Below are 48994 nucleotides of genomic sequence, written 5' to 3' on the forward strand. Positions count from 1 at the left end.
GCAGCCGGGTCAAACGGCGAGCAGCCCGTGGCGCTGCCGGCAATCTCACCCGGCGCAATGGCGTTGATGGTTGCTACAGCTGGGACCCGTGCTCCTTCGCAAGTGGTATTGAATGAGGCCACATAGTAGGTCGTATTAGTACTCAACGAGGGTGTATCATAAGTAAGACCGGTGGTGAGCACGGTAGTGCTAGTACTGGTGGCATACCAATGATTACCCGTACCATTATTGGCGCCCAGCGTTGAGCTGAGCGTGACAGAGCCCGAGCCACAGCGAGTTGCGCCCGTCGCCGTTGGGTCACCGGGAGTGTTTATTGTTACCGACTTACTGCAATTAGCATCCGACATCACACCTGATTTAGTTGTAAGCAGGCTGATAGTGTAAGAAGAAGTTGCCGTTACAGTAATTGACTGGTTGGTACCACTGGTGGGTGTGGCACCGCCGGTTGTTACCGGGGTTACCGTCCAGCTGTAAGCATCCATGTTAGCCGGCCCGGTAAAGGTGAGGGAAGAGCCGCTACAGGAGGCATCGGCACCTCCTGTGAAAGCACAAGTAGGCGGCTGAATAACAGCCGCCGCAGACAACGACCGGTCTTGGTTACCGCCGCTGCCATCTATGGAAATCAGGCGGGTGTGGTAAGGCGAGCCGTTGATGTTGACGGCCGAAGTGCCCGGCCCCCAGTCTTTCTGGCTGGCGATGTGCCCCCCCCAGGCAAATACGACCGTTGGTTTAGTGGTTGTAAAAACGATGCTAAGGCTCGTTGAGGACGAGGCAGCAGTTCTGTCCCCTTGCGTTAAATAGGTCATGGAAGTGATGTCGGTACCATTGAACATGGTCATCACCTCTTTGCCAAGGTCTTTCAATGCGTAGTAGCTAAAGCGGGTAGGGCTAGCGACCCCTGCATCAGCAGGTATCCCGGCTGGAGCATCAATAGTTTTAAATGCAACCGATGGGCTTATTAAGCCCAGTCCAGCCAATGGGTCAATCACCTCCCCATCCGGCTGCAGGTGCCCAACAAATTGGGCGTGGGGCCGCAGCGATTGGTATTGAGTGATAAAGTCAAGGGCATTCTTACCACCTTGCCGGATGTCCCATTCAATAACAATGGTATGAATTCCAGGCGTCAAGCCGGTAACGACTATCCGGTAAGGGATGGAGTGGCCTTCCAGATAGTGCGCATTCGATGCTCCCGCATTACCATTGACCCAGGGTGCGGGGCTTACCGGGGCACTAGCGGGGCCATTTCTTACTTGGTCGATGTTTGCTGCAGCGCCGGATTGCGCCATAGCAAAATTTGGCGCGGCGAGTATTACCACGAAAAGGCTTGATAGCAGCCATTTGTGCAGCTGCGCTATGCAAGTTGGCACCACTAAAAATGGTGTTCCATCGCTTGCAGAAAATTCCGCGAGCGGAAAAACAGGTGTGTGAAACGTGCGTTTCATAGTTTTACAGTTAAAAGTAAGTACTTGACATACCAGCGTATCGGAGGCGCTGCGGAGCAGCATGCCAAGGCCTGCCACCGACCATTTGGCGGTGCTGACCCGAAATCCTGTGGTAGAGTACAGATGGCCGTGAATGGCCCTGAGCAGGAACACTGCGCTATTTCAATGAGACTTTGCTCGTAGCGTTTCACCAACCAAGCCAACGTGTGGAAATGCGTATAGCAAGATTGAAGAAACCTCGAGTCAAAAGACTCCTGCCACAGTCTTGAGCTGTGGAGAGTTCCGTGCATCAAAACGGCTGGCCCATGGATTAAGCGCAGCATTTAGGGATGCAGGATTCCGGTAGGAAGACACCGAATGGTCGAAGCAACAAACAGCCGCCACTAGCTATTGGCAGCATGCGAGGTCACTTACCGCAGACCCTGTGCAGGACAGGAAAAATGCGGATTTAATTGATTTATAAATATACATACTTATATACTATATATCAACACAAAATATAATTCCTGATGATTATTTATAAATGTTTTCTGATGTCATCCTATGAGTATCCTGTTTAAATCATAGCTCAGCCAACCTCTCAACTGTGTGGAGTGCCTCCTAATGATTCAATTGCTGGCCTTTGCCGCCGTCCCTTTTTATCAAGGAAGCTGTCCGGAAATTGGTTAGAACGTCCGAATGCTGAGCTTGCCGCCGCACCTCTACTGCTCCGTGGGATGGACGTCATGAAGCGTTGGAGGTGCGGCGGCAAGCTCAGGATGACCGACTGAGGCGAATTTTACGACTCAAAAAAAGCAACCCGCATATCCTGGCATATTCCCCCTCCATGATAATAATGGCCGTGCCGTAGAAGTCCCATTCTGTACATCATTATTTACGCAGGCAGGAACTCTGTAACGCAACAAAGGGCAGCCAAGCGGCTGCCCTTTGTTGCAAAGCTAATTCTCACTAAATGCGGTGTTACCGCAGGGCAATCGTTTTGGTTCGGCCGTTCACGGTCACGGTCGCGGTGTTGTCACAGGTACCGTTACCGTAGTCCAGCACTAGCGTTTTGCCTTTGGAGTTGGAGATGTTGATGGCACCAGACACAAAGTATTTAAAGCAGTCAGCGCGGCGCACCAGCGGCCTGGCGTTGTCGATGACGGTGGTGTAGGCCATCCCGCGGCGATTAGTGCCGTTGGCCCCGCCAGTCACGGTATACACGTCATCTGAATGCACGAGGGGCGTGTTATAGCCGGCGGTGCGGGTGAAGGTCCAGTTGGCCGTCCAGAAGTGGGTGCCACCGTTGTTGGCTCGGATGAGACTGGCGCTATCAACCACGACGTTGAACGAGCCCGAGCCGAGGTCGGTGAAGGTGCGCGTGGCCTTGTGCTGGTTGTAATTCACAAAGTAGTTTTTGCGGCGAACAACCGACCCGGCGATGCGACTATTTGCATCCGTGGTGAAGCGTACGATAATCTGGCCGCTGCGGAAGCGGCCGTCAGGGCAGGCACAGCCCGCACCGAAATCGATAACCAGGATGCGGGGGCTGGCCGTGTAGGTCCGGGTAGCGCAAACGCCGAATTTGCCGCGAAACTCGGCATCAGTAGAGTTGAACCCAGCCGCGGCATTGTTCACGTTTACCGGGGCGGAGGCCTCCATGGCGTCCAAACTGATGGCCGTTTCGATGTTGGCTTCGCTGCGGTCTTCGGCCGAGGTGATATCCTCATCGGGCATGGCGTCAGAGTCGCGCTTGCCGCAGCCGGTGGCGAGCAACAGGCCGCTGGCGAGGCAGGCAAAAGCCAGGGGACGGAGGGACGTGGTACGCATGACGAAAAGTAAAAAAGCCAGATAATGAAGGGTGAGAACGGTATTGGTGGACTGCGTTTGTGGCGGTTGGAATGCGCGGCCGCGTGCAGGTTTAACTACCGAGTTAAAAAAACAGCCGCCACCGAAATAACCTGCCCGCAAAGCAGGCGTATGAAACGGAATCCAAGCCAACCCGCTTTTATCTTCGCCTTCGCCCCATGCGTTTACTCCCGTCATTATCCCGGCCTACGTGGCGCTTGTTGGTATTCCTGGCCGCTGGGCTGCCGGGGCTGGCGGCATGCTCATCTGGGAGTAGCCCCGACGCCGGGGATTCGGCCATGGCCGAAAACGAGAAGAAAATCGACGCGGCCGACATTACGGCCAAGCAGGAAGCCGATGCCCGCTTCATGGTGAAAACCACCAGCAACGTGCTGCTGGAAGTGGAACTGGGCAAGCTGGCCCAGGCCCGGGCCACTGCGCCCGTGGTACGCACTTACGGCGCTGGCCTCGTGCAAAACCGGCTGGAGCTACTGGCTACCTTGCGTAAGCTGGCCGCCGCCAAAAACTTAACGGTGCCCGCCGCACTCGGCGAAGATGAGCAGGCGGCTTACCATGAAATCAGCACCCGAGCCGGAACCCAACTCGACAAGCAATTGATGGCCTTGCTTATAAAGACCCAGAAGCAGGACGAAGACGGTTTCGACGATATGTCAGACGATGCCTACGACGGCGACATTCGCGGCTTTGCGGCCAAGTACCTCACTCCCGTGCAGGAGCAGTTGGCGGGAGCTAAAAAAGTGGTCGATACCATAGAGGATTTGCCTTAGCCCAGCCCTGATATCATGGCAATCGAATACACAGTTTACTGATATTTAAATCTTCAGCTTAAATAAGAAATTGAGAAGATACGACGCCAACGAGTTCATGATGTCGGCCGCGCACAGCGACCAAAACGAAATCCAGCAAAGCAAGATGGCCCTGCCCAAAGGGGTAGCTGGCATGACCAAGGAACTGGCCAACATAAAGATATAAGCATTGGCTTGGTCAACAAAAAACCCGCTGCACGTATGTGCAGCGGGTTTTTTGTGAAAAATATTGACCGGGCTAGCTGGCGTATTTGCTGATTTTCAACTCCTCGGCCAGGAAGCGCGCCGTATGGCCCTTGTCGGACTTCGCCACTTGCTCGGGCGTGCCTTGCGCCACAATGAAGCCGCCACCCGCGCCGCCCTCGGGGCCAATGTCGATGACGTGGTCGGCCACTTTTATCAGGTCGAGGTTGTGCTCGATGATGAGGACGGTATTGCCCTTGTCGGCCAGCTTTTGCAGCACGTTGGCGAGGTGATTAATGTCCTCGAAGTGCAGGCCGGTGGTGGGCTCGTCGAGAATGTAGAAGGTCTTGCCGGTGTCCTTTTTGCTGAGCTCGGTGGCGAGCTTCACGCGCTGGGCTTCGCCGCCGGAAAGCGTGGTAGCCTGCTGGCCCAGCGTAAGGTAGCCGAGGCCCACATCGTTCAGGGTCTTGATTTTGCGCAGAATTCGGGGCTGGTACTCAAAGAATTCCACGGCCTTCTCCACCGTCATGTCCAAAATGTCGGTGATGGACTTGCCTTTGAAACGTACTTCCAGCGTTTCGCGGTTGTAGCGGCGGCCCTTGCAGGTTTCGCAGGGCACGTGCACGTCGGGCAGGAAGTTCATTTCGATGGTTCGAATGCCCGCGCCCTCGCAGGTTTCGCAGCGCCCGCCCTTCACGTTGAAGGAGAAGCGGCCGGGGCCGTAGCCGCGGATTTTGGCCTCCGCCATCTCGCCAAACAGCTGCCGGATTTCAGTAAACACGCCCGTGTAAGTAGCCGGGTTTGAGCGCGGCGTGCGCCCAATCGGCGACTGGTCCACCTCAATCACCTTATCTACCAAGTCCAGCCCTTCAATGGCGCTGTAGGCCAGTGGCTCGCGCTTGGCATTGAAAAAATGCTGGTTCAGAATCGGGTACAGCGTGTCGTGGATGAGCGTGCTCTTGCCCGAGCCCGATACGCCCGTCACGGCCACCAGCTTACCCAGCGGCACGCGCAGGGTCACGTTTTTAAGGTTGTTGCCCTTGGCACCTTTCAGCACCAAATCCACGCCTTCGCCCTTGCGCTTTTTGCGCTGCATCTCGATGTGCTTCTGCCCGCTGAGGTACTGGGAGGTGAGCGAGCCGGAATTCAGAATCTCCTTGGGCGTACCCGAGGCCACGATATGGCCGCCGTGGATGCCAGCGCCCGGACCGATGTCCAGCACGTGGTCGGCGTGCAGAATCATGTCCTTGTCGTGCTCCACCACAATTACCGAGTTACCGATGTCGCGCAGGTGCTGCAGGGCCTTGATGAGCCGCTCATTGTCGCGCTGGTGCAGACCGATACTGGGCTCGTCCATGATGTAGAGCACGCCCACCAGCTGAGTTCCAATCTGGGTGGCGAGGCGAATGCGCTGGCTTTCGCCGCCGCTCAGCGTGCGCACCGGGCGGTGCAGGTTCAGGTAGTCGAGGCCCACTTCGAGCAGGAAACCAATGCGCTTGCGGATTTCTTTCAGCAGTTCGCGGGCAATCACGTTCTGGCGGTCGGTGAGGCGGCTTTCCAGGCCCTCAAACCATTCCGCCAAATCATTCAAATCCATCACCGACAGCTCGCCGATGTGCTTGCCATCCATTTTGAAGTGCAGGCTTTCCTTTTTGAGGCGGTAGCCCTGGCACTCGGGGCAGGGCTGGGCCTGCGCGTACTGCGCAATCCACTCGCGGATATTATCCGATTCGGAATCCATTTGCCGACGCAGGAAGGGAATAATGCCTTCAAACGGCTCCGTATAGGCAGTTTTGCTGTCGTCGGCCTCATCCTCCGTGATGCCGTGGAGCAGACGCTTGAGCACGTCCTCCGGCAGCTTTTCCAGCGGCGTGTTCAGCGTGGCTTTCTGCTTTTTGAGGATGACTTGCAGCTGCTGAAAAATCCAGATGTCGCGGTACTCCCCCAACGGCGCGATGCCGCCGCGCGAGATGCTCAGCTTGCGGTCGGGCAGCACGGCTTCTTCCGTGATTTCCTGCACCTCGCCCAAGCCGTTGCAGGTCGGGCACGCGCCGTAGGGCGAGTTGAAGCTGAACGTATTGGGGGCCGGGTCGTCGTAGGCGATGCCGGTGGTGGGGTCCATCAGAAAGCGCGAGAAGAACTGCGGCTTCGCCTTCTCGCCCTTCCCATCGGGGTCGAGCACCAGCATGGTGCCTTTGCCGTGGGTCAGCGCATTTTGCACCGAGCCGGAAAGGCGGAACCGGTCCTCCTCGTTCACCACCAGCCGGTCAATCACGATTTCAATGTCATGGATTTTGTAGCGGTCCACCTGCATTTTGGGCGTGATGTCGAGCAGCTCGCCATCCACCCGCACTTTGGTGAAGCCCAGCTTGGCAATCTTCTGAAAATCTTCGCGGTAGTGGCCTTTGCGGCCCTTTACCACGGGAGCCAGCACCACCAGCTTCTTGCCATCGAAGTGCTTGAGGATGTAATTGATAATCTGGTCATCGCTCTGCCGAATCATCTTCTTGCCCGTGGCGTAGCTGAAGGCTTCAGCCGTGCGGGCGTAAAGCAGGCGCAGAAAATCGTAAATCTCGGTGATGGTGCCCACCGTGGAGCGCGGGTTGCGCGAAGTCGTCTTCTGCTCGATGCTGATAACCGGCGACAGGCCCTCAATCTTGTCCACGTCGGGCCGTTCCAGCCCGCCCATGAACGAGCGCGCGTAGGCCGAAAACGTTTCCATGTAGCGCCGCTGCCCTTCCGCATAGATGGTGTCGAAGGCCAGGCTCGACTTGCCCGAGCCCGAAATGCCCGTAAACACCACCAGCCGGTTGCGCGGAATTTTAACCGACACGTTTTTCAGGTTGTGCTCGCGCGCGCCATACACTTCAATGTAATGGGCTTCGAGGTGCTGCGAAGCGGGGCTATGGCCATTGAGCTGGCCATTGACATGCCCGGTAATAGGGCCAGCGGCCGGTAACTCGGTAAGTGTGCGCACGGCAGCAGCCGTTTCAGCCGCAACGGCAGTGCCGTTGGATGCCATTTTTTTCTTTGCAGCCGCCGGGGCTTTGGCTTGCGCCGACTGTTGGTTGGGAGCTTCGGCAACCGGGGTAGCAGTGGATTTTTTGGCCATTCAGAAACGCAGCGAATAAGTGCGTAAAGATAAGAAGAAGGGAGCCCGAAGGCTAATAAAAAGGGCTATTTGCCAGCCGTTTTAGTCAGCCGAACGGGAGGGGCGCTGGTGCACAACACCGATGCCCATCGGTTTGTGCCCGCATTTGAAAATGACGAATTCGAACCACCTCGACGGGCCTTGCGTACCCGTTGCACGCCAGTTGGCACCGTCCTTGCCTGAGTGTCCATCACATCATGTTTCGCCTAATCTAATTCTCATGAAATTTCTCCTCCAACCGCTGCGCATGGCGCTGTTTGCGCTGTTCGCCCTGTGCGCCGCTCCGGCTGCCTACGCCCAGGTCAATATCAATCTTACGCCGCCCAGCTGGGGCCCAACGGTGTCAGCGGGCCAGCAGTACTACTACATCCCCGAAACCAATGGTTTTTACGACGTGCCAGCCCGCCAGTATGTGGTGCGGCGCGATGGCCGCTGGGTTCGCACCGGCAGCCTTTCGGGCTACAACACCGCCAATTTCCACCCCGTAATTGTCGATTACGTGGGAGCCGAGCCTTGGTCGCGTTACGACGAATACCGCACCCGCTACCCTCGCCGCAGCAACCCCAGCAACGGGGGCCTGCCTCCCGGCCAAGCTAAAAAGCTCTACCGCCGCGGCAACGGTAACGGCAACGGCCAGTACGATGACCGCCGCTACGAGCGGCGCGACGATGACCGCGACGGGCGCAACGATGACCGCCGCCGCTACGAGCGCCGGGACGATGACGGCAACGGCAACGGCAAATACAAGGACAAAGGCAAAGGCAAGGGCAAGGGCAAGAATTAGTCCGGCTCGCGCCCAACACCAACAAAAAAGGGCCTCCGCTGGGAGGCCCTTTTTTGTTGGCTTAAAACGCCGCGTTCTTGGGGTAGCGCGGGAAGGGAATCACGTCGCGGATGTTGCTCATGCCCGTCACGAACAGCACCAGGCGCTCGAAGCCCAGGCCGAAACCGGCGTGCGGCGCGGTGCCGAAGCGGCGGGTGTCGAGGTACCAGTCCAGCTCGTCGGCGGACACGTGCATTTCGGCCATGCGGGTGGTGAGCTTGGTGTAATCCTCCTCACGCTGCGAGCCGCCGATGATTTCACCGATGCCGGGAAATAGCACGTCCATGGCGCGCACGGTGCGGCCGTCCTCGTCCAGCTTCATGTAGAAGGCCTTGATTTCCTTCGGGTAATTGGTGAGAATAACGGGCTTCTTGAAATGCTTTTCTACCAAGTAACGCTCGTGCTCACTCTGCAAATCGGTGCCCCAATCCACGGGGAATTCGAACTTCTGCTTGGCGGTTTTCAGGATTTCCACGGCCTCGGTGTAGGTGAGGCGCTGGAAGGCATTGGTGGTCACGGATTCCAGGCGGCCAAGCAGCTCCTTGTCGTATTGGTCGTTGAGGAATTGCAGGTCGTCGGCGCAGTGGGCCAGAGCGTATTTTACCAGGCTTTGGAGGAAATCCTCGGCCAGGTCCATGTTGTCTTCGAGCTCGTTGAAGGCCACTTCGGGCTCAATCATCCAGAACTCGGCCAGGTGGCGGGCGGTGTTGGAGTTTTCGGCCCGGAACGTGGGGCCGAAGGTGTAGATGCTGCCCAAAGCCATGGCCGCCAACTCGCCTTCGAGCTGGCCCGATACGGTGAGGTTGGTTTGCTTGCCAAAAAAGTCCTGCGTGTAATCTACCGAGCCGTCCTCGGCCAGCGGCGGCTTGTCGGCGGGCAGCGTGGTCACGCGAAACATCTGGCCCGCGCCCTCGGCATCGGAGCCGGTGATGATGGGCGTGTGGACGTAGAAAAAGCCGTGGTCGTTGAAGTAGCTGTGCACGGCGAAGGCCAGGGCGTGGCGCACGCGCAGCACCGCGCCAAACGTGTTGGTACGGGGACGCAGGTGGGCGATTTCGCGCAGGTGCTCCAGCGAAGTGGCTTTCTTTTGCAGCGGGTATTCCTCGGCATCGGCCTTGCCGAGCACGATTACCTCGGTGGCTTGAATCTCCACGGCCTGGCCCTTGCCCTGCGAAGCCACCAGCTTGCCGCGAATGGCTACGCAGGCCCCGTTGCTCACGTCCTTGAGGCTTTCCTCGGGGAACTTCTCCGCGTCGGCCACGGCTTGGATGGTGTGAATCGTGGAGCCGTCATTCACGATGATGAACTGCACGTACTTGTTGCCGCGGCGGGAGCGAACCCAGCCTTTGACGAGGACTTCGCGGTCGAGGTCCTGGCTGGCCAGAAGTTCTTTGACGGTGGACCGTTTGAGGGACATAACTTGCGGGGAAGCGGGTGAATCGGCAAAGGTAGAACTGTAGCGTGGACTCTGCGAGTCCGCGCGTGGCACATTCAACGCGCGGATTCGCAGAGTCCCTCCGGGCACGACCACGCTACACCAACTTTTACTGCCGAATTTTAGTAAAACTGACCTTCGCCTCCTCCTTTCCGTACTTTCGTCCTTATGCAACGCCTCGACCTCAAACAGCTCCTCTCGCAAAAGCTTAGCCCGCAGCAGATTCAGTTTATCAAGCTGCTGCAAATTCCTACGGCGGAGCTGGAGACGCGCATTAAGGAGGAGATGGAGGTGAATCCGGCCCTGGAGGAAGACGAGCCCGACGACGGCGAGGAGCTGGACCGCGACGAGGACGAGAGCGACGATTCGGACGACCCCGACGCCAGCCTCGACAACGACGAAAACACGCTGGATGAGGACTTTGACGACCGCAGCACCAGCAACGACCCGGAAACGGCCGACGATGCGCCGGAGCCCGAAATTCAGCCCAAAGACGACAGCCCTACCGACACCGAAGCTAACGCCGACAACACCGACCTCGACCTGAGCGACTACCTCAACGACGACGAAATAGCGGGCTATAAGATGCAGGGCGACGGCCCCGGCGAGGAAGAGGAGCGCGACACGCCCCTGGCCGATACCAGCGGCTCACTGCTGGATTCGCTGCTCGACCAGCTGCACTTTGCCAACCTCGACGAGCGCCAGGAGGCCATTGGTCAGCAGCTCATCGGCTCGATTGACGGCGACGGCTACATTCGGCGCGACCTGTCGGCCATTGCCAACGACCTGGCTTTTTCGCAAAACCTGGAAGTGGCCGTGGCCGAGATTGAGGCCGTGCTGCGCGTGGTGCAGGGCTTCGACCCGCCTGGCATTGCCGCCCGCGACCTGCCCGAATGCCTGCTATTGCAGCTGGAGCGCCGGCCCCAGGACGAGAATACGGTGAACGCCGAGCGCATCCTCACCGACACGTTCGAGGAGTTCAGCAAGAAGCACTACCCGCGCATTCAGCAGAAGCTGGACCTGGAGGACGACGAGTTGAAGGAGGCCATCAACGTGATTCTGAAGCTGAACCCCAAGCCGGGCGGCAGCGGCCCCAGCGGACTGGGCAAGACGCAGTATTTGATGCCCGACTTTATTCTGACCAACGACAACGGCACGTTTAACCTGACCCTAAACGCCCGCAACGCCCCCGAGCTGCGCGTGAGCCCGGCCTACACCGAGATGTTCCGGACCTACGACAAGGCTGCCAAGAAGGACCAGAAAATGAAGGAGGCCGTCACCTTCGTGAAGCAGAAGCTGGACTCGGCCAAGTGGTTTATTGATGCCATCCGGCAGCGGCAGAACACCCTGCTGCGCACCATGAACGCCATTGTGGAGCTGCAGCGCGATTTCTTCGTCGAGGGCGACGAGGGCAAGCTCCGGCCCATGATTCTCAAGGACATTGCCCTGCGCATCAGCATGGATATTTCGACGGTGAGCCGCGTGGCCAACTCGAAGTCCATTCAGACGGAATTCGGAATTTATCCGCTCAAGTACTTTTTCTCCGAAGGCATTGCCACCGACTCGGGCGAGGATGCCAGCAGCCGCGAGGTGAAGAGCATCCTGAAAGAACTCATCGGCAAAGAGAGCAAGGAGCGGCCCCTGAGCGACGACAAGCTGGAGAAGATGCTCAATGCCCGCGGCTACAACATTGCCCGCCGCACGGTGGCCAAGTACCGTGAGCAGCTGAATATTCCGGTGGCCCGCCTGCGCAAAGAGCTGTAAAGGCGGGTAGCGGTGAGCAATTATCGTTTAGCGGTTTAGAACCGGTGGTTTTTACCTTTGGGTGGAACTGTCGAGGCAGTTGCCCGTGGTGAACGGCCAACTGTTCACTGCACACTGTTTACTGCACACTGCCAACCGATGCAAGCCCCACTGCCTACCGACCCCGCCGAACTACGGGAGTTATTGCTAACCGAGCGGGCCTTGCGCGTGCAGGCCGAAGCCGTGGCAGCCCGCCTGCAGTCCGCCAGCCGCATTCCCGAGCTCAACCCCAACCCGGTGATGCGCCTGGGGAGCGCGGGCGAGGTATTGCTGGCCAACCAGGCCGCCGCTCACCTGGCTCAGGAATTACTGAGCACCGGTCCTTCACGGGTGCGGCCACAGCTGGTAGAGGCCGCCGCCCAGGCCCTGCGCACCGGGGAGGTGTCGCAACGGGAGCTGGAGGCTGATGGCCGGTGCTTCCTGCTCTTCACAGTGCCGGTGATGGAGGAAAACTACGCCATGCTTTACCTCACCGACGTCACGACCCAACGGGAGGTTGAGCGCGAGATAAGCGAACAGCGCGAGTTCTACGAAACTATTCTGGCTCACTTGCCGGCCGTGGTCACGGTGCTCGGCCCCGACCAGCGCTACCGTTTCATTAACACCTACGCCAACGACAGCCCGGCCGAGCGGCAGGCCCGTCTGGGCACCACTTTTGTGGAGCGCTGCTCCGCCAAGGGGCTACCACCGGAGTTGGCCGTGCGCCGCAGCCGCTTGTTTGAGCGCGCCGAACGCACCCGCGAGCGCGTGATGTGGGAAGAGCAATGGCCCGGCACCGACGACCAGCTGGCCTGCTACTGGCTGTGCTCCTACCAGCCCGTGTACAATGCCGAAGGCGAGCTGAGCCAGATGCTGAACTACGGCTTCGATATTACCTCCCGGCGGCAGGCAGAGGACCGCACCCGCCGCAGCGAAGCCGACATGCAGGCCCAACAGTCGTTCACCGAGCAGGTGCTCGACCTCAACCCGAACTGCGTTTACGTGCGTGAGCAATACGCCGAGGGCCTCGACACCAAGGTGATGTTCGAGAACCGCGCCATGGCCGAACTGCGCCACCGGATTCTGTCGCTGGCCGGCACCAACTTGCTGCACGAAGCCGTGCGGCGCGACGAGTTCAACGCCTTCGCGGCCACCGATGCCGAGGTGCTGCGCACCGGGCAGCCCGTGACGTCGGAAGAATACCTGACCCTGGCCAACGGTGAGGTGCGCTGGTACCAGAGCGTGCGCTGCCCGCTGGCCATGACCGATGGCAAGGTGGGCATTTTGGGCGTGAGCACCGACATTACGGCCCTAAAAGCCGCCCAGCACGCGGCCGAGGCCGCTGCCACGGCCCGCGAAAACTTTCTGGCCAACATGAGCCACGAAATCCGCACGCCCCTCAACGGGGTGCTGGGCATGACCAACCTGCTGGCCAAAACCGGCCTCAACGAGCAGCAGCGCAACTACACGGCCATTATCCAACACTCGGGGCGGCACTTGCTAAGCGTGGTGAACGACGTGCTGGACATGGCCAAAATCACCTCCGGCAAGCTGGAGCTGGACCGCGCCGCCTTCAACATTTGCGAGTCGATGGCCAAGGCCGCCGAGCCGCTCGTGCTGCAGGCCGAGGAAAAAGGCATAAAGGTGGTGGGCACCCGCCTCCGCGAAAGCTGCCCGCACCCCTGGGTAATGGGCGACTCCTACCGCCTGAACCAAATTCTGCTCAACCTGCTGTCCAACGCCATCAAGTTCACGCCCAAGGGCGGCACGGTGAGCGTAGGCGGGTACTTCGTGAGTGAAACCGAGGACACGCTCACCACCGAGTTTCGGGTGACGGACAGCGGCATCGGCATTGTGGCCGAAAAGCTGGAAACCATTTTCCAGGAATTTACCCAGGCTTATGCCGACACTACCCGGCAGTTTGGCGGCACCGGCCTGGGCCTGAGCATCAGCCGGGCCCTGGTGGTCCAGATGGGTGGGCAGCTCACCGTGCAGAGTACGGCGGGCGAGGGCAGCTCCTTTGCTTTTATCGTTACGCTGCCCAAGGCCAGCGCCGCCGCGCGACTGGCCGCCCTGGCCCCGGTGCCCCCGGTGGAGGAGGCGGCCGTGCGCGGCAGCCGCGTGCTGGTGGTGGAAGACAATACCGTGAACCGTGAGGTGGTGCAGCTGCTGCTGGAAAGCCACGGCGTGGTGGTGGACGAAGCCAGCAGTGGCTTCGAAGCTTTGGTGCTGTTTGAGCAGCACCGCTACGATGTTATTTTGATGGACATTCAGATGCCCGGCATGAACGGACTGGAGGCCACCGCCCGCATTCGGGCCCACGCCGACCCCGTGCGGGCCGCCACACCTATCCTGGCCCTCACGGCCAACGCCTTCCGGACCGATGCCGAGAAGTACCACGCCGCCGGCATGAACGATACCCTGTCCAAGCCCTTCGAAGAAGCCGAGATGCTAAGCAAGCTGGCCTCGCTGATTGTGGGAGTGGAAAGCCCACTGGGGGAGGTGGTGCCGTTAGCACCCTTCAAACCGCAACCAGCCCCCCCTGCCCCCGCCGCGCCACCCTTCGACCTGACGCTACTACGCCAAACGGCGCGGGGCAGCACCGCTTTCATGAACCGGATTCTGGCTTCTTTCCGCACCACCACGCCCGCCAGCATAACCGAGCTGCGCGCCGCCAGCGCCGCCGCCAACTGGCCCGCCGCCGCCGCCCTGGCCCACAAGCTGCGCCCGTCGCTGCACCTGCTGGGCGCGGCCCTGCTCATGCCCAGCCTCGAAGCCCTGGAATCTAACGCAGCGACGGCAGCCACCGAGCGCCAAGCCGCCGCTGGCCAGTTGGCTATCGGCCTGGAGGCGCTGCTGGCCGTGCTGCCGCAGGAGGTTATGGCCTGATGTAGCGCGAAGCAGTGCTTCGCGCTACACTCATCTTGCGCTAGCACCGCCGCATGCGGCAGACCACCCTGGCACACCTCATGCATGCGTTACCGCACCCGGCAGGCCACCCCGGCACACCAGTCACGCCTACCACTGCATGCGGCAAGATATCTCAGCACAATGCCCACTTAGCCCACCGCATGCGGTTGGCCAAGTGGGCACACCGGACATGCCTATCGCCGCATGCGGCGGTGGTTTTCGGGGGTCAGGGCTTGGCAATGTTACCGGCGAGCTTGGCTTTGCCGCCGGTGCGCCGGGGCAGCAGCCCGTAGTTGAAACAGATTTCGGCCTGCTGGGGCACCTCCCAGAGCGCGCCCAGCGCCGTGCAATGCACCTGCCACAGCAGTTGGCAGGCCTGCGCCCACTGCCCGCCCAGGCTGCCGATGATTTCCTTGGCCACTTTCAGGCCCGCGTCTTTGGCGGTAGTGGCGGCGGTGAGCTCCTCCAGCAGCTTGGCGGCAGCCTTGCCGGGGGCCGGAGTGAGGGCGGCCGCGTGGGCCGTGAGGGCCTCGGCAAAGGCCTCGAAGCGCACCGGAAAATCGGTGGTGTTGGCATCAGTGAGGTGCATCAGGCCCTGGGGCAGCACTTCCTTCAGTTTGTCGGGATGCTGGCGGTAGGCGGGCACCAGGGTCACGGCGTTGGTATCCTGCACGAATACGCGCATGGCCCGCAGCACGTCCTTTTTGGAGCGCGTGAGGGTTTGACTGGTGCCGTCCTGGCCTTCGCGGGCTACCACGGTGCCGCCCAGGGCGGTGGTGGCGGCCAGCAGGCCGGGGTGCAGGGCCTTGAGGGCGGCGGGGCTATCGGCCAGGGCTGTCACGGTGTAATTGAGAAAGCCCAGAAAGGTGGACCGGCTGCACCGGATATTGGCAAAATGGTTGGTGTAAAGGTCGTGGTAGGGCGCGGCCACGGGGCTGAAGTGAGGGTTGGTGGATGAAAGAAAAATTGTGAGACAGGAAGGTAAGCAGCGGATGTGATAATGGGTGCGCATTGTGCCGCTGGCGGGCACTTATTCTCACCTTCCGGATTCGATGGCACCGCTTCGCAGACGCGTGCCATCGAGTATCTTTGCCCGTACCCTCCTTTCACCGGCCACTGCCAGCCTGCCCCGCCACGCCTTTCCGCCATGAAGATTCCGTTTCTTGCCCGGTTCTTTACCCCCGACACCGACTCCATGCCGCCCAAAATCGTTTATGCCGACAGCCTCAATGCCAAGCACAAAGCACAGTTTGGAACTTTGTTGCTAAACATTGTGAGCGATTTGCCCGACCTGCTGGCCGTGTCGGTGATGGACCTTAAAGCGGGCACCCTGCTGGCCACCTACCACATCGGCGGCAAGCTGAACCCGGCCAAAGCCGCCGCCGCCAACGCAGAAGTAATCCGGCAAAAGCAGCTGGCCCTACCGGCCCTAGGCCTCCCCGACGAGGCCATCGAGGACATCCTCATCACCCTTGACACGCAGTGGCACATTCTGCGCCTGCTGCCCGACAACCGGCACTTCGTGCACCTCATGGTGAACCAACGCGACACCAACCTGGGCATTGCCCGCGAGGTGGTGCGGGCCCGCGCCGCCGGCAGCCCGGAGTAGCGCATTGCCCAACCCGAACCAACCCGTAACGCAAAAGCCACCCCCGCGCGGGGGTGGCTTTTGCGTTGTGAATGGCCCCGCGGCGGAGTCGCGGGCGACCTTTGGCTACTTCAGCAAGTCGGCCTGCTGGCGGAGCACGTCGCGGGCAATGGCTAGGTTGGAGTCGCGGCTGCTCACAGCCAGGTAAATGAACTTCTTGCCGTCGTCGAGCAGGTTAATCAGGTGCAGCTGGTTGGTGAGCGTGATGAGGATGTCGTCAATCTTCTCACCGGTCAGCTTGAGGGCGGCCATGGCCTTCATCTTCTGCTTCACCACCTCGGTGTTGTAGGCGGCGGCCGTTTCCGGGTTCAGCGTGGGCGAGTTGGAGTGCGAGGCCAGGCACATGCCCGAGCTCACTTCCACAATGGCCACGGCAATGAGCTGGGGCAGGTCGTCGATGATGTTTTGCACGGCTTGGCCGGCGGGAGTATTTACTGCGTATGGCACGGATGGGAAAGCTAAGTAGTTGAAAACAAAAGATTATGAAGAAAAGAATCGAAGAAACCGCAGGGGCATCATTGGTGCCATTAGTGAGACCGGCTTTAGTACGGGAGATAGAGCCAATGATGCCGTAGAGAATCGCAGTTAGTATTGGTAGTGAATAGAGTCAAGAAAAAAGCAATAAGACAGTTAGTTAAAGAAGAACCAACGCTTGTGCTTCCGAGCGGGCTTCGCTGACGCGTCGTAGTTCGGCACCAGGGTCACGTTCTCGACAGAACGGCCGTTGAACTGCACTTCTTCGTCGGTGTAGCCACCGTAGCCGTAGGCCAGCGTGGTGGGGCGGCCGGCGGCTACCAGCAGCGCGTATTCGCCGTCGGCGTTGGTGCTCACGGCTTTATGGGTGCTCTTTTCAAATACGGTGGCCCCAATCAGCGGCCGGCCGTTTTCGTCCAGAATCTTGCCGTGCACCGTCATCATGCGCATGGCACCGGTGGCGGCGGCCGGAGCCTCCTCCACCAAGGGCAGCGTTGTGATGGGCGTGACGGTGCCAGCGAACACGGCCCCGCCGATGAGGACCGTGGCAGCCACCAGCGAAGCGGCCTGCCGGCGGGTGCGGCCGGCCGAGGTACGGACCAAGTTCAGCTGGCGCTGCATCCAGCCAACGGCCTGCACCTGCTCGCCAGTCTGGGCCATCTCGTGAAAGCGCTGCCACGTCTGGGTACCCAGCGCGGCGTTCTTCTTCAGGTGAGCATCCACCAGCTTGGTGTGCCCGGCCGACAGGTCGCCGCGCAGATAAGCATCGCGGTAGACCGGCAGCAGTTCACCCGTGGTCGGGTTGAACGGGGAAGCGGTTATTGACATGATAGGAAAAATTAAGTAAGAAGTGAAATAAGAAAGTTTCCGGTATGACCTCACTGTTGGTCCGTTGACAGCACAATTGTAGCGCACCGCTGTTTGACAAACTAATTAATAAAGCTAAACAACTTTGTTTAGCGGCTGAACTATTAATAATCCTCGACCAACGAATTTTGATATCTAATACTGTATGCCTGCTATTGCTGTGCTTACTTATTTACCTCACTTACTTGAAATAAGTATATTACGCAGGTCTGCGTATATCACGCGCCCTACCGCCGCCGGCCCACGCGCCACTCGGCCGCCAGCTCAAAATACGGCAGCAGCCGCTGCGTCTCGCGGGCCAAATCCAGGGCCGAGTAGCTGCTGCCCGCAAATGCCCCCTTGCCCGGAGTGTAGGTCGAGAACGTGCGCATCCACTGCAGCCACACGCTGGCCGTGAGGTTGAAGCCAGCCGTGGTGTGGCGCTCCACGGCCACCTCGGGGCCGTGCTGGCGGGTGATGCTGTGCAGGTAAATCAGGTTGGACGAAGGGCCGGTGGGATTATCCAGCAGCAGGGCGGCGCGGCCGTAGTTGCGCTGCTCCAGCAAGCGGTAGCCCAGGCGCAGACTGGTGCTGCCCTTGGGCCCGGCCCAGGCCTGCCGCGCCCCCACGGCAAAATCATGCGTCACGCTGGTATCGAGCGGGCTTTCGCGGAAGCGCGTCCAGTTGAGTTGGCCCACGCGGTTTTCGCGCCGCACGTAGTCAGCCAGCAGCAGCAGCCGGGGCCGCAGCTGGTAGCTGATGCTCTGGGTTTGCTCCAGCACGCGGCTGGCGCGGTTGCGGGCCTGCTCGGCCTTCTGGTCGCGCACCTGGTAGCTCACCCAGAGGTGGTAGTTGGAGCGCACGCTCAGCTTGCCGGGGGCCCAGATGAAGCCCGGCTCCCAGTGCAGCAGGTGGTCGACGTAGTTCTCGGCGCTCAGCCCAGCCCGGATGAACACCGTCTGCCGGTATTCGCCGGCCACGCCCAGCGTGGTGCGGAAAGCCCCGGCCCAGCGGCCGGTCCAAGTCAGGCGCAACAGCTGCTGGGCTTCGTCGCGGGTTTGCTGATTGTCTTTGCTGGGGGCATCCACGCGCAGCAGCTGGGCGGTGCCCACCAGGCCCAGCACGTGCCGGGGCATGGGCAGCCAGGTCACGGTGCCCTGCCACTGGGTGGTTTGCTCGGTGATGTCCTTCACCTGCTCGCGGGCCAGGGCGGCGGCTAGGCGCGGCACGTTCAGGCGGCGCGTGTTGTCCAGGTAATAAGTGCGGGTGCGTTCGCGGTAGCCAAAGCTGAGGGTAGTCTGCACGCGGGGCCGGGCAAAGCGCAGCTCCTGACGGGTGTCCAGCTCGCGCTGGCGGTAGCCTACATCCTGCAAAGTATCGGCCCCCTCGTTCAGCCGGCGGTACCGGAAGGCGCGGGTGGGCAGCAGCAGGCTGTTATCGGAGCGCAGCGAAGCAAACTCGTTCACGCGGTATGAAGCCCCCGCCTGCACCGCCACCGTATCGGACTGAATGCGCTGCACCGAGCCCAGCAGGTAGTCCTCGGCGCGGTTGGTGCGGTAGCCCAGGCGGCCCTGCACCGTGAGCGGCGCATTGGGCAGAAAAGCCTGCTCGCCGGCCGCCTCGGCCACCAGGCGCTGCATGGTGCGCGGCCCCAGGCTGGCGCGGGTGCCCAGCACGCGCACGGCCAGCGGCGCGACTGTAGTACCATTCAGGAAATAAAGCGCCGCCGCATCGAAGCCGTAGGCGAAGCCCGCGTCCTCGCGGCCGTTGCGACGGTCGGTGGCCAGACCACCCAGCACGGTCACCTGCATCTGGGAAAGCGAGTCGGTGGGGCTGGCGGCGCGCAGGCGGCGGCGGTAGCCCAGGCGGCCCAGCCACAGGCCGGTGCGGGTGGCATTGGCCCGGCTTTGGTCGTAGTGCACCTGCTGGCCCAGCTGCCAGTGGTCGGCGGCGTCGAGGGTGAATACATGGGCAACATCAGCGCCGTAGTCCTCCCGCACGAAGGGCGGCGTGCCGCGCGAGTCGTACACCATGTCGGTACCCACGCGGTAGCGCAGCTGCTGGCGCGGCCCCAGCCGCAGGTAGCCGCGGGCCCCGCTGGTTTGCACGAAGGTGCTCACGCCTACGCGCCGGGCCCGGGCCAGCAGCAGCAGGGCGGTATCGGCGGCGGCCGGCCGCTGCCGGCCGAACACTGGCCCGAACGGCGTGGCTCCTACCAATACCTGCGCCTGCCCGGTCGTCGGCCGCACCAGCAGCCCGGCCAGCAACAAAATTCCCGCCACGGCGGCACGCCAACCTAGGACCCGGCCCCGCGCCGCTCCCTCGCTCAGACACACCGAAAACCACTGAATTACCACGTGCGGCAGGCCCGCGAAATCTCCGTTTGCGGCACCCAACCGGGAAGGTACTACACGCGCCGGTGAGGGCTGGGAAATAGTTTTTGAGTAGGTTAGCTGTAAATACTGCCGCTCGGGCTTGCCGCTGTGACTGCGCACGGCCAGAGCGCGCCCGGGCGTTAGCCATTTTCTACTATCGTTATGATGATTAATTCAATTAACTCTTCCCGCCGGGCCGTTGCGCCCCTCGCCCTGCTGCTCCTGGCCGGGGCCCCGGCCCTGGGCCAGCACGTGCAATGGGCCGCCCGCTTGGTGGCGGTTTCGTCCCAGAAATCCGAAGGCAAGGAGCCCTTCTCCCCTTCGCAGGTGCTGAGTACGCCCAACGCCCTGCCGCTGGGCCAAATCAGCAACGATGCCTGGATTCCGCGCAAGGAAGGGCCGAATGAATTCATCGAAGTGCGCTTCGCCCGCTCGGTGGCCGCTCAGCAAGTCACCATCGTGGAGAATTTCAACCCCGGCTCCATCACCAAGGTCGAGCTGGTTGATACCAAGAACGTGCACCACGAGGTGTATTCCAACAACAAGCCCGGCCCGCTGCCCGAAGCCTACCGCACCCTCGAAATCAAGTTTCCGACCGCCGAATACCGCACCTTGGGCGTGGTGGTGCGCATGAACACGGCCAAGGTGGAAGGCGTGAACCAGATTGACGCCATCGGCATCTCCGACGTGCCAGCCACCATGGTGAAGCAGGCCTTCACCGAGGAGAAAGGCCCCGAAGCCGTGAAGTCGAGCCAGTTCGACTCGTCGCTGGTGAACCTGGGCCCGAACGTGAACACGCGCTACGTGGAAACCCACCCGGTTATCTCGCCCAACGGCCGCACCCTGTACTTCGCCCGCGAAAGCAACCCCGGCAACGTGGGCGGCGGCCGCGACCCGCAGGACGTGTGGTACTCGACCCTGTTAAGCGGGAAAACCAAGACCTGGAGCCTGGCCAAAAACGTGGGCGCCCCGGTGAATACCCCCGATGACCCCAACGGCATCGCCTCGGTGTCGGCCAACGGCCAGCAGGCCATCGTCATCAACATCTACAACCCTGACGGCACCATCGACCCACTGGGCTGCAGCATCAGCAAGCGTACCCGCATGGGCTGGACGCCTCCCAAAAAAGTCGAAATCAAGGACTTCGTCAACTTGGATAAGGAGCACGTCGACTTCTTCCTGGCCACGTCGGGCCGGGCCCTGCTCATGGCCGTGGAGCGGCCCGACGGCCTGGGCGGCCAGGATATTTTTGTGAGCTTCCCCTCGCCCATGGAAACCAACGTGTGGACCAAGCCCAAGAGCCTGGGCCCGAACGTGAACACGGCCAAAGCCGACTTCGCCCCCTTTCTGGCCGCCGATGACAAGACGCTGTACTTTGCCAGCGAAGGCCGCGGCGGCTACGGCAAGTCGGACATTTTCTACTCCAAGCGCCTCGACGATACCTGGACCAACTGGAGCCCGCCCCGCAACCTGGGCCCGGTGGTGAACTCGCCGGATTTCGACGCCTACTACACCATCTCGGCCGCCGGTCAGGACGCTTACCTGGTGTCGTCGCGCAACGGCACCGATGGCTCGCGGGATATTTTCCGCATCTCACTGGCCCCTGCCTTCCAGCCCGAAGTAGTGACGCTGGTGACCGGCCGCGTGCTCGACGTGAATACCGGCAAGCCCATCCGGGCCATTATTCACTACGAAAACCTGCTGACGGGCGAAGAAATCGGCGTGACGGAAACCGACCCGGCCGATGGCTCCTACACCATTGTGCTGCCCAGCGGCGTGCAGTACGGCTACCGCGCCGAAGCCAAAGGCTACCTGGCCGAAAACGCTAACCTCGACGTGAATGCCAAGGACAAGTATTCTGAGCAGAAGCAGGACCTGTACCTGGCGCCCTTCGCCGTGGGCCAGACGGTGAAGATGAACAACATCTTCTTCCCCCAGAGCAAGTACTACCTCAACACCAGCTCCTACCCCGAACTAGCCCGCCTCATCCGCATTCTAAAAGAATTTCCGTCAGTCGAAATTAAGATTTCGGGCCACACCGACAACCAGGGTGACCCCGGCCTCAACCTTAAGCTGAGCCAGGACCGGGTGAATGAGGTGAAGAAATACCTCAGCAGCCACGGCATCAAAAGCGAGCGCATCAGCACCGAAGGCTTCGGCGGCACCAAGCCCGTGGCCAGCAACGACCAAGAGGAAACCCGCTCCAAAAACCGCCGCGTCGAATTCACGATTACAAAGAAGTAACGCTGGCTTCAGCAGTCACTCCCGGAAACTGGCTGCTTAGGAGCTGTTTGAGTCAATAAGACGGTCATGCTGAGCGCAGTCGAAGCATCTCTACCGCTTCGTTGCACCGGCTCAAGCGAAGCGGTAGAGATGCTTCGACAAGCGGACGCTAGATGAGCATGACCGTTTCAGAATGATTTTAGCTAACGCAAACAGCTTCCTAACAAAAACGCCCCCTGCTCATCGCAGGGGGCGTTTTTGTTAATTTTTATTTTCGAACTACTTCTGAGGTTTGGTTTCGACGAATGCGGTGAGGCGGCCTTCCGAACTTTCCAACCCCACAATGTCCATCAGGTCCTGAAAATACTCAGCGACCTGCTCCCGGTCTTTCGTTTCCGGAACCAAGGGCGAGATGCGGCTCAGGTTGTCGTCGAGGCACTTCAGGTAGGCCTCTCGGGTGGGCTTGCGCGCGGTAATGACCAGAAACTCGCTGGTGGACTTCACCAGAATTCGGTTGAGCATGGGCCGGGTCTCGGCTGGCAAATTGCTTTTGCGCATACCGATGACTACCTCATCTACAGTCTGCTTTCGGATTTTTTCCAGCTGCGCCACCGCTTTTTGCGGCACCGTCATGGGAGTAGCATCCTGGGCTTTGCTGGTAGACAAAGCACCCAATACCAAAAAGATAAGCAGGAAAGTGCGCATCGGGAAGTGCAGTTAAAAGTGAAAGGGCCGCGCTCACGCACGGCCCAGTTGCACCCGAAGATAATATATTATTGAATTAATACAAAGTTAATATCAAACTATTTATTCAAAAAAGCCTGTATCAATAAGCACGAGCAAAGTAGGCGCGGCGAGTGCTGGGCTTGCCGGTCACCATGCAAGTGCCGTCTTCATCGGGCTCATTCAGGGCCAGGCAGCGCACGGTGGCTTTGGTTTCGTCCTTGATGCGCTCCTCGGTTTCGGAGGTGCCATCGTAGTGGGCCAGCACGAAACCCGCCTCGTTGTCCAGCACCCGCTTGAACTCGTCGTAGCTATCTACCCGCGTGGTGTGGGTGGCGCGGAACTGCTTGGCTTTCTCGTGCATGTCGTGCTGAATATCAATCAGCAACTGGTCCACGCTGGCCACGATGTCGGCCAGGGGTAAGCTCATTTTGGCTTTAGTGTCGCGGCGGGCCACTTCTACGGTGCCGTTATCAAGGTCGCGCGCGCCGATGGCCAGGCGCACAGGCACGCCCTTCATCTCCCACTCCGCAAACTTGAAGCCGGGGCGCTCGGTGTCTCGGGCGTCCACTTTCACCGAAATACCCCGGGCAATCAGACCCATCTGGATGGGTTTGATGCGCTCAAGCAGCGCGTCGAGCTCACCGGATTTATAAATAGGCACGATGACCACCTGAATCGGGGCCAGCTTGGGCGGCAGCACCAGGCCTTCGTCGTCGGAGTGGGCCATCACGAGGGCCCCCATCAGGCGGGTGCTCACGCCCCAGCTGGTACCCCACACGTACTCGCGCACGCCTTCCTTGTTGGCAAACTGCACGTCGAAAGCCTTGGCAAAGTTCTGGCCCAGAAAGTGGCTGGTGCCGGCCTGTAGGGCCTTGCCATCCTGCATCAGCGCCTCAATGCAATAGGTGTCCTCGGCACCGGCAAACCGTTCGTTGGGGGTTTTCACGCCCTTCACTACGGGCAGGGCCATGTGCTCTTCGGCAAACTCAGCGTACACGTCGAGCATCTGGCGGGTTTCGGCCACGGCTTCTTCGGCGGTGGCGTGGGCGGTGTGGCCCTCCTGCCACAGGAATTCGGCGGTGCGCAGAAACAGGCGGGTGCGCATTTCCCAGCGCACCACGTTGGCCCACTGGTTGATGAGCAGCGGCAGGTCGCGGTAGCTCTGCACCCAGTTTTTGTAGGTGCTCCAGATGATGGCCTCCGAGGTGGGGCGCACGATGAGCTCTTCTTCCAACTTGGCGGCGGGGTCTACGCGCAGCTTGCCGGGGCGGTCGGGGTCGGTCTGGAGGCGGTAGTGCGTCACCACGGCGCACTCTTTGGCGAAGCCTTCGGCGTTTTTCTCCTCGGCCTCGAACAGGCTTTTGGGGATGAAGATGGGGAAGTAGGCATTTTCGTGGCCCGTGCGCTTGAACATATCGTCGAGCTGGCGCTGCATTTTTTCCCAAATGGCGTAGCCGTAGGGTTTGATAACCATGCAGCCACGCACGGCAGAGTTCTCGGCCAGGCCGGCGCGCTTCACTATCTCATTGTACCAAAGCGAGTAATCTTCTTGGCGGGTAGGCAACTTTTTGCTCATGGGGGGCATCTTAGGTGTAATCGGAAAAGTTCCCAATTCTGGTACAAGATTTGACTTGACCAAATGGCACCGTTTCGGGGTCAAATTACGTTATTAATGCGCGGACCTCGTAACAGAAGTTATAAGCCTGACCAGCGAGAATGCGCAGTCGGTCATTGGCCTTTTCAGCCTGCCATCTGTTAAACCTTTGCCCAGCATTCGAGCCTAAGCAGTTGGCTATTATTACCCTTGCTTCTTAACTTCATGCGGCTTCCATCATTTCCGCTGTTACTTTACTATCAGCCTCTCCACTCCTCATATAATTAGTCATGAAAAAGCTGCTCACCGCTTGTTTGCCTGCCTTGGCCCTGTTTGCGCTGGGCGGCTGCGCGGGCACTTCGGCCCTCACCTCCTCGGAGGACGATGGAGTTTATTATTCCTCCAAAGACCGCACCACGGCTGTGGTGAGCGCGGCCCCGGCTTCAACCAATGAGGCGGTCAACCCGGATTATAACGGTAACACCAACGGCCCGACGGCTCGCCAGAGCGGCAGTTCAGATGAGTATTACGACGATTCCTACACTTACATGCAGGGAGTGCAGTATACTACGCCAGGCGTGAGCTACTACACGCCGTATAGTCCGTATACAACTCTTAGCTACGGCGCTGGCAGCTACGGCTGGGGCGGGGGTTACGGTGGCTTCTCACCTTATGGGGCCGGGTTCTACGACCCTTTCTATAGCCCGTTTCATAGCCCCTACGGGTTTGGGTACGGCTCGGGCATCACCATTGGCTTTGGGTTTGGGCAGCCCTGGGGCTTCGGGGGCTATGGCTTCGGCCGGCCTTATGGCGGATTTGGTTTCGGCAACGGTTTCGGCAACGGCTTCGGCAATGGCTTCGGCAATGGCTTCGGCAATGGCTTCGGCAACGGCTTCTACGACCCCTACTACTACGGTGGTCCTTTCTACGGGGGCTACTATGGCCGGGGCGGTTACTACGGCAACAACTACTACGGTAATAACCGTAACAATGGCGGCTACTACGGCGACAGCAATGGCCGCGGCCGCACATCGGGCAGCCGCACCTACCGGTCTTCGGATGGGCGTTACCAATCGGGTAACCGGACTTCGGGCAGTGTTTCCGGCACGTCGTCGGGCGGCGGCCGCGTGCGGCCCGATGGCCTGTTGAACCCTTCTGCTCCCCAGGGCATCCCGACTTCGAGCGAAAGCCGGACTGTTACCACGGATGGTGGCCGGATGCGGACCGACGCCATAATGTCTGTGCCCAATACCACCCGGCAGGAACGCACGGATGCTTCGTTCAATCAGCCCCGCCGCATGGATGCGGCCGAGCAGCCCCGCTACCGCAACATGGACCAGCAGCCCACCGACGGGCGGCAGCAAATGGACGCAACTCCGGGCCAGGGCGAAGTACAACGCGAACGAGTTGCGCGCGACCAGGGCCAGATAATGCGTGACCGGCCCATGCGGGAGGAATCGCGGGGCCGCGGCAACCGCTGGCGCAACGCCGACGCGGCTTCCCAGATTGACCAGTCGCAGCCTGCCACGGCCCAGCCCCAGGATAACCAAAACAGCCGTCGGGGCCGTTTTTCTCAGGATGCGGTGGCCCAGCCCCGCTTCGAAGGCACCCAGCAAGCTCCTGAGCAAACCCGCCAACGTTCCTACGACCAGCCCCGGCAGCAGCGGGTGTTCGAACAGCCGCAGCAGCGGCAGCGGCAACCCGAACGGACCTACGAGCAGCCGCAACAGCGCGATGCCGAACAGCAGCAGCAGCGCTCTTACAGCCAGCCTTCCTACTCTGCTCCCTCGGGTGGTGGAGATGGGGGCGGCGGCCGCAGCCGGGGCCGCAACGACTAAGCACCCCACCTGATTTTCTTGCAAAAACTTTCCCTAAGTGAGCCGGCCCAACGGCCGGCTCCTTTTTCTTCCTTCCCATGAAAAAACGGATTATCGGCTTTAGCCTGGCCCTCGCATTGGGGCCGGCCAGCCACGCCTTTGCCCAGGGGCCGAGTGATGCCCTGCGCTACTCCCGTCTCCAGTTTGGCGGCCCGGCCCGTACCCAAGGCATTGGCGGAGCCAACGTGGCCCTCGGGGCCGACTTTGGCAACCTAACCAGCAATCCCGCCGGCCTGGGTCTGTTCCAGAAGTCGGAAATTCATATCACACCCGGCATTGGCCTGGGGCAAAGCGACTCGCGCTTGGATGGCAGCTCGGCGGGCGCGCAGAACGATGTCAAGAACAGCTTCCATATTGCCAGTACTGGCCTCGTGCTGGCCAACCGCCGCCCCGATAGCGACCAGAGCACCAACTGGCGCGGCGGAGCCTTCGCGCTGGGCTTTACCCGGCTGGCCGACTTCAACGTAGCCAGAACCTACAACAGCACCCTCACCGACCGCACCGTGAATGGCCGGACCTACACAGCCGATGACCAGTCTTACCTGGCTACGTTGCGCGGCACGGCGGGCAGGGATTACTATCTGAATATTCGCGGGCAGGGCCGGTCGGGCAATTACAACACGGTAGACAACGGCCTGGATGGCCTGGCCTACGGCGCCTACCTGATAAACGTGGACCGGGTGCGGGTGCCGGGCGGCACCGTGCAGGACTCCACTACCAGCATTACCAGCCGGACGCGGCGCGGGCCCATCGGGCAGGCCGAGCAGGTGATTTCGCGGGGCTCGGTGTCGCAGTTCGACCTGGGCTATGGCGGCAGCTATCGCGACCGGCTGTATATCGGCGTGGGCCTGGGCATCGTGAGTTCGAACTACCGGACGACATCGGATTTTACGGAAACTGAAAGTGACCCGACTACCCACATAAACAGCTACCGGCTGCGTGAGGAGCGTCGCGTCAGCGGCTCGGGCATTAACGCCCGGTTGGGCCTGATTTACCGCGCTACCGATGCTTTCCGTATCGGTGCTTCGGTGCAGACGCCCACCTATATGCGGTTGGAGGACACCTATAACGCGGCCTTTATCACCGATTTCAGCGCCTCGGGCACCGACGTGGTGCCCCGCAGCCTGCCGGTGGGCGTGACCACAATCGAGGCACAACCCAACGACTACGCCTACGCCCTCACCACACCCTTCCGGGCCAATGGCGGCGTGGCTTACACGATAAGCAAGTACGGCTTTCTGACGGGCGATGTTGAGTACGTGGGCTACGGCCAGGCCCGCCTGCACAACGACGCGCAGAATGCCAACGGCGACGACAACCCGTTTACCGCCGAAAACAACGACATCCAGGCCCGCTACAAAAGCACCGTGAACCTGCGGTTTGGGGCTGAAGGTCGATTTGACGTGTTTCGGGTGCGGGTGGGCTACGCCCGCTACGGCGACCCGTACAAGGCTGATAAGAACAACGAGCGGGTACAGAATTTTTACACCGCCGGGGCTGGCCTGCGCCAGGGTAATTTCTTCCTCGATGCCGCCGCCGTGTACACCTCCTTCAACCAGGTGAGCACGCCCTACAGTTTGGATGGCCTGGAGCCGTCCATCAAAATCAACAACAACCGCTACACTACCACCCTGACGGCGGGCCTCACGTTCTGAGCCAACTCACAGTGGGCATTGCCACAAAAAGGGCTGCTCCGTTAAGGAACAGCCCTTTTTTATTGGGTTATATCGGCATTACTTCTGCACCCTGACCGTGCAGGTGAGCGTGGGGGCGGTGCCTAGTACCAGGTCGGAAACAAGCAGCAGACCCGTCCGCTCAGTTTTGTCTTCGATGGTGCGAAAGGCGATGACCTGGCCCTTGGTGAGCGTGCCGGTGCTCAGGCTGTCCGTAAACCGGGTGCCGTTGCCAAAGGCCGTGGCAAGGAGAGCATTGGTGTTGGCGTTACCAAAATCGGTGGTACTGAGGCCAGTGCGGCGCAGCAGGGTCAGCCGCCGGTTGGCCACTGGCCAGGTGCTGGCGCTCAGACTCAAGTCTTGGGTGGAAGCGGGCGCGTGCAGGCTGACGGTATTGTTGCGGGTGAGGCAAATCAGGTCAATCAGCAGCTGATTTGCTTGCAGGCTGTTTTCGTTGTTGATGAGGGCGTACTTGGGCAGCAGCAGGCCGGTGCGCAGGTTGAGAAACACCCGAGCCCGGTCGCGCACCGGCGCGGCGGCGGCCGGCGTGGCGGGCACTACTGGCCGCAGCAGCGCCGTGTAGCTGTGGTAAACCCGGGCCGAATCGCTGCTGCGAACCGTGAGGCGCAGGGCGCGGCTGGTACTTTGGCCGTTGGCATCAGTGGCGGTGTACTGCCACTGCTCGGTGCCCGACGTGGCGCGGGCCACAAACTGGTTGGGCAGCAACAGCTCGCGGCCCGAGAAAGTGGCCGTGGGCGGCGACGCCACCCGAAGCACCGAATCCAGGTACACCAGCGCGTCATCGTTAGGCGTTTTGCTAGGGTCGTAGCTGCTGATTGGCGAGGGGTAAATGATGGGGTTGCGGGTGGGCTCGTACTTCACCGTGATGCGCAGCCGCTGAAGGTCGTTGTCGCGGCTTTGGGCGTAGGCGCGGGTCGTGAGCGTGTCGCTGGGCTGCACGGTGCGGTTGCCGGAGGTGAGGCCGGTGGTGCCGATAAAATCGAGCCGCACGGGCGTTTCGGTTTTGGCACAAGCCGCCAGCAACACGGGCAATAAGAGCAATAGGGGGCGAAAACGCATAATGCAAAGGTAACGGAGCCCACCGGCTGCAACCGAGCTGCGGACGAATGTTACCTTTAACGTTCTGTTTACTCCCTTATTTCGCTCACACTCCCGATTTACACCATGCGTTTTCGCTTTTTCGCGCTGGCCGCGCTACTGGCCACCAATGGCCCGGCCCTGGTGCCGGGCTATACCACTTCCCTCACCCACGCCCAGCAAAAGCTGCCGCTGACCCTGGAAGACATCTGGGCCAAGCCCACCTTCCGGGCCGCCGCCGTACCGGGTTTCAACTGGATGAACGACGGCCGCTACTACTCGGCCCTTGATGCCGGCAGCTTAGTACAATACGAAGTGACCACCGGCAAAGCCGTGCAAACCCTGGTGACGGCCGCCGAGCTGCAGCTGCCCGGCACCGACAAGCCACTGGCCGTGGATGGCTACTCCTTCAACGCCAACGAACAGAAAATCCTGTTCACGACGGCTACCGAGCCCATTTACCGGCGCAGCGCCCGCGCCAGCTACTATGTCTTCGACCGCGGCACCAAGAAGCTGACGCCGCTGAGCGCCGGCGGCAAGCAGGGCTACGCCACGTACTCGCCCGACGGCCAGCGCGTGGCCTTCACCCGCGACAACAACGTGTACGTGACCGACCTGGCCACGATGCAGGAAACCGCCGTGACCACCAACGGTGTGAAAAACAACCTCATCAACGGCTCGACCGACTGGGTGTACGAGGAAGAATTCGGCTTTGCCCAAGGCTTTTTCTGGTCGCCGGATAGCAAGCAAATTGCTTACTACACCTTCGATGAAAGCCAGGTACCCGAGTACGACATGCAGGAATGGGGCGAGCTCTACCCCAAAGAAAACCGCTTTAAATACCCCAAAGCCGGCGAGAAAAACTCGGTAGTGAGCGTGAGCAGCTACGACGTGGCCAGTGCCCGCACCAATAAGATGGACGTGGGTCCGGTGGCCGACCAGTACATCCCCCGCGTGATGTGGACCGCAGTGCCGAACCTGCTCAGCATCCAGCGCCTGAACCGCCTGCAGAATAAGCTCGAAATCCTGCACGCCGATGCCAACACCGGCAAAACCCGCGTGGTGCTGACCGATACGAATGCGGCTTACGTCGAAATCAACGATGATTTGAACTACCTGGCCGGCGGCAAGCAGTTTCTGTTCACCAGTGAGAAGGACGGTTACCAGCACCTTTACCTGCACGACATGGACGGCAAGCAGGTGCGCCAGCTCACGAAGGGGCCCTGGGAAATTAGCGCCATTAACGGCTTCAACCCCAAAACCGGCTTCGTGTACTTTACCAGTACCGAGGGCTCGGCCCTGCAGCGCCACTTGTATCGCGTGAACTTGAAGGGCTCGGGCAAGCAGCGCATCAGCGAGGCCGGCAACGGCACCGACGTGGTGAACCTGAGCCCCGACACCAAATACTTTCTCAATACCCACTCCTCGGCGGGCGTACCGGCCGTGGTGAGCCTGCGCGAAGGCGCGACGGGCAAGCTAGTGAAGACGCTGGAGGACAACGCCAAGCTGCGCCAAACACTAGCCCAGTACGACCTGGGCAAATTTGAGTTTCTCACCTTCAAAACCTCCGAAGGCGTGGATCTAAATGCCTGGATGATAAAGCCCAGCAACTTCGACCCCGCCAAGCAATACCCCGTGCTGATGCACGTGTACGGCGGCCCCAGCTTCGGCAGCGGCAGCAGCCAGACGGTGCTCGACAACTACGGCGGCAGCAATTACCTCTGGCATCAGATGCTGGCTGAAAAGGGCTATATCGTGGTTTCGGTGGAAAACCGGGGCACATCGGGCCGCGGCTCAGCCTTCCGCAAAGCTACTTACGCCAACTTGGGCAAGCTCGAAACCATCGACCAGGGCGAGGGCGCGAAGTACCTGGCTTCGCTGCCTTACGTGGACAAGTCGCGCATTGGCATCTGGGGCTGGAGCTACGGCGGCTACATGACTTCGCTGGCCATGACCAAAAACCCCGACCTCTTCAAAATGGGCATCGCCGTGGCCCCGGTCACAAACTGGCGCTACTACGACACTGTGTACACCGAGCGCTACCTGAAAACGCCCCAGGAAAACCCCGGCGGCTACGACGAGAACTCGCCCGTGCAGTTTGCCCAGAATATGAAAGGCAAGTTCCTGCTCGTGCATGGCACCGGCGACGACAACGTGCATTTCCAAAACTCCATCGCCTTCGTTGATGCCATGATTAAGGCCAACAAGGACTACCAGACGCTGTACTACCCCAACCGCAACCACGGTATCGGGGGCGGCAACACGCGCCTGCACCTGTATCGCCAGATGACTAATTTCGTAACGCAGAACCTGTAAATCAAGCGCTAACAAATAAGGGCCGTTGGCCGCCAACCTCATTGGAGTTGGCGGCCAACGGCCCTTATTTGTTGAAGACAATTGCTACCCGCACCGTCCGCGCACCATGCGCGCTTTGCCGAACATGTCGGGCAGTACAGTTACGTCCACAAAGCCCTGCGCTACGAGCAGAGCGGCCGTTTCAGCACCCAAGGCCTCATTTATTTCCAGGTAAATACCGCCTCCGGGCCGCAGCAGTACCGGGCCTATTTCGGCTAACCGGCGGTAGAATAGCAGCGGGTCTTCATCGGGCACGAAGAGGGCCGTAGCGGGCTCCCAGGCCAGCACGTTGTCGCGCATGGTGGGGCGCTCGCTTTCGCGCACGTAGGGCGGATTACTCACCAATATATCGAGCGTGCCGGGGGCTAAGTCGGTGGGCAGGTTAAGAAGAATATCAACCTGCTGAAAAGTGACCTGCGGAGCGTAGTGGGCGGCATTACGGCGGGCCACAGCCAGGGCCTCGGCCGAAATATCCACGGCTAATACTTCCGCTTTGGGCAGGGCACGGGCCAGCGCCAGGGCCAGGCAGCCCGAGCCCGTGCCCACGTCGAGCACTCGTAACGCGGCATTGGCTGGATACGCCTGCGTAATGACTTGCACCAACTCCTCGGTTTCGGGACGCGGGATGAGGGTGGCGGGCGTCACTTCCAGCTCCATACCGGCAAAATGCGCCGTACCCAGCACGTACTGCACCGGCTCGTGGGCCAGCAAGCGGGCGGCCAGCGCCGGCACCGCCGCCAGCGCGGCGGGTGGCACGGGCTGCTGGGCGGCCATCAGGCGCTGGAGGGAGTCGAGCGCCAGCAAGTGCTCCACCACCAGCGCGGCAATGGCCTGGGCTTCGCGCTCTGGGTAAACGGGTTGTAGGTCTAAGGCCAGGGAAGCCGTGAAATCGCGGGTTTTCATCGGGCGCAAATGTAGGCTCCCGGCGTAGCTGCGGCGCGGTTCCTACCTTCGCCCCCGATGAAACCCGACGATGCTACTTTCATGCGCCGCGCCCTGAGCCTGGCGCACCTTGGCACGGGCTACGCCCGCCCAAATCCTTTGGTTGGCTGCGTAGTGACGCACCAGAACCGCATCATTGGCGAGGGCTGGCACCGCCAACACGGTGGGCCGCATGCCGAAGTAAATGCCCTGACGGCGGTAACGGACCAGGAGCTGCTGAAAACCAGCCGCGTGTATGTGACGCTGGAGCCCTGCGCCCACCACGGCAAAACGCCGCCCTGCGCCGACCTGCTCATCGAGAAAGGCGTGCCCGAAGTAGTGATTTGCAACGACGACCCGTTTCCGCTGGTGGCCGGGCGTGGCATTGAAAAGCTGCGCGCCGCCGGCATCCGGGTCGAAACCGGCGTACTGGCGGAGGAAGGCCGCTGGCTGAACCGCCGCTTCTTCACCTTTCACGAAAAGAAGCGGCCGTACCTGGTGCTGAAATGGGCCGAAACGGCCGATGGATTTCTGGCCGGGCCGTACTTTCAACCCGTGCAGATAAGCAGCCCGCAGGCGGGCCTGCTCACGCACCAGTGGCGGGCCGAGGAAGCGGGAATTCTGGTGGGCACCCGCACGGCCCTGCACGACAACCCCCGCCTGAACGTGCGCGACTGGCCCGGCCCCCAGCCCACGCGCTTGGTTATCGACAAAAACCTGGGCCTGCCACCCACCCACCACCTGCTCGACGGCTCGCAACCTACCCTCATCTACACTTACCGCCAGCCTTACCACACCGCCAACCTCGACCACGTTACCCTCTCCGAAGCCGACGACCTCATCCCCCAAGTGCTGGCCGACCTCTACCAGCGCCAAGTACAGTCCGTGCTGGTCGAAGGTGGCCCCACGGTGCTGAATGCGCTGCTGAACGCGGGCTTGTGGGACGAAATCCGCGTGTTCCGGGCACCGTCTAAGCTGGGTAAAGGCATCGCGGCCCCGCGCCTGGGCCTGAGTGGCTTACGCAGCACAACGAACGTTGGCCCCGACGAACTGTTCTGGTACGTAAACGAGCAGTAGCCTCGTAGCGTGAACTCTGCGAGTCCGCGCCCGCACCACTCCTTAATTCCCTTGTTTTTCACCACACGCGGACTCGCAGAGTCCGCGCTACAACCGCGCTACTTCATGGCCGAAACCCTCGCCCTCGACACTACCCTCACCAAGGCCGCCCAATACCAGCAGCTGCTGCCCCAAATTGAAGCCCTCACCACCGGCGAGCCCGACCTGACCGCCAACCTAGCCAACACGGCCGCTGCGTTACGCCAGGCATTCGGCTTTTTTTGGGTGGGGTTTTATGTGGTGAAAGATGATGAACTGGTGCTTGGGCCATTCCAGGGGCCCATTGCCTGCACGCGCATCCGGCACGGCAAGGGCGTGTGCGGAGCCAGCTGGGCCCAGGCCCAAACCATTCTCGTGCCCGACGTGGAGGCCTTCCCCGGCCACATCGCCTGCAGCTCCGATTCCAAGTCTGAAATCGTAGTCCCAATTATCAAAAACGGCCAGGTAGTGGCCGTGCTCGATGTCGACAGCGACCAGCTCAACGATTTTGACCACGATGACCAGGCCGCCCTGGAGCAGCTGATGCAGCTGGCGACGCGCTGGTTCTAATGCCCGGCGCGTCGTTTCCTGCCAGCTTTTCAGTATGATGCACGCCCGCGAATACTTCGGCCCTGAGGCACCCAACACCGGCCAGTGCCGACCTCGTCGCAGGCGCTTGGCCGTGCTGCTGGTCGCTACCCTGGCCGCCCCGCTGGCCCTGCATGCCCAAGTTCCGGCCCTGACGGGGCACCAGGCACCGACTTACTCACAGCCTCCATTTTGACATCAGCGTCTAAAAAAGGGTGTCACGAAGTTGATTTAGCAAAATTTCAGTTGCGGACCCCAGAGGCAGGCTTTTATATTGCGATGGAATGGTTGTACACCGCCGACCGTTTCGGGTGTGAACACCCCGTGACGATACAAGCCACAAAAGAAAGAAAAATGAGCTACAGCTACGGCCAATCGTTAGGGGGCTATCTTGATGCACCCGCACCCGATACGTGGTATCTCTCAGCAGGACATTCGTGGCAGCAGTTCCAGCCTCGTGGCGTGCTGATGGATAAAGGCAACATGAATGCAGCCATCCAGGTCGTTGTTCAACCCGATTAACTGTGCTGTACTAGCCTCAACCCGATACTCGCAATCACCAACAGCTCCCCCATATCCCGCTTCCACTCCATGAAAAAGCACTTTCATTCCCTCGGCGACTGGCGTCGCAACGTGCTGCTGGTGGCTGCTGCCAGCAGTCTCGGCCTCGGCCTGCCCGCTTGTTCCTCCAATGATACCGTGGAAAACCGCGCCCAGGAAAACGGGGCCGAAGGCGGCTGGGGCGGTGAAACCTACAGCCAGGGCGTCATCACTGAAATGACCGAAACCAAGCCCGGCGAGTGGAAAATCACCGCCGAGCGCCCCGCCGGCAAGGAAGAAGTAGCCGCCGTGCTGCACCACCTCGATGGCAAGACCGATACCCTCCAGGGCCAAGCCCTGCAACGCCAGATGCAGGACTACAGCCGGCAAAACCCTGAAAACCGCGTGCAGGGCAACGGTATGATGAACGTGCTGATGTGGAGCGGCATTGGCTTCATGGCCGGCCGCTTCCTCACCCCCAACGCCGGCTACTACGCCAACCCCGGCGTGATGCAAAACAACCAGGGCTGGCGCAACAACGTGGCCAGCGAACGCCAGAACGGCCGCGGTTTCTTCGGGCGCGGCTTCGGTGGCGGCCGCACGTCGCCCTCGGCCGGCATCCAGGAAAGCCGCTCTACGCTTCGTTCGTCGCCCCGGCCCAGCTTCCGTAGCAGCGCACCGGCCGGCCGGAGCAGTGGTTTTGGCAGCCGCGGCGGCTTCCGGGGCTTTGGCGGGTAGAGAACAGTAATTGAGAGATGAATGAACGGTCATGCTGAGCGCAACCGAGGCATCTCGCTCGCACCGTCGCAATGGAACTGATTACTACCCCACGCGAGATACCTCGGCGGCGCTCGGCATGACCGTTCTTTCTCGCTGTTACCTATTTCACCCTCCCACATGATAAATCTCCTCCCCTTATCCGGCGATGTGTCGCCCGCTGTGCGTGCCTTGGGCTGGGAATGGGCCATGGAAGACGCCTGCCAGAACTACGTGGCCCGCGAGGCCGTGCAGCTTCCCGAAACCGAGGCGGAAACACTGCTCCAGGCTGCCGACACGCTCTACGATATGCTGGTGCAGGCCATTCCCGACCCCATTCCGGATGAATTCCTGCAGCAGCTAGCCATCCCGGCCAACTTGTGGGCCGCCGTGCGCCACTCCTGGGACGATGAGCGCCATTGGCACCTCTACGGCCGCTTCGACCTGGCCCTGACGCCCGATGGCCCCAAACTACTCGAATTCAATGCCGATACCGCCACCAGCCTACCCGAAACCACCGTGGTGCAATGGGCCAGCCTCGTAGCAGCCGGCCAAGCCGAGGAAGGCCGCCAGGCCAACGGCCTATTTGAGTGCCTGGAAGACCAATTCCGCCACTGGCGCAGCCTCAACCACGACCGTCAGGCCACCTTGCTGCTGGTGTACCTGCCCGATAGCGCCGAGGACGAAGCCAACTGCACCGTGCTAGCCGAAGCCGCCCGCACGGCTGGCTTTGCCGATACCTACACCTGCCCCATCGATGCCATGCGCGTGTCAGTTGAGGGCGAAGACCGGGGCGTGTGGGCCGAAACCGTGCCCGACCAATGGCAAAAATTCGATTTTCTGTTCAAGTTGGCTCCCTGGGAGATTCTGGCCGAGGAGGAACCTGACCTCACCGCCGACCTCACCCAACTGCTGGTCACGCGCGACGTGGTGATTGCCAACCCGGCCTACGCGCTGCTTTTCCAAAGTAAAGCCTTGCTCGCGCACCTCTGGAAAACCTTCCCCCACCACCCGCTGCTGCTCGAAGCTAGTTTGGAGCCGCTATCCGGCCACCACGTTCGCAAGCCCATTTTCGGCCGCGAGGGCCAGAACGTGGCCGAAATTCAGCCCGACGGCCGCACCGGCAGCGAAGTTCCGGGCGAGTTTGCCCAGCAGCCCCAGCTCTATCAGCAATGGGCCGAGCTGCCCACCGATACCGAGGGCCGCCGCTACCAGGCCGGGGTGTTCTGGGCCGGCGAGGCCTGCGCCATCGGTTTCCGGCGCGAGGCTGGGCTCATCACCAACCTATCGGAGTTCGTACCGCACATTCTTGCTTAAAAGTAAAAGGCCACCCATTTGGGTGGCCTTTTACTTTTAGCTGGCACTGAAAATCAGACCTTCAGTTGGCAAATCACGGTTTCGCCACCTTTCACTTTCTGGCCTAGCTCTACCTTTATTTCCGTATCCATTGGCACGAAAACGTCGACGCGAGAGCCGAATTTGATGAAGCCGAACTCCTCGCCCTGGCTTACTTCATCGCCCTCGTTCACGTACCACACAATGCGGCGGGCCATGGCCCCGGCAATCTGGCGAAAGAGCACCAGCGGACCCGCATCGGACTCTACCACTACCGTGGTGCGCTCGTTTTGGGTGCTGCTTTTGGGGTGCCAAGCCACTAGGTAGTTACCGGGATGGTACTTGAAGTACTTCACGAGGCCCGAAATCGGGTTGCGCGTGATGTGCACGTTGATGGGCGACATGAAAATGCTGATTTGCTTGCGCTCATCTTCAAAATACTCGGGCTCGAATACGTTCTCAATCACCACCACCTTGCCATCGGCCGGGGCCAGCAGCAGGTCTTCGTGCGTGAACAGGTGCCGGAACGGGCTGCGGAAAAATTGCAGAATCAGCAAAAAGACGATGACCGTAGCCCCGGCAAACAGCCGGTTCACGAGGTCAGCCCCCTTGTTCAATTGAAATACCAATAGGTTGAGCGCCAATAAAATCAGCAGCGTAACGAACATGATACGTCTTCCTTCTTTGTGAATCTTCATAATCGCTGATTTTCGCTGATTAACCGTGATTTCGCTGCGTTTAGCGTAGTCAATCGGCGCAATAATGGGCCGGTAAAGTCTGATAGTCAGAACAAATTACGGCCATAAATAGGAACGGCACGAACCAAGTGGCCCGTGCCATTCCTTACTAAAACAAAATAACAACCACTTAAGCAGTTTATCACGCAGTAAATTGCTTTTCATCGTCAGATTACCGCCTGCCGCCGACGTTCACAATCAGCGAAATCACGGTCAATCAGCGAAAATCAACGATTTAGAAGCCGCCGCGGAATTTATACGTCTGGGCTACTTTATCGATGGCCACCACGTAGGCCGCGATGCGCATCGGGACGTTGTACTTCTTGCTGGTTTCGTACACTTTCTCGAACGCGTCGTTCATGATGCGGTCGGCGCGCTCGGTCACCATGTCCAGGCTCCACTTGAAGCCCTGCTTGTTCTGCACCCACTCGAAGTACGACACCGTAACGCCACCCGAGTTGGCCAGGATATCCGGCACCACCATGATGCCCTTCTCGTTGATAATCGGGTCGGCCGAGGCCGAAGTGGGGCCGTTGGCACCTTCCACGATGAGCTTGGCCTTGATGTGGTGGGCGTTGTGCTCGGTGATAACATCCTCGACGGCGGCGGGCACCAGCACGTCCACGTCCGAAGTCAGCAGCTCGTTCGGGTTCATCGGCGTAGCGCCGGCGAAGCCTTCCAAGCGGCCGTTGTGCGCGTCTTTGAACGCGATTGCATCGCTGATGTTGATGCCGTCCTCGTTCCAATAAGCGCCCGAAATATCGGAAACACCTTTGATTTTCACGCCCTCGGCGTGGAGCAGCACCGCAGCCCACGAGCCCACGTTGCCGAAGCCCTGCACGGCGGCCGATACTTCGGTCGGCTTCAGACCCAGTTTTTTCAGCGCGGCCAAAGTCGATACCATTACGCCGCGGCCGGTGGCCTCGGTGCGGCCCAGCGAGCCGCCCATTACCAAGGGCTTGCCGGTGACCACGGCGGGCGAGGTCATGCCGTTAGTTTTTGAGAATTCGTCCATCAGCCACGCCATCTCGCGGGGGCCGGTGCCCATGTCGGGAGCCGGGATGTCGCGGTCGGGGCCGAATACGTCTTTCAGGGCCAGCGTGTAGCCGCGGGTCATGCGCTCAATTTCGCCGGCGCTCATCGTAGTAGGGTCGCAGATAATACCACCCTTGGCCCCGCCGTAGGGAATATCAACCACGGCGCACTTCCAGGTCATCCAGGCGGCCAGGGCTTTCACCTCGTCGAGGTGTACGTTCTTGTCGTAGCGAATACCGCCCTTGCTCGGGCCCAGAATGGTGTTGTGGATAACGCGATAGCCTTCAAACACATGAATCTTGCCGTTGTCCATCGTCACCGGAATGTTGACGATAACCTGCTTGTCAGGGGCTTTGAGAACGTCGTAGGTCGCTTCGTCGAGGCCGAGAATTTCGGCGGCGATGTTGAAGCGCGACATCATTGATTCGAGCGGGTTTTCGCGGTCCATTATCGGAGCCGGCTCTTTATACACGGTATGAACTGCCATTCGGGATGTGGGTTAGGAAAGTGTTGGGTGGGAGTTTGCCTACAGTTTAGGGCCGCAAAGGTATTGCTTTTGGCAAGATGAGCGGGCATGTTTATCTCTTACGTCAACCTCACCCCCTGACCCCCTCTCCAAAAAAGAGGGGGCACCGGCTTCGCGCTGACACGGGAGGAATTAAAAGTCCGGCCCGTTTCAGGTTCACCTTTTAACTCGCTTCCAGTTCCCCCTCTTTTTTGGAGAGGGGGTCAGGGGGTGAGGTTGATGTGAGGACGGCCCGCTGCCTCCTACCCCGCCAGCAGCTGTAGCAGCGCCAGCACCGGCAGCACCAGCAGAAACGCATCGAACCTATCGAGCAGGCCACCGTGGCCGGGCATGATGCTGCCCGAGTCCTTCACGCCCACGCTGCGCTTGAGCATGGATTCGGCCAGGTCGCCAAGCGGCGCGAACACGGCCACCACACCAGCCGCTACGAGGCGGTGCGTGAGCGGCAAATCAGGCAATAAGTAGCCCAGTGCCCAGCCCACTACCAGCGTGAGCACGAAGCCGCCGGCCCAGCCTTCCCAGGTTTTGCCGGGCGATATTTTGGGGGCCAGCTTGTGCTTACCGAAGGTTTTTCCGGCGGCGTACGCGCCGATGTCGGAAGCCCAGATGAGGAAGAGCAGGGCGAAGACGCGGCGGTAGTCATAGGTTTCGTAGTAGGTATTTCCTGAATAACCTCCCGGTTTATCTTGGGCTATTACAGTGAGCAATGCCATAGGCAGACTTACATAAAGAATTCCTAATAGTGTTGTTCCAATATTGGCAAAAGCTTTTTCGCCGCCCTTCCAAATAGCTATTTCGCGCAGCACTAGAATGACTGGCAGTACTAGTGCCAACGAGGCCACGCTTTTTAAGAATAGTCGAACTATTAAAACGTGGTTATTACCCGCCAGTTCTTGGCTCAAAAGACCTGCAAGCAAGAAAAAGGCTATTCCAGCCCCAATCCCAATCCACGTAGCCGGCGCGTACCCGCCCGCCCGCATCATCCGGTAAAACTCCCACAGCATCACGGCCTGCACGGCGGCGAAAAACAGCCCGAACGTCCAGGGGCTGAACCAGACGCTGCCCAGCAGCAGCGCCGCGCCCAGCACGCCGTAGATGACGCGCAAACGCAGGTTGCTGGGGCCGGCTGGGGCGGCAGAAATATTGGAAGAAACGGGGGCAGTCGGAGGCGTAGAATCGGGCAATGCGGAAATAGTTGTAGAGACGCATACTTGCGTCTCGTCGTTGGTAAATGTTGATTGCGCGAGTCGTTCTACGGGTTTATTCGACGACGAGACGCAATTATGCGTCTCTACCGCGCTCGACCACGCCGGCACGGCTCAGGGTGAGCATGGCGGTGGGCGCGGCTGGGGCCGTCATGCGCTGATACAGGAAATAGAGCAGGCCGGCCGAGAATAGCAGTGAGGGCAGCACCAGCGTCCAGGGCAGTGCGTCGTTGGAATCGGGGTCGAAGCCCCAGCCGAACTGGCCGCGCTGGGCCAGGTAGAGGATGAGCAGTTGAAAGGCATTCTGGGTGAAGTGGGCGGCCATGCTCACCAGAATATTGCCGCTCCACAGGTAGAGGTAGCCCAGCACCAGCCCCAGCACGAAGCGCGGCACAAACCCGAAAAACTGAAAGTGAATGGCCGAAAAAATAGCCGCCCCCAGCCACACGCCCATGTGCGGCGAAAACCAGCGCACCAGGTTTTTCTGAATCACGCCCCGAAACACCAGCTCCTCGGCCACGGCCGGCACCAGCGCAATCACGACCACCCCCACCAAGAACCGGCCGACGGAGCTGAACCGCGTGAGAAACTTGGTGAGCACGGCCGCTTTGTCCTCGCTGGCCCGCGCCCACAGCTCAAAATCGTGCAGCGCAGCCGGAAAATGCACCCCCGCGTTCCAGGCAATAATCGTGGACATAAAGGGCAGAATTACCACGATGAGCACGGCCGCCGCCAGCAGCCACCAGCCCGCCCCCAAGCGGCGCGGATTGAAATACTCGGCCCAGCCGTAGCCCAGCACCGAGGCCAGCGCCAACGCCCCGCCCGTACCGGCCGTGAACAGCAGCACGCCCTGCGCCATCATCAGCAGCCCCCAAGCCTGCGGGGAAGCAGTAGGGTTGAGCATGACCTTGCCCATTTCTTCGGGCGAGAGCCCAAATCCCACCTTCGCCCAGCCGAACATAATAGCGTAGCCCACGCAGGCCCCGGCCACCAGCAGGGCCAACAGCAATAGTATCTGCAGGCCCGGGTGCAGTGTGCGGGGTAGGAAACCTTTCATAGCGGGGTACAAGTTGGGAAGGGCGTAAATTTACCGCAGTTTTTAACTTAGGCTTGAATAGCGCAGCACAATAGCACGTCATGCTGAGCGCAGCCGAAGCATCTCGCGTGCAATAGTAACCCAATTGTTCAACGATGCGAGCAAGATGCTTCGGCTGCGCTCAGCATGACGTTCTTTAAAAATACCAGTATCACCGTGGTCAACATAGGCAACATCCAGCTTCCCGATTTCCCACTCCTGCTCGCGCCCATGGAGGACGTGAGTGACCCGCCCTTCCGCGCCGTGTGCAAGGCCAACGGGGCCGACCTCATGTACACCGAGTTCATTTCCTCGGAAGGCCTGATTCGGGCGGCCGCCAAAAGCCGCAAGAAGCTGGACATCTTCGATTACGAGCGGCCCATCGGCATCCAGCTCTTCGGCTCCGATGTAGACACCATGGGCGAGTGCGCGGCCATCAGCACCGAGGCCGGGCCCGATTTGATTGACATCAACTACGGCTGCCCGGTGAAGCAGGTGGCCTGCCGGGGCGCGGGCGCGGCCCTGCTTCAGGACATCCCCAAAATGGTGCTCATGACCGCCGCCGTGGTGCGCCACACCCACCTGCCCGTGACCGTGAAAACCCGCCTGGGCTGGGACGAAGGCACCAAAAACGTGGAAGAAGTGGCCGAGCGCCTGCAGGACGTGGGCATTTCGGCCCTCACCGTGCACGGCCGCACCCGCGCCCAGCTCTACAAGGGCGACGCCGATTGGCGGCTCATCGCCAAAATAAAGGACAACCCACGCATCAAAATCCCGATTTTTGGCAACGGTGACATCACCTCGCCCGAAAAAGCCCTCGAATACAAAACCCGCTACGGCGTGGATGGCGTGATGATTGGCCGGGCCAGCATCGGCTATCCCTGGATATTCCGGGAGGTGAAGCACTACGTGGCCACCGGCCAGCTGCTGGCCCCGCCCACGCTGGAAGAGCGGGTGGCCGCCTGCCAGATGCACTTCGACCGCAGCGTGGAATGGAAAGGCCCGAAAGTGGGCGTGTTCGAAATGCGCCGCCACTACGCCCACTACTTCCGTGGCCTGGAGGGTGCCAAAGCCTGGCGCACTAGTTTGGTGAACGCCGAAATGCCGGCCGACGTGCTGGAAATTCTGGCCCAGATTGCCGCCAGTGACGCGGTGCTGGTGGGGTAAGTTTTGTCATCCTGAGCGCAACGAAGGATGACAGCCGATTTGCTGCCGTTCCTTTACGCGTCCCGTATTCCCCTTCATGTCTCCGATTTACGACCAAAAATCCCGCATCAAAATTCTGGTAGCAGCGCTGGCGCTGCTGATTGGTGCAGGCACCGTTATCTACACCAATCTGCTGGTGCAACGGGTGTCGGAGCGCGAGCAGCAGCAGATTCAGCTGTACGCCAGGGCCCAGGAATTCATTGCTAACTCAGAAACAGACACTAACCCTTTTGTTTTCAATGAGATAATCAATGGCAACACCACCATTCCAGTCATTTTGAGCAGCGACGGCAATGACATTACTGCCGCCAAAAACATCGATATGCCGCCGCACCTGTCCGAAGCTGATTCGTTGGCGCGGCTCCGCTACGAGTTGGGCTTGATGAAGGAAAAGCACCCGCCCATTATCGTGAAGCTGGGAGCGGGGCAGGTAAACTACATTTTCTACCGCGACTCGCAGCTGCTGCAGCAGCTGCGCACCTACCCGCTGGTACAAATTGTGGTGATTGGCTGCCTTGGCGTCATTGCGTATTTCGCGTTCAGCTCCTCGCGCCGGGCCGAGCAAAACCGCGTGTGGGTGGGCCTGGCCAAGGAAACTGCCCACCAGCTGGGCACCCCGCTCAGCAGCCTGGTGGGCTGGCAGAACTACCTGCGCGACTCCGACCGGTTCAGGGACGAGCCCATTGTGGAGGAACTGGGCAAGGATATTCGACGACTCGAAATCATCACCGAGCGGTTCAGCAACATCGGCTCGGTGCCGGTGCTAAAGGATGAAAATCTGTACCACACCACCCGCAACGCCATCGAGTACCTGCAAAGCCGGGTGTCGAAAAAGGTAGTATTTAAGATTGAGACAGATTTACCACTCGATACCCCCGCCCGCATCAACGTGCCGCTGTTTGATTGGGTCATCGAAAACATCTGCAAGAATGCCGTGGATGCCATGGAGGGGCGCGGCTCCATCACGCTGCACCTGCGGCGGGTGCGCACGCGTCGCTCCTGGTACCGGCGCGGTGCCCCGCCCCGGCAAGTAGCCGTGGATATCACCGACACGGGCAAGGGCATCCCCAAGAACAAGCTCAATAGCGTATTCATGCCCGGTTTCACCACCAAAAGGCGCGGCTGGGGCCTGGGTTTGGCCCTCGCTAAGCGCATCATCGAGAACTACCACGAGGGCAAGCTCTTCGTGAAATGGAGCGAACTGGGCCGCGGCACCACGTTCCGCGTGGTGCTGAACCAGTGAGAATGGCTAGCACGGCGTTCCTTAAAATAAATACGCGTCCGCTTACCGATTGGTGATTTCCACGTAGGCATTGCCGGTAACGGGCTGGCCGTGGCAGGTGCCGGTCACGCGGCACATGCCTTCCCAATAGCTCAGCTTCAGCACCTTGAACAGGCGCAGGTTGAGCTCCTGATTAGGAATCAGCGGGGTCACGGTGAGGTCATAGCCTTTGCCGGGCACGGTGAGATGCCAGGTGGCGGGGTACTTCTTTTTAGAAGTGGGGCTGGTCCAGTACGTGAGGGGCGTGAGCTGGAAATCGGCTTCGGCGAGGTGCAGGTTTTCGCCCTTGGCCCCGAAGTGCGAGCCGCCGCCGATGTGCTGGCTGGTTTTGGTGTCATGTACGGTGTAGAGCATCAGCTCCTCACGGGTTTGGTCGATTTGCAGGCTGAGCCAGTCCCAGGCCACGTTTTTCTTGTTCACACCGCCGCAGTTCCACTGCCGGTCGTACCACAGCTCACCAGTCACCTGATGGGTTTGGCCCGCTACTTCGATGGTGCCCGTAGCCGCCAGGCGCGGGTAGGAATAGTAGCCCGCCTGGGCCACGGGGCCGTATTGCTCGTAGCCGGTGCCGCCGTGCAGCAGCACGGGCTTGGCCGCCGTGGTGCTGAGATTGATGGCTTGGCCGTCCTTATTGGGCCCGATGGCGGCCATGCGGGCCCGAAGCTGGTAGCGGCCCTCCTGCCCGGTGAGCGTCCAGGTTTGGTCGGCCTTCTTCTGGGTCAGGCTGATGGGCAGCGTGGCGGTGAGCGGCGCGGCCAGCTTGCCCAGCTGATAGTCGTAGCGAAACTGCTGAGTCTGCGGGTCGCTCATGGCAAAGTTTACCATCTGGTAATCCTGCTTGCCGTCGGGGTTGAAGTGGAAGAAAACGTACTCCACCCCGAAGGTCTGGCCGGTACTCACATCCTTGAGGTGGCCGGTGAAATACCACCATTCCAGCGAGTTTTTGGGGTGCGGGGCTTCTTCGAGTGGCAGTTGGGCCGCGCCGGGAAACAGGTCGTTCTTAGTAGTGGGCTTGAAGGGGATGCAGGCCGTGGCCAGCAGGAAAACGAGGACAAAACGAAAAACTCTCATACCCCGGGAAAAGGACTTTCGGGGCATAAAAGTTTAACGATGGCTCACTTCACTGGCGGTTTCACCGGCGGCTCCGGCATCCGCATCTTGCCCATAATCTGGCCACGGTTGGGCACCGATGCCAGGCGCACCACCAGCGGCGCGGGCCGGGGTGTGGCGCGGGTGTCCAGCTTCAGGGTTTGCTCCTGAAAATCGAAGGGGTTGCCCACGAACTTTAGTGTCACCTTACCGCCCGCGATGGGCCCCCAGCCGGAAGCCATCACCAACTCGAACCGTCCCTGCTCGTCGGTGACGGTGCCAAACTGGGTGTCGTTGATAAAAACGCTGACCTGCGGCACGACGGTGGCAGTGGCTCCGTCCAGCACCTGGCCGCGAATGATTAGCTGCTGGGCCTGGGCATCAGCCGGGCCCGCTGTAGCGGCCGTGGCTTGCGCGGGCAGCTGCTGAGGCGGCTTGGTGGCGCACGACGTAACGGGGTGCCAGCCCAGCAGCGCCAGCCCGGCCAGCAGCCAGCGCCGCCAGCGGGTAGCAGCGGCCGGCACTACCTGATTGGCGTTGGCCAGCACGCACACCGGCCGCCCCCCGCGCCGCGCCAGGTACGCCAGTATCTGAGCCTCGCTGAGCCGGGTGAAGTCCACGACTTCGGTTTGGCAGGCCCCGCAGTGTCGGCCGTCGGCGGTGGGGCGCATGGTGGCCCAGGGCTGGGCGCAGGACTGTGGGATGGAAATCGAGGGAGAAGCCATGCGCCTAAGGTATTCTTTTTTAGATGAATAAGCGAATTGAACTCTCGAGCGTCGGCACGTTTCAATTGCGACGAAAAGGCTGCGTGAGCCAATACTTGCTCCAGTTATAGAAGCGGCGCGGGTGCCAGGGAGCAGGCGGTAGCTTGTTAGGAGGCAACCGGCAAATGACGACCTCGCCCAGCATGCGGGTATCGGGTTGGAGCTGAAACCTTTGCTGCGATATACCCGCAGTTGCCAACTGATGTTCTTGCGTAACGTAGCCAACCGACGATACAGTGATGTTCAAGCCAGTAGCCCCCGCCAACTCTAATGGTACCATCAACTTAAATGTGCCGTCGGCGCGGGTGCTGGTTCCGATGGTGGTGCCGGTGAGCAGCACCGTGACACCCGGGAGCGTCTGGTTGCTAGTCCAATCGGTAATGACGCCTCGCAGCACCAGCGGCGCGGCCGCCGGCAGCAGCACTGCCGGCTGACTGCTGACCATTCCCATCGTGATTATCCTGTGCGCTGCCGCTGGCTGCACAGCCGTGGCCAGTGGTGTGCGTGGTTCCAAGGGCAGCAGGCCGGGCAAGGCCGGCGCTTGAACCGCTTCAACTGGCGGCGTGGTCGGCGCGGGGCCGCCCCAGTAGCGGGCGCGCCATTCGGCGGGCGCTTGCGCATGAGCTGCCGCACTGCTGACCTCCCGCATGCCCCACACGGCTACGGCCGCCGCCAACCAGGCCCGCCACCGCGTGGGGGCAGCCAGCACGGCGCGCTGCAACGGGCGCTCCAGCTGCCCCGCCGCGAAGCGCCCACAGGTGCGGCCGCTCACGGCTCCGGCCAGGAAGGCCAGAATTTCGGCGTCGGTTTTTAGGGTGAAGTCCACCACGGTTTTTTCGCAGGCGGCGCAGTGGCGGCCGGCAGTGGCGGGAGTCATCGCGGCCCAGCTTTGGTGGCAGGGCTGCGGAATGGTGAGGGAAACAGGTTGGCGCATAAGCTGGCGGGCAATGGATTTATCCTGCTGATGCCAGCCCTTCCGGGAATACACATCCCGCCCGGCAAAACCTCGTAACTTGAGTACCGCTCCCACTCCTCAAGTCCCTTCCACATGAAAATCATTACTCAAATGGCGCTGCTGGCCTTCCCCTTTCTGGCCCAAGCCCAAGTGCATTCCACGGGCGGCATAGGGCTGGAAATTCCGGCCCCGGCCGCGCCCCGCCAAGGGCATTTCCTGGCGGGAGCCTACGTATCGGGCAACTACACGCCGGTGCTGGCGACGGGCGCGGTAGGCTACTCGGTGCAGCCGTATCTGCGCTACGTGCTGGGCAATGGCGAGCGGGCCCGGGCCTTTGTGCAGTACAACCTTACGCCCTATCTGGTGCAGGCGTATGGCAGCGCGGCCCCGCTGGCCGGGCCGGGGGCCGGGGCCCGGTTTGCCAATCCGCTGTTTGCCCCGCTGCCGCTGCGCGGGCCGGCGGGCTACGGCTACGACAGCTACGGTAGTGGCCTGGGCAGCTTGTCGATAGGCGTGCCGGTGCGGGTAGGTGGGGGCTCGATGATGGTGCACGTGGCCGGCAGTTTGGTGAGCGGGCTGCTCGGCGGCCCACTGCGCTAGCGGGGGCTGCGGCGGAGGCGATTTGGGCCACAACCCGCGCCGGGGCATTATCTTTTCGCCCCCAAACCCGCTTCCCACTCCTGCATGAGTTCCGATAAATCCCTGTTTCGCCGCAAAACCATCGCGGCCATTCTACAAAATCCCCCGGCCGACCACGAAAGCCACTCCTCCCCCGGCGGCCTGGAGCGCCACCTCACCGTCCGCGACCTCACGGCGCTGGGCATTGCGGCCATCATCGGGGCCGGCATCTTCAGCACCATTGGCAAGGCCAGCCTGGATGGCGGCCCGGCCGTGTCGCTGCTGTTCGTGTTCACGGCCATTGCCTGCGCGTTTTCGGCGCTGTGCTACGCGCAGTTCGCGGCCACCATTCCCGTTAGCGGCTCGGCTTACACCTACGCTTATGCCTCGTTTGGCGAGCTGGCGGCCTGGATTATCGGCTGGGCTTTGATAATGGAGTACGCGGTGGGCAACATCGTAGTGGCCATTTCGTGGTCCGACTACTTCACCGGGCTCCTGGATGGCATTGGCATCCACATTCCGCTCTGGCTCACAATGGGCACGCAAACTGGCCACGCCGGTTACGAGGCGGTGATGGCCCTCACGCAGGCGGGCCGGCCAATGGCCGACGCCACGCCCGCGCAGCTTGATGGCTACAAGGCCTGGACCTCGGCCCCGGAGCTATTCAACGGCTTCCACCTGGTGGTCGACCTGCCCGCCTTTGCCATTGTCGTGGCCATCACGGCGCTGGTCTACATCGGCATCAAGGAAAGCAAGAATGCCTCGAACCTGCTGGTCCTGTTGAAGCTGATTATCGTCTTCGTTGTTATCGCGGTGGGCGCGTTCTACGTGCAGCCGGCCAACTGGACGCCCTTCGCTCCCAACGGCGTGGGCGGCGTGCTCAAGGGCGTGTCGGCGGTATTCTTCGCTTACATCGGCTTCGATGCCATCTCGACCACCGCCGAGGAATGCAAGAATCCGCAGCGCGACTTGCCCAAAGCCATGATGTACGCCCTCATCATCTGTACGGTGCTGTATGTAATTATCACGCTGGTGCTTACGGGCATGGTGCCCTACACCAAGCTCGGGGTAGGCGACCCGCTCTCGTTTGTGTTTGCCGAGGTGGGCCTGCCCAAGCTGTCGGGCCTGGTGGCGGTGAGCGCCGTGTTTGCCATGGCCTCGGTGCTGCTGGTGTTTCAGCTGGGCCAGCCACGCATCTGGCTCACCATGAGCCGCGACGGGCTGTTGCCGAAGGTGTTTTCGCGCATTCACCCGCGTTTCCACACGCCATCGTTTGCTACCATCGTCACGGGCATTTTTGTGGCCGTGCCGGCGCTTATTCTCAACATGGATTTGGTGGTCGACCTCACCAGCATCGGCACGCTGTTCGCGTTTGCGCTGGTTTGCGGCGGCATCCTCATCATCGACCCGTACGGCCGTTCCGAGGCCCGCTTCAAGGTGCCTTACATCAACGGCCAATGGCTGGTGCCGCTGATTCTGGCGGTGGGCGCGTTCCTCATCGTGCGCTACAACCCGGCCGGCAACCAGGAATTCCTGCTCGACGTCACCGGCCAGCGGGGCTGGCTGCAAACCGAGGCCGTGGGCGGCCACATCACCGGCGGCTTCGCTCACCAGATTCCCACGCTGATATTTTTCCTGTTCTGCATCGGCCTGTCGGTACTATCGTTCCGCAAGAAATTCTCGCTGCTGCCGGTGCTGGGCCTGCTCATCAACCTGTATTTGATGACGCAGCTGGGCATCAGCAACTGGACGCTGTTTTTCGTGTGGCTGCTCATTGGCCTGGCCGTGTATTTCAGCTACGGCTACAAAAACTCGAAGCTGGGGCAAGAAAAGGTGCTGGTAGCGTAGCCTGTTTTCAGAAGCAGAAGCAGCCCCGACCCCGTGAGTGGTTGGGGCTGCTTTTTGGTTTATTGCTGCCGCTAAATTTCGCCTTTAAGTGGCCACGCATAAGTAACGGTGAATAATTGCGTGGTATTTTTGGCCTATGTTAGCTCCTTT

The 48994-nt window shown here is 60.7% G+C and carries 39 protein-coding genes; 20 read left to right on the forward strand and 19 right to left on the reverse strand.

Annotation, left to right across the window (positions count from 1 at the left end; genetic code table 11):
* Positions 1-1442: immunoglobulin domain-containing protein (locus tag IEW17_RS15835; RefSeq protein WP_188563035.1), on the reverse strand; the 1442-nt coding region annotated here is incomplete at its 3' end.
* Positions 1443-2402: 960 nt separating this feature from the next.
* Entirely contained in the window at positions 2403-3251 is an 849-nt protein-coding gene (locus IEW17_RS15840) for a hypothetical protein (protein WP_188563036.1), read from the reverse strand.
* A gap of 197 nt (positions 3252-3448) precedes the next feature.
* Between IEW17_RS15840 and IEW17_RS15845 the strand changes: the two genes are divergently transcribed.
* Together IEW17_RS15845 and IEW17_RS21265 are read left to right on the forward strand one after the other, a co-directional pair.
* Entirely contained in the window at positions 3449-4057 is a 609-nt protein-coding gene (locus IEW17_RS15845; protein ID WP_188563037.1) for a DUF4142 domain-containing protein, read from the forward strand.
* A gap of 70 nt (positions 4058-4127) precedes the next feature.
* Positions 4128-4262, forward strand: a complete 135-nt coding sequence (locus IEW17_RS21265; RefSeq protein ID WP_262891839.1) for a hypothetical protein — start codon at positions 4128-4130, stop codon at positions 4260-4262.
* Between the two features lie 72 nt (positions 4263-4334).
* Here IEW17_RS21265 and uvrA read toward each other — a convergent pair whose 3' ends face one another.
* On the reverse strand, positions 4335-7391 hold the full coding sequence (gene uvrA / locus IEW17_RS15850) for an excinuclease ABC subunit UvrA (RefSeq protein WP_229749058.1): 3057 nt from the start codon (positions 7389-7391) through the stop codon (positions 4335-4337).
* Positions 7392-7650: 259 nt separating this feature from the next.
* Here uvrA and IEW17_RS15855 point away from each other — a divergent pair, with 259 nt between their 5' ends.
* Positions 7651-8214, forward strand: coding sequence for a hypothetical protein (locus IEW17_RS15855; protein WP_188563038.1), 564 nt, complete (start codon positions 7651-7653; stop codon positions 8212-8214).
* Between the two features lie 61 nt (positions 8215-8275).
* Here IEW17_RS15855 and asnS read toward each other — a convergent pair whose 3' ends face one another.
* The gene (asnS, locus tag IEW17_RS15860; protein WP_188563039.1) at positions 8276-9670 is read right to left on the reverse strand and encodes an asparagine--tRNA ligase; all 1395 of its coding nucleotides are present in this window, start codon (positions 9668-9670) and stop codon (positions 8276-8278) included.
* A 186-nt stretch (positions 9671-9856) separates the two neighbouring features.
* On the opposite strand from asnS, the gene rpoN reads away from it, so the two are divergent.
* Positions 9857-11452 (forward strand): RNA polymerase factor sigma-54, encoded by a 1596-nt coding sequence (rpoN, locus tag IEW17_RS15865; RefSeq protein WP_188563040.1) that lies wholly within the window; start codon positions 9857-9859, stop codon positions 11450-11452.
* 138 nt (positions 11453-11590) lie between these two features.
* The gene (locus IEW17_RS15870) at positions 11591-14359 is read left to right on the forward strand and encodes a response regulator (RefSeq protein ID WP_188563041.1); all 2769 of its coding nucleotides are present in this window, start codon (positions 11591-11593) and stop codon (positions 14357-14359) included.
* 247 nt (positions 14360-14606) lie between these two features.
* Here the strand turns inward: IEW17_RS15870 and IEW17_RS15875 are convergent, their stop codons facing one another.
* Positions 14607-15311, reverse strand: coding sequence for a hypothetical protein (locus IEW17_RS15875; RefSeq protein WP_188563042.1), 705 nt, complete (start codon positions 15309-15311; stop codon positions 14607-14609).
* 216 nt (positions 15312-15527) lie between these two features.
* On the opposite strand from IEW17_RS15875, the gene IEW17_RS15880 reads away from it, so the two are divergent.
* Entirely contained in the window at positions 15528-15989 is a 462-nt protein-coding gene (locus IEW17_RS15880; protein ID WP_229749059.1) for a hypothetical protein, read from the forward strand.
* A gap of 105 nt (positions 15990-16094) precedes the next feature.
* On the opposite strand, the gene IEW17_RS15885 is transcribed toward IEW17_RS15880, so the two are convergent.
* The 3 genes from IEW17_RS15885 to IEW17_RS15895 all read right to left on the reverse strand — a co-directional run bounded on the left by IEW17_RS15885 (position 16095) and on the right by IEW17_RS15895 (position 19744).
* Positions 16095-16475, reverse strand: coding sequence for a hypothetical protein (locus IEW17_RS15885; protein ID WP_188563043.1), 381 nt, complete (start codon positions 16473-16475; stop codon positions 16095-16097).
* 183 nt (positions 16476-16658) lie between these two features.
* Positions 16659-17330, reverse strand: coding sequence for a carboxypeptidase-like regulatory domain-containing protein (locus IEW17_RS15890; RefSeq protein ID WP_188563044.1), 672 nt, complete (start codon positions 17328-17330; stop codon positions 16659-16661).
* Between the two features lie 266 nt (positions 17331-17596).
* A complete protein-coding gene (locus IEW17_RS15895) occupies positions 17597-19744 on the reverse strand; it encodes a hypothetical protein (protein WP_188563045.1) in 2148 nt (715 codons plus the stop codon).
* Between the two features lie 141 nt (positions 19745-19885).
* Between IEW17_RS15895 and IEW17_RS15900 the strand changes: the two genes are divergently transcribed.
* On the forward strand, positions 19886-21967 hold the full coding sequence (locus IEW17_RS15900) for an OmpA family protein (RefSeq protein ID WP_188563046.1): 2082 nt from the start codon (positions 19886-19888) through the stop codon (positions 21965-21967).
* Between the two features lie 258 nt (positions 21968-22225).
* Here IEW17_RS15900 and IEW17_RS15905 read toward each other — a convergent pair whose 3' ends face one another.
* Both IEW17_RS15905 and proS read right to left on the reverse strand, forming a co-directional pair.
* On the reverse strand, positions 22226-22651 hold the full coding sequence (locus tag IEW17_RS15905; protein WP_188563047.1) for a DUF4844 domain-containing protein: 426 nt from the start codon (positions 22649-22651) through the stop codon (positions 22226-22228).
* Between the two features lie 121 nt (positions 22652-22772).
* Positions 22773-24248, reverse strand: a complete 1476-nt coding sequence (gene proS / locus IEW17_RS15910; protein WP_188563048.1) for a proline--tRNA ligase — start codon at positions 24246-24248, stop codon at positions 22773-22775.
* Between the two features lie 308 nt (positions 24249-24556).
* On the opposite strand from proS, the gene IEW17_RS15915 reads away from it, so the two are divergent.
* Together IEW17_RS15915 and IEW17_RS15920 are read left to right on the forward strand one after the other, a co-directional pair.
* Positions 24557-26104, forward strand: coding sequence for a hypothetical protein (locus tag IEW17_RS15915; RefSeq protein ID WP_188563049.1), 1548 nt, complete (start codon positions 24557-24559; stop codon positions 26102-26104).
* A 77-nt stretch (positions 26105-26181) separates the two neighbouring features.
* Positions 26182-27798, forward strand: coding sequence for an OmpP1/FadL family transporter (locus IEW17_RS15920; protein ID WP_188563050.1), 1617 nt, complete (start codon positions 26182-26184; stop codon positions 27796-27798).
* Between the two features lie 78 nt (positions 27799-27876).
* On the opposite strand, the gene IEW17_RS15925 is transcribed toward IEW17_RS15920, so the two are convergent.
* Complete coding sequence (locus IEW17_RS15925; RefSeq protein WP_188563051.1) at positions 27877-28896, reverse strand: hypothetical protein; 1020 nt, start codon at positions 28894-28896, stop codon at positions 27877-27879.
* Positions 28897-29001: 105 nt separating this feature from the next.
* Between IEW17_RS15925 and IEW17_RS15930 the strand changes: the two genes are divergently transcribed.
* A complete protein-coding gene (locus IEW17_RS15930) occupies positions 29002-31230 on the forward strand; it encodes a S9 family peptidase (protein ID WP_188563052.1) in 2229 nt (742 codons plus the stop codon).
* A gap of 84 nt (positions 31231-31314) precedes the next feature.
* On the opposite strand, the gene prmC is transcribed toward IEW17_RS15930, so the two are convergent.
* On the reverse strand, positions 31315-32172 hold the full coding sequence (gene prmC / locus IEW17_RS15935) for a peptide chain release factor N(5)-glutamine methyltransferase (RefSeq protein WP_188563053.1): 858 nt from the start codon (positions 32170-32172) through the stop codon (positions 31315-31317).
* A gap of 57 nt (positions 32173-32229) precedes the next feature.
* Between prmC and ribD the strand changes: the two genes are divergently transcribed.
* The 6 genes from ribD to IEW17_RS15965 all read left to right on the forward strand — a co-directional run bounded on the left by ribD (position 32230) and on the right by IEW17_RS15965 (position 36486).
* The gene (gene ribD / locus IEW17_RS15940) at positions 32230-33267 is read left to right on the forward strand and encodes a bifunctional diaminohydroxyphosphoribosylaminopyrimidine deaminase/5-amino-6-(5-phosphoribosylamino)uracil reductase RibD (RefSeq protein ID WP_188563054.1); all 1038 of its coding nucleotides are present in this window, start codon (positions 32230-32232) and stop codon (positions 33265-33267) included.
* Positions 33268-33372: 105 nt separating this feature from the next.
* Entirely contained in the window at positions 33373-33855 is a 483-nt protein-coding gene (gene msrC / locus IEW17_RS15945) for a free L-methionine (R)-S-oxide reductase MsrC (protein ID WP_188563055.1), read from the forward strand.
* A 34-nt stretch (positions 33856-33889) separates the two neighbouring features.
* Positions 33890-34069, forward strand: a complete 180-nt coding sequence (locus IEW17_RS15950; protein ID WP_188563056.1) for a hypothetical protein — start codon at positions 33890-33892, stop codon at positions 34067-34069.
* Positions 34066-34395 carry a hypothetical protein gene (locus IEW17_RS15955; RefSeq protein ID WP_188563057.1) on the forward strand — a complete coding sequence of 110 codons (330 nt, stop codon included), beginning with the start codon at positions 34066-34068 and terminating at the stop codon, positions 34393-34395. Before IEW17_RS15950 ends, IEW17_RS15955 begins: the two co-directional genes overlap by 4 nt.
* 69 nt (positions 34396-34464) lie before the next feature.
* Positions 34465-35151 (forward strand): Cj0371 family chemotaxis-regulating polar lipoprotein, encoded by a 687-nt coding sequence (locus IEW17_RS15960; protein WP_188563058.1) that lies wholly within the window; start codon positions 34465-34467, stop codon positions 35149-35151.
* Between the two features lie 159 nt (positions 35152-35310).
* Entirely contained in the window at positions 35311-36486 is a 1176-nt protein-coding gene (locus IEW17_RS15965) for a glutathionylspermidine synthase family protein (protein ID WP_188563059.1), read from the forward strand.
* Between the two features lie 53 nt (positions 36487-36539).
* On the opposite strand, the gene IEW17_RS15970 is transcribed toward IEW17_RS15965, so the two are convergent.
* The 4 genes from IEW17_RS15970 to IEW17_RS15985 form a co-directional block, all read right to left on the reverse strand.
* Positions 36540-37202 carry a phosphatidylserine decarboxylase family protein gene (locus IEW17_RS15970; RefSeq protein ID WP_188563060.1) on the reverse strand — a complete coding sequence of 221 codons (663 nt, stop codon included), beginning with the start codon at positions 37200-37202 and terminating at the stop codon, positions 36540-36542.
* A gap of 274 nt (positions 37203-37476) precedes the next feature.
* Positions 37477-38763, reverse strand: a complete 1287-nt coding sequence (locus IEW17_RS15975; RefSeq protein ID WP_188563061.1) for a Glu/Leu/Phe/Val family dehydrogenase — start codon at positions 38761-38763, stop codon at positions 37477-37479.
* Positions 38764-39044: 281 nt separating this feature from the next.
* A complete protein-coding gene (locus IEW17_RS15980) occupies positions 39045-39986 on the reverse strand; it encodes a phosphatidate cytidylyltransferase (RefSeq protein WP_188563062.1) in 942 nt (313 codons plus the stop codon).
* Between the two features lie 97 nt (positions 39987-40083).
* On the reverse strand, positions 40084-41064 hold the full coding sequence (locus IEW17_RS15985) for a CPBP family intramembrane glutamic endopeptidase (protein WP_188563063.1): 981 nt from the start codon (positions 41062-41064) through the stop codon (positions 40084-40086).
* A gap of 195 nt (positions 41065-41259) precedes the next feature.
* Here IEW17_RS15985 and dusB point away from each other — a divergent pair, with 195 nt between their 5' ends.
* On the forward strand, positions 41260-42249 hold the full coding sequence (gene dusB / locus IEW17_RS15990; protein WP_188563072.1) for a tRNA dihydrouridine synthase DusB: 990 nt from the start codon (positions 41260-41262) through the stop codon (positions 42247-42249).
* Between the two features lie 76 nt (positions 42250-42325).
* The gene (locus IEW17_RS15995) at positions 42326-43531 is read left to right on the forward strand and encodes an ATP-binding protein (RefSeq protein WP_188563064.1); all 1206 of its coding nucleotides are present in this window, start codon (positions 42326-42328) and stop codon (positions 43529-43531) included.
* Positions 43532-43573: 42 nt separating this feature from the next.
* Here the strand turns inward: IEW17_RS15995 and IEW17_RS16000 are convergent, their stop codons facing one another.
* The 3 genes from IEW17_RS16000 to IEW17_RS16010 form a co-directional block, all read right to left on the reverse strand.
* Positions 43574-44641 (reverse strand): lipocalin-like domain-containing protein, encoded by a 1068-nt coding sequence (locus IEW17_RS16000; protein ID WP_188563065.1) that lies wholly within the window; start codon positions 44639-44641, stop codon positions 43574-43576.
* Between the two features lie 44 nt (positions 44642-44685).
* Positions 44686-45384: a carboxypeptidase-like regulatory domain-containing protein gene (locus tag IEW17_RS16005; protein ID WP_188563066.1), complete on the reverse strand. Its 699-nt coding sequence runs from the start codon at positions 45382-45384 to the stop codon at positions 44686-44688.
* A 61-nt stretch (positions 45385-45445) separates the two neighbouring features.
* Positions 45446-46357, reverse strand: a complete 912-nt coding sequence (locus IEW17_RS16010) for a carboxypeptidase-like regulatory domain-containing protein (protein ID WP_188563067.1) — start codon at positions 46355-46357, stop codon at positions 45446-45448.
* Between the two features lie 114 nt (positions 46358-46471).
* Here IEW17_RS16010 and IEW17_RS16015 point away from each other — a divergent pair, with 114 nt between their 5' ends.
* Together IEW17_RS16015 and IEW17_RS16020 are read left to right on the forward strand one after the other, a co-directional pair.
* Positions 46472-46978, forward strand: coding sequence for a hypothetical protein (locus IEW17_RS16015; RefSeq protein WP_188563068.1), 507 nt, complete (start codon positions 46472-46474; stop codon positions 46976-46978).
* 84 nt (positions 46979-47062) lie between these two features.
* Complete coding sequence (locus IEW17_RS16020; RefSeq protein ID WP_188563069.1) at positions 47063-48844, forward strand: amino acid permease; 1782 nt, start codon at positions 47063-47065, stop codon at positions 48842-48844.
* Positions 48845-48994: the final 150 nt, after the last annotated feature.

This window comes from Hymenobacter frigidus (assembly GCF_014640435.1).
In the GTDB taxonomy this organism is placed as follows: Bacteria; Bacteroidota; Bacteroidia; order Cytophagales; family Hymenobacteraceae; genus Hymenobacter; species Hymenobacter frigidus.

Excerpts from the sequence above, each read along its gene's own strand:
- IEW17_RS15840 (WP_188563036.1), bottom strand. The coding sequence starts at position 3,251 with ATGCGTACCACGTCCCTCCGTCCCCTGGCTTTTGCCTGCCTCGCCAGC.
- IEW17_RS15845 (WP_188563037.1), top strand. The coding sequence starts at position 3,449 with ATGCGTTTACTCCCGTCATTATCCCGGCCTACGTGGCGCTTGTTGGTA.
- uvrA (WP_229749058.1), bottom strand. The coding sequence starts at position 7,391 with ATGGCCAAAAAATCCACTGCTACCCCGGTTGCCGAAGCTCCCAACCAA.
- IEW17_RS15855 (WP_188563038.1), top strand. The coding sequence starts at position 7,651 with ATGAAATTTCTCCTCCAACCGCTGCGCATGGCGCTGTTTGCGCTGTTC.
- asnS (WP_188563039.1), bottom strand. The coding sequence starts at position 9,670 with ATGTCCCTCAAACGGTCCACCGTCAAAGAACTTCTGGCCAGCCAGGAC.
- rpoN (WP_188563040.1), top strand. The coding sequence starts at position 9,857 with ATGCAACGCCTCGACCTCAAACAGCTCCTCTCGCAAAAGCTTAGCCCG.
- IEW17_RS15870 (WP_188563041.1), top strand. The coding sequence starts at position 11,591 with ATGCAAGCCCCACTGCCTACCGACCCCGCCGAACTACGGGAGTTATTG.
- IEW17_RS15880 (WP_229749059.1), top strand. The coding sequence starts at position 15,528 with ATGAAGATTCCGTTTCTTGCCCGGTTCTTTACCCCCGACACCGACTCC.
- IEW17_RS15890 (WP_188563044.1), bottom strand. The coding sequence starts at position 17,330 with ATGTCAATAACCGCTTCCCCGTTCAACCCGACCACGGGTGAACTGCTG.
- IEW17_RS15900 (WP_188563046.1), top strand. The coding sequence starts at position 19,886 with ATGATGATTAATTCAATTAACTCTTCCCGCCGGGCCGTTGCGCCCCTC.
- IEW17_RS15905 (WP_188563047.1), bottom strand. The coding sequence starts at position 22,651 with ATGCGCACTTTCCTGCTTATCTTTTTGGTATTGGGTGCTTTGTCTACC.
- proS (WP_188563048.1), bottom strand. The coding sequence starts at position 24,248 with ATGAGCAAAAAGTTGCCTACCCGCCAAGAAGATTACTCGCTTTGGTAC.
- IEW17_RS15915 (WP_188563049.1), top strand. The coding sequence starts at position 24,557 with ATGAAAAAGCTGCTCACCGCTTGTTTGCCTGCCTTGGCCCTGTTTGCG.
- IEW17_RS15920 (WP_188563050.1), top strand. The coding sequence starts at position 26,182 with ATGAAAAAACGGATTATCGGCTTTAGCCTGGCCCTCGCATTGGGGCCG.
- IEW17_RS15925 (WP_188563051.1), bottom strand. The coding sequence starts at position 28,896 with ATGCGTTTTCGCCCCCTATTGCTCTTATTGCCCGTGTTGCTGGCGGCT.
- IEW17_RS15930 (WP_188563052.1), top strand. The coding sequence starts at position 29,002 with ATGCGTTTTCGCTTTTTCGCGCTGGCCGCGCTACTGGCCACCAATGGC.
- prmC (WP_188563053.1), bottom strand. The coding sequence starts at position 32,172 with ATGAAAACCCGCGATTTCACGGCTTCCCTGGCCTTAGACCTACAACCC.
- ribD (WP_188563054.1), top strand. The coding sequence starts at position 32,230 with ATGAAACCCGACGATGCTACTTTCATGCGCCGCGCCCTGAGCCTGGCG.
- msrC (WP_188563055.1), top strand. The coding sequence starts at position 33,373 with ATGGCCGAAACCCTCGCCCTCGACACTACCCTCACCAAGGCCGCCCAA.
- IEW17_RS15950 (WP_188563056.1), top strand. The coding sequence starts at position 33,890 with ATGATGCACGCCCGCGAATACTTCGGCCCTGAGGCACCCAACACCGGC.
- IEW17_RS15960 (WP_188563058.1), top strand. The coding sequence starts at position 34,465 with ATGAAAAAGCACTTTCATTCCCTCGGCGACTGGCGTCGCAACGTGCTG.
- IEW17_RS15965 (WP_188563059.1), top strand. The coding sequence starts at position 35,311 with ATGATAAATCTCCTCCCCTTATCCGGCGATGTGTCGCCCGCTGTGCGT.
- IEW17_RS15970 (WP_188563060.1), bottom strand. The coding sequence starts at position 37,202 with ATGAAGATTCACAAAGAAGGAAGACGTATCATGTTCGTTACGCTGCTG.
- IEW17_RS15975 (WP_188563061.1), bottom strand. The coding sequence starts at position 38,763 with ATGGCAGTTCATACCGTGTATAAAGAGCCGGCTCCGATAATGGACCGC.
- IEW17_RS15985 (WP_188563063.1), bottom strand. The coding sequence starts at position 41,064 with ATGAAAGGTTTCCTACCCCGCACACTGCACCCGGGCCTGCAGATACTA.
- IEW17_RS15995 (WP_188563064.1), top strand. The coding sequence starts at position 42,326 with ATGTCTCCGATTTACGACCAAAAATCCCGCATCAAAATTCTGGTAGCA.
- IEW17_RS16000 (WP_188563065.1), bottom strand. The coding sequence starts at position 44,641 with ATGAGAGTTTTTCGTTTTGTCCTCGTTTTCCTGCTGGCCACGGCCTGC.
- IEW17_RS16005 (WP_188563066.1), bottom strand. The coding sequence starts at position 45,384 with ATGGCTTCTCCCTCGATTTCCATCCCACAGTCCTGCGCCCAGCCCTGG.
- IEW17_RS16010 (WP_188563067.1), bottom strand. The coding sequence starts at position 46,357 with ATGCGCCAACCTGTTTCCCTCACCATTCCGCAGCCCTGCCACCAAAGC.
- IEW17_RS16015 (WP_188563068.1), top strand. The coding sequence starts at position 46,472 with ATGAAAATCATTACTCAAATGGCGCTGCTGGCCTTCCCCTTTCTGGCC.
- IEW17_RS16020 (WP_188563069.1), top strand. The coding sequence starts at position 47,063 with ATGAGTTCCGATAAATCCCTGTTTCGCCGCAAAACCATCGCGGCCATT.